Raw genomic sequence first — 57,671 nt, forward strand, 5'->3', positions numbered from 1 at the left:
CTGCCGGCCTTGCGTCAATGGCTGGCGAGCACGGCGGCCGATGCGACGGCGCGACTGTTCCCCGCGCCCCGCGGCGGCGCGATGAACGACGCCACCCTCGGCCTGATCGTCCGCGACGCGCTGGGCGCGCTCGACATCCGTCTGCCGGACATGAGCCCGCGCGTGCTGCGCAACACCTGCGCGCGCCGCGCGCTGCAAGCCGGCGAACCCGGCGATGCGGTCGGCGCGGCGCTCGGCCTGACCAGCCCGCGCACCATCCAGCGTCTCATCGCGACGCTCGGGCCGGCGGCCATCGACGCCGCCGCGGCACGCGCGCCTCAGTCCGCGCGCCCGGCCGCCGCGGCAGGCCCACCCACGCCGGATGCGGCCGGGCCGGGCGTCGCTACGCCGGGCGTCGCTACGCCGGGCGTCGCCACGCCGGGCGTCGCCACGCCGGATGTCTCCCCCTCCCACCCGCCTCCCAGCGCGCGAAGCAGCTGAACCTGATCGACGGCCACCTGCCCGTCCGCCGCCGCCACTTGCGCCTGCACGCTCGTCAGCGTGCGGGTCGCATCGAGATCGTCGAGAAAGGACGCGCGCCCGGCCCGATAGAGCCGGTGCGTCTCGTCGGCCGACTGCCGGGCGGATTCATAGGCGACGCGCAGCGCATCCGCGCGCTGCGTGTCGGCCGCATAGGTCGCGAGGCTCGTCTCGGTCTCGCGCAGCGCGCGCAGCACCACGCCGTCGAAATTCGCGAGCGCGCCGCGCGTCGCCGCCTCCGCCTCGCGCACGCGCGCGCGCTGGCCGTTCACCGGGAAATTCCAGCTGATCAGCGGTCCGAACGACCAGCGGTTGGTCTTCGACGACAGCAGATCGCCCGCGATGCCGACCGACCCGACACCCGCGCCGAAGCTGATCGACGGATACAGTTCGCCCACGGCAACGCCGATGCGCGCGGTCGCGGCCGCCAGCTGCCGCTCGGCCTGCCGCACGTCCGGACGACGCCTGAGCAGCGCCGCGCCGTCGCCGACCGGGATCGGCTGGCGCAGCGTCGGCAGCGCGGCGCAACGCAAGACGCCCGCCGGCAGATCGGCCGGCGCGCGCGCGAGCAACGCGGCGAGCTGGTACTGCGCGACCCGCCGCCGCCCCTCGAAGCGCGGCGGCTCGGCGGCCAGCGTCTGGACCTGGGTCACGCCGCGCGTCACCTCCGACTGGCTACCGCGCCCGGCATCGCGCAACTGCCGCGTGAGCGCGACGCGCTTCTGCTGCAGGGCGACCGAATCCCGCGCGATGGCCAGCTCCTCGGCGGCGGAACACGATTCGACATACGCGCGCACCACGTCGGCCACCACGGCGATCCGCGCGAGGTCGCCCGCCGCCGCGACGGCCTCGGTGTCCGCGCGCGCCGCCTCGACGCCGCGCCGCAGCGTGCCGAACAGATCCAGCTCATAGGACACGCTGAGCCCCAGGCTGCCCTCGGTCTCCACCGGCAGCTTGCTCGACAGCAGATACTGCTCGGCCGATTCCTGCGCGCGCTGGAACGCCGCCGACGCGCCGCCCGCGAACCCGCCCTGCGCATCGGCCACCGCCAGCGCGGCGCGCGACCGCGCGAGGTTCGCGGCCGCGACGCGCAGATCGGTATTCGACTGCAAGGCCTGCCGGACGAGCGTGTCGAGCAGCGGATCGTCGTACAGCCGCCACCAGTCCGCCGGCAGCGCACGCTGCGACACCGGCGCACGGTCGGCGCCCGCGATGGCGCCCTGCGCGAGCGGCGCGTGAATCAGCGCGCCGTCCGGCGTGCGATAGTCCGGCCCCACCGTGACGCACGCGCCAAGCGCCGCGACGAGCGGCAGCAGCGCGCACGCGCGCGCGATCCGGCGGCGCGTCATTGCGAGGCTCCGGCGGCGCGCGCCGCCGAAGCGGCCCCCGTATGGACGGCCCCCGCATGGGCGGCCCCCGCATGGGCGGCCCCCGCGGAAGCGGGCGCCGCCTTCCCGGCATACGCCGGCTCGCGCATCGCGACGGTGGCGGTGCGGCCCGCGATCATGCGGAAGTCGTCCGGCACCTCGTCGAGCGCGACCCGCACCGGAATCCGCTGGGCCAGCCGCACCCAGCTGAACGCCGGGTTCACGTTGGGCAGCAGGTTCGCGCCCTGCGTGCGGTCGCGATCCTCGATCGCGGCGACGATGCTCTGCACGTGGCCGCGCAGCGGGCGCGGCTCGCCCATCACGGTGATCTCGACCGGCTGGCCGAGATGGATGCCGCGCAGCTTGGTTTCCTCGAAATAGCCGTCGACGCGGAACGAGTGCAGATCGACCACCGACAGCACCGGCCGCGCCGCGCTCACGTATTCGCCGCGGCGCGGCGCGCGATCGTTCAGGTAGCCGTCGACGGGGCTCACGATGGTCGTGCGCTGCAGGTTCAGCTGCGCGGTGTCGACGCTGACCTGCGCGTCCGCGACGGCGGCCTCGCCCTGCTCGACGCGCGTGCGGCTTTCCTCGACCCCCTCGCGCGCGACCAGGTTGCCGAGCGCGAGGTTGCGCGCGTATTCGCGGCGCGCCTGCGCGAGCGTCGCCTGACGCTGCCGCAGCGCGGCCTGCGCGAGGCGCTCGGCGAGCGCGTAACGCGCCTGGTCGATCACGAACAGCACCTGGCCGCGCGTGACCGGCTGGTCGTCCTTGACCTCGACCGCGGTGATGAGCCCCGACACATCGGGGGCGACCTGGATCACGTCCGCGCGGACGTGGCCGTCGCGCGTCCAGGGCGAGAACATGTAGTAGTCGACGATCCGCCACAGGACGACCGCCGCCGCCGCGACGACGATCAGGGTCAGCAGGATCTTGCCGACGGAGACTGCGCTGCGCTTGACGTTCACGTTAGCTCACCACCATGCGATGCGAAATGAAAATGACCGCGGCCAGCACGAACACGTAGATGCCGAGATCGAAGACGGAGCGATGCCAGACCAGCCGATAGAAGCCGACCCAGGTGAGCAGGCGCCCGATCGCGAGGTTGATCAGATAGGCGATCAGCATCAGGAACAGCGGCGCGGGCACGAACACGCCGAACACATCGACTTCACCGATCATGCCCGCCTCCGCGTGGTGTCATGGCGCGTGTGCTCATGCTCCGGCCTCCTCCGTCGCCTGCGGCCCGATGCCGGACATCGCCGGAAACAGCGACAGCCGCAGGCCGACCAGCGCGTGCTGGGTATCGCGCAGCCAGCGCTGCTTCACGGTCGAACGCCGCGGCGGCGCCTCCGGCGTCGCCGAAGGATCCGCGCCCGGCTCCGTCCCGGCCGCGCGCGCGCCGCGCGCGACCTGCCGCATCGCGCTGTCGATGTCGTCGAGCAGGGTGGTGGGCGCGGGCTCGCGCGTCCGGCTGTCGGCGCAGCGCTGGAAGTGCCCGCCCACGCCCGCGAGCACGCGGTCGAGCGCGGCCGTCACGTCGTCCGGCAACTTGCGGCGCGTACGGCGCAGGTCGAGCGCGTTGAACGCGACGCGCAGATCGCGAAAGCTGTCGATCGACGGATGGCGGTGGTCGTCCGACGCGGCGAGACGCGGCAGCAGCTGCATGACGCGGTCGACCATCCGCGACGCGAGATCGCGCTGTCCGTCGAGCTGCGGCGTCAGCGCCGCGCGCGCGACGTCCGCCCAGCTCGAATGCAGCAGGCGGCGCGCCGCCAGCTCGGCGCCGAACGGACGCGTCGTGCGCGTCCACAGGTACGCGAACACGAGGCCGGCGAGGCTCGCGAGATTGCTGTTGAGGAACACGAAGAAATCCGCCTCGTAGGCGCTCTGGATGCTGATGAAGGTGGCCGTGTTGACCGCGACGAGCATCGCCACCATGTTGAAGCGCGGCCGGGCGATCAGCGTGCCGGCCACCAGGAACGGCACGAGGAACAGCAGCACCAGCATCGCGAAGTCATGCACGTTCGGCAGCACCACGAAGACATAGAGGCCGGCCAGCAGCACGCTCACGCAGGTGGCCGCGAAGAACCGGAACACCATCGGCGCGGGCTCGTCGAGCGCGGCGAAGAAGCTGCACGCGATCGCGACCATCGTGACCGCGGCCGCGCCGTCGTGCCAGCCCGACACGATCCACAGCGCGGACGAGACGACGATCGCGGCGGCCACCGTGAGCGTCGAGAACGCCATCATGCCGCGATCGAAGAAGCGCTCGGTGCCGCCCAGCCGCCAATGGCGGTAACGCGGCAGCCAGACGCCCGATTCGCGGGCGATCAGCGCGCGCAGCGCCCGGCAGTCCTGCCAGACGTCGATCATCTGCTGGAGACGCCACAGCGCGTTCGACAACAGCGCGCCGTCCCAGTCCGCCAGCGCGGCGGAATCCGGCTGCAACGCGGCGATCCGCGCGCGCAGGCCGTCGGCGACCGGGTCGCCCTGATCCTCGCGATCGGCGTCGGCGCGCGCCGGCAGCGGCGCGTCGAACCAGCGCGCGGCGTCGGCGAGCAGCGCGTCGAGCTCCGCCGGCCCCGAGCGCGGATGGCGCATCAGCGCGATCAACGGATCGGCCAGCGCGGAGACGACCGGCAGAAACAGCTGCATGCGGCCGCGCAGCGCGCCCGCGCGCGCGAGCAGTTCCGACGGCGCGTGATCGTAGTCCAGCTGGCTCAGCAGCATCTCCAGCCCGTTGACGGTGGCGGCCATGCGTTGCCGACACGCCGACAGGGCCTTGCCCGCGAGACGCCCGGACAGCGTCTCGCGCCCATAGAAGGCCGCGTCGCGGAACCAGGCGTCGGCCTGTTCGAGCAGCGCCGGCGCGAGCCGGCTCGGCAGCACGACGCTGCCGACCACGCTCGCGCAGACGATGCCGAGCACGATCTCCTCGGTGCGCGCGATCGCGACGTCGAAGACCGTGGTCGGATCCGTGACGGTCGGCAGCGCGATGAGCGGCATCGTGTAGCCGGCGAGCATGAACACGTAGCTGCGCGCGGTGCGGTCCGAGATCGCGAGATACAGCAGCGTCGCGGACCACAGCGCGACGATCGCGCTGAACAGGAACGGCGTCTCGACGAACGGCGGCACCAGGAACACCGCCGCGGACGCGCCGAGCGCCGTGCCCAGCGCGCGGTACAGCGCCTTCGAGCGCGTCGCGCCGACGAACGGATTGGAAACGATGTAGACGCTCGCCATCGCCCAGTACGGGCGCGGCAACTGGAAATACAGGGCGAGGTAGAGCGCGAGCATCGCGGCGGCAAATGTCTTGCCGGAGAACAGCCAGTCGCGGAGGGTGGGATAAGCCATCGCGCGTCACGGGCGCGCCGGCAGATTCGCCACGCCGACGGGATCGGCTTCGCGGAACGCGTTCAGCACGCGCAGCGTCGCTTCGAGATCCGCCCGGCTCACGCCCTTCAGCACGCGTGCGCGCAGCATCCGCAGGTCTTCCTCCATGCGTTCGGTCAGCACGCGTCCGGCATCGGTCAACGCCACGATCTTCGCGCGGCGGTCGTCGGGATCCGCCTCGCGCCGCATCAGGCCGGCCGCGCACAGCTGGTCGAGCAGCCGGACGAGCGACGGCCCCTCGATGCCCACCTGCTCGGCCAGCTCGACCTGCCTGACCGCCGCGCCGAGCCGCCCCGCCACGATGAGCGGCACCGCGCAGGCTTCCGACACGTTGTACGCCGCGAGCACGCCGTCGCTCACGCGACGCCATTTGCGCGCGGACAGCACCAGCTCGCTGCTGACGGTGCGACGGAGGTTATGCAGGTTCGACATGGGCGGGATGATATCGCAATATCATTCGATAGCAAACTATCTAATTGACGAACCACCGCGCGGCGGCCGTGCGAGCCGATCGGCCCGGCGGCTGTGCGTGTGCGGCCCCCCCGGTGCGGAACGCTTCACGATTTGACGGATGGCTTTCAAGCCCGACGCGGCATGTCGGCTTGACATGCGGCCGTCACATGCACGCGCGAACGCGCAGGACTGCTTCGCGCCGGATGCGCCGCTTATCCTGCAACTGTCGGCGACCGGCGTCAATTCGGGGGATTGCCCGGGATGGGCGGAAGGCATCCGGAAGCATGCCGCGTTCGTCGGCGCGGCTGCGGGATGCGGATCGATGACGCCTGAGCGCGCGCGACGCCAGCGCGCTCATCAGGCAAGGCGAGAACCAACCGAGCGGCTTCGGGAACGGTCACCCACGAATCGGATGCGGTCAAACGGCGCCCGCGCATCCGGTCCGCGCGTCGGCGAAACCGGCCGTCACGCATCCCCGCGCGGTATATCGACAGGCGCCCTTCCTCTCCGCCCGCACCGCGGGCAAGGCGCGTGGCGCGCTCCGCCTCAGCGCCCGAGCATCCGGCGCGCTTTCAGAATGACCGGCAGATCGACCATCCTGCCGTCGACCGCGACCGCCGCGCCGCCGCTCGCCGCCAGCGCCGCCAGCACGCGCGCGGCCCACGCCTGCTCGGCCTCGCTCCACGCGTAGGCGCGGTGCACCGCGTCGAGCTGCCTCGGATGAATGCACAGCTTGCCGCCGAAGCCGAAGCGGCGCGCACGGCGCGCATGCCGCTCGATTTCCGCCGGATCGTCGATGACCGTCGCAATGCCGTCGAGCGGCGCGGCGATGCCGGCCAGTCGCGAAGCCAGCACGATCTGCGAGCGGAACAGATCCAGTTCCTCGCCGTCGCCGTCGATGCCCAGGTCGACCTGGAAATCGAGCGTGCCGAACGCCACCCGCGCGACGCGCGGCGCGCCGCAGATCACGTCGAGACGCGCGATCCCGCGCGCGGTCTCGATCAGCGGCATCAGCGCGAGACCGTCGTGCGCGCGCTCGAGCGCCGCGGCCAGCGGCGCGCGCGTCTCGCATTTCGGCACCAGCAGGCCGGCCACGCCCGGATGCGCGGCGAGCGCCGCGAGATCGTCGGCGAACCAGCCGGTCTCGGGCGCATTCACGCGCACCCAGGCGGGTCGCGCCGGATCGAGGTGCGCCGCCACGGCCGCGCGCGCGGCCGGCTTGCCGTCCGGCGGCACCGCATCCTCCAGGTCGAACACCACGACGTCGGCGCCCGATGCACGCGCTTTCTCGAAACGGTCGGCGCGATGGCCCGGTGCGAACAGCCACGCGCGCGGTGATGCGGCCATCATGCGAGGGTCTCCGTCAACACGGTCTCCATCGTGGTGTGCGCGGCCACCGTCCACGCGCGTGCGACGAGCGCCGCGGCCTCCGCATCCGACGCCGCCCCCGAGAACGCCGCGAGCCGCCGCACCTTCGCCTCGATCTCGTCGCGCGACAGCGTATTGCCCGGATCGCCCTTCGGTTCGTCGACGCGCCCCGTCCGCACCCGGCCGTCGCGGGTCGTCACGCTGACCTTGCCGATCCAGCGCGCCGGATACGCGCGCTCCACCTCGTCGTCGAGCATCATCCGCACCCGCTCGCGAAACGCCGCGACATCGGGCGCCGCGTAGTCGCGCGCGAACGTGTCGACGCCGGCGTCGCCGCGCAACGCGATCAGCCCGAGCACGGTGCCCATGCTGAACTTGGCCTGATGGACGCTGCCGGGCGCCGCGACGGCGCCCAGCACGTCGAGCGCGCTCTGGTGCACGTGCGCGGTCACGGCCTCGATGTCGGCCGCCTTCAGGCCCTCGCGCGCCATCACCGCGCGCAGCGCGTCGGCGGCCGGATGCGTGTGCCGGCACGACGCGTGATACTTGAACGACGTTTCCCCGATCGCCCAGCGCGCGCCGAGACGGTCCACCAGACGCGCCGGATCGGCATCGGACGACATCGCCGCGCCCATCCCCTGCGCGCCCTCGAGGATCCGCGTCGCGCCCTTGAAGCCGTCGCGCGCCAGCTCGGCCGCCATCACGCCGTTCGCCGCGGCCATCGCCGTATGCAGCTGCTTCGAATCCGCCGCATCGCGCAGGAACGCCCACAGGCCGCTCGCCTGCGTGCCGGCGGAGCCGAACGCATCGAGCATCTGCGCGCCCGACAGACCGAGCAGGCGGCCGGCCGCCGCTGCCGCCGCGAGCGTGCCCGCGGTGCCGGTGGTGTGGAACACCTTGTAGTGACTGCGCCCCAGGAATTCCCCGACGCGGATGCCGACCTCATAGCCCGCCACCACGGCCGTGATGAATTCACGGCCGCTCGCGCCGCGCGCCTGGGCGAGCGCGAGCGCGGCGGGAAACACCACGGCGGCCGGATGAAACACCGCGCCGTTGTGCACGTCGTCCTGCTCGGCGAAATGCGAGGCCGCGCCATTGATCATCGCGGCGAAATACGGCGCGGCGCGGGTGCGGTCGATCAGCACGTCGGCCGTGCCGGCCCCGCGCGGGCTGCCGCCTGCGCGGCGCGCGAACGCCGCGATCGTCTCGACCGGACGCGCGCCGCGCCCGGCCAGCGCCGAACCCAGCCAGTCGACGTAGAGATTCACCGCGCGTTCGGCCACCTCGACGGGAAGCGCGTCGAAGCGCAGCCCGGCCGCGAAGTGCGCGAGCGCGCGGCTCGGGTGTTCCAGGCAATCGGTCATGGGGTCTCCTCGGATCGCGCCGCGTGCGCACGCTCCTGATCAAGGGTCGGCAAGGTGGCATCGGTGAACCGCATGGCTGCGTGCGGGCGTCGATCAGTCGAGCGCCGCCGTCGCCTGCATCGTCAGCCAGCCCTCGTGATCCTGCGCCCACAGCTCGACCTGCGAACCATCGGCCGACGGTATGCCGCACAACGTGAACGGCTGGCCGGCGAAGGTCGGCCGCACCGCGCGATACGAGAATTCGGCGAGCCGGCGTGTCGGGCACTCGCGGCCCACCAGGTCCGCCAGCAGCGTGGCGAGCAGCGGGCCGTGCACGACGAGCGCGGGATAGCCTTCTTCCTGCGTCACATAGGGCGCATCGTAATGAATGCGGTGGCTGTTGAAGGTCAGCGCCGAATAGCGGAACAGCAGCACCGGATCGGCCTCGACCGTGCGCCGCCAGAGCGCGCCGTCGGGCGCGCGGACGGGCGCGGGGCCGGTCTCGCCCGGCGCGGGTGCGGCCCGGTAGACGAAATCCTGCTCCTCGTCGAGGCGCGGCGCGCCGCCGACCTCGATCGTATGCCGCACCGTGACGAACACGAGGCGGCCCGAGCGGCCCGTCTTGTCCTCGATCGCGGTGATCGTCGAGGTGCGGCGCGCGCGTTCGCCGAGCGCGAGCGGCGCGGCGAAGCTGAGCCGGCCGCCCGCCCACATCCGGCGCGGCAGGTCGATCGGCGGCAGGAATTCGCCCCGGCGCGGCAGGCCGTCCGCGCCCGCTTCGGCGAGCGGCGACACCGGCAGGAAATACAGCCAGTGCCACAGCGGCGGCAGCGCCGCGCCGCGCAGCGGGCTGCCGAGCGTGGCGGCGAGCGCGTGCGGGCCGAACGCGCTCAGGTCGTCTTCCGCGGTCTCCGTGCGGTCCACCCACGCCTCGAATCGCTGCCCGTCCGTCATCGTCCGTCTCCTCGCATCCGCTATATGCCTGCACTATGAGCGCGCGCGCGTCCCGCGCACTCCGCTTTCACGAATCGCGCCTTCGGTTTTGCTTAAGCGGGCGCGCTCGGGCACACACTGTAGGCGAATCGCGCGGCGGCTGGAAATACCGATTGCATGTGCCGGGCATAGGCCACGCCTATGGCCGTCGTCGCGCTCGAGCGCGACGCGCGCCCGCTGCGCGCCGCGTCATTGCACGCAGGGCGTCGAATGCGGCGGCCGCGGCACGATCGACGAGGCATCCGGCGCATCGATGAACGACGCGCCTGTCGTTTTGAGGCGGCCTCGGCGTTGCGCCTTTCAACGGTCCCGGGCGACGCCGCGGCGTCCCGGGTCCGCCGGGCCTTGATCCGGTCGCACAGCGCACGCGAAGCGGGGATGCCGACGGAGCCCTGCCCGCGTGAATCGATCCCGCATATTTTCAATCGTCTTTACGCGCACGACAGAATCGAAAGAATTCGGATTGAAAATACCAGATTCATTCGCAAACAACAAATTCTCACGTGAAGCCAAATAAATCCAATTACTGAAAATGACAAAAACGAATTAAGAATCATCCCCAGCCCAACCCGCCTGGCCGGCGCGTCAATCGAGAATAAATCCAGAAATATCAAGGATGCGCAGTGTTATTAAGCACATGCCTGATTAATATCGCCACGTCGAAACCTACCAGATCTTGTAGGCCCCATTGGATACCGCACCAATACTCTTTGATTAATCTAAATCCTTTGATTAAAGTGAATCGATAGAATGTGAACCCATAAAAACACTTAACGCCCGCCTCGCTCTCGATTTTTGAGTTGTTCCACAAAACCTCTCGCACTACGAGGAAATCATGCCGAAAGAGACCCATATCGCTTCGCAAAACACCCTGGCCACCGGCTTCATCATCAAGCCGGAGGACATCACCGGGACGCAGATCACCTTCCACTACGACTCGATGCCCGGGAATCAGCCGAACACCTACGGCAACACCGTGTTTCTGTGGCAAACGTCCCAGGCGGCCATTCCCGTCAACACCGCGCCCTACAACTCGCAACTCATCAGCGGCAACCAGCCCAACGGTTCGAACGTGTTCATGGGCATCTCCGTGAGCGCCGAATCCTATCTGGTCGCCTTTGCGACGGGGAACACCGTCAAGAACATCGTGGCCGCGATCTTCATCCCGCCGTCCAACGGCGGGCCCGCGAAGCCGGTCGAGCCCGTGCAGGCGCCGCTGCTCGAGACCACCGGCCACGGCTCGACCTCGGTTTCGTTCCGCTACGCCACGCCGATCGGCATGACGCCGCAAAACGACGGCGACTGGGTCGGGCTGTGGCAAGGGCAAGGGGAATCGGTGCTCTACACCCTGCCGCCCACCTGGTTCGCGCCGATCGGCAGCAACGCCAACCAGGGTTCCTGGGGCCTCAATCTCTCCAGCGGGAACATCCAGCGCGGGACCATGTACACCCTGGGTTACTTCAAGGGCGGTTACGCGCAGAGCAATCCGAAGCAGGCCACGCTCGCCGCCAGCACGACCTTCACGGGTTGAGCGAGGAGCCGCGTCCGGGCCATGCGGCCCGGACGCCCTTCCCCGCATCGATCGACTCCGAGGAGACCCCCTCGCCCTCCCGGAACCCGAATTCAACGCTGGATCTGCCGTCGGGAGCGGAAGGATGAGCTTTTTCACGCAGTACCAGGAAAGCCGGCTGTATATCGCCGCCAAGGCATCGACCGAGACCGGCTGGCTGGCCTATCTGCTTCCCGCCGCCCTACCGGCCGTGCCGGGCATCGACCTCGAACCCGCGCTGACGCAACGGCCGGGCTCTTTCCTCTTCTCGGCCAGCCCGCCCGACCTCGCCGCCGCCGCACTCGACGCCTTCATCGGCGCGGTGGACACGATCATCGCGCGCTCGCCGGCCGATCGAGGATTCCTGTGGCTCACCCAGCCTGACGCGCCGACGCCCGCCGGCACGGCGCTGATGGGCATCTCCGACAACGGCGCCTACGTCTCGAACCGACTCGACGCGCCCATCGCCGACACGTTGACGCTCAGCGTGCGCGCCGGCGTGACGCTGACGCTGGACGGCGACACGCTGCAACTGGGCAGCGCGAACGGTATTTTCTTCAGCGGCGCATCGGCGCCCGGCGTCACCCAGGCGAGCCAGGTGGCCGCGGGCAGCCTGCCGCTGTCCGGCGCGGCGCGAGGCTGCCTCGGCTTTACCGTGTTCCTGCAACGGCAGTTCCTGCACGACGGCTGGAACTGGGGCTTCCAGTTTCAGATTCCCCACGACGATCCGGTGCGCACCGCGCTCGGCGAATGGTTGCCCCTGGCGTTCGGCTATCTGCCCGACGCGGGCGAGATGCTGGGCTTCGCGGTCTCGTACGACCCGAGCGATCCGTGGAACAGGATCGCCGCCCAGGCAAACCGGAGCGTGCTGGTGTTTACCGGACAGAACCAGAACGGCGCCCCGACGGTGCTGGCGTCGCACTACGCCACCGCCCACGGCCAGCGGCTCTCGCTCGCGCCGGTCGCCGGGCCGCTCGACGCGCAGCCGCACGCGGCCCGCTTCCTGTTCAATCGCGGCGCGCCCAACGACAAGGGCAACCGCGATTTCCAACTGGCGCCCGAAGGCGATTTCGTCCTCCACACGGATGGCGCGGCGCCGGGCGTCGCGCACGATCTGATCTGCGGCCTGCAGGGCACCGAGTTCGTGTCTTTCATGCCGTTCGTCGAAGGCGCGCACGCCGGCGACCGCCTGCGCTTCACCGCCCGCGCCCCCGCGTACGCCGCGCGCTATCCGTTCACGGAGATCTCGCCCGTCGGCCCGCCCGTGGACGTGAACGCGCCCTTGCTGGATAGGACCTACACCACGTCGTGGGCGACCGTCGTGCGCGGTCCGGGCGCGACGGGCAAGGCCGCCTACGTGGCGCAGCCCCGAGGGGCCGCGCTGTATGGACGCGACACGCTGATCCATCCGCTGCGGCAGCAGACGCTGTTCGGCCCGATGACGCCCGCCGTGATGCTGCCCGAGAACCCGTTTCCCATCGTCCCCTACTCGGGCGCCGTGCCGGGCAACGGCATCACGTCGTTTTCCGCGGACCAGATGGCGCAGTTCGAGCGCGAGGTGCTCTCCCCCGCGCGCCGGCAATGCATCGCCGGCGCGAAGCCTGAGTGCGCCGCCAGCAAGGCGCATGCGCTGAACCTGCCGGGCACCGCGGACGCGGCGTGCTACAACACGACGACGCCGGCCGGCTTGCTCGTGAGCGTCAAGGCGGACGGCAGCTGGGACCAGATCCTGCTCGCCCGGAACCAGTCGTCCACGCTGCTGCAGATGCGCTTCCGCCGTCCCGGCGCGGCGCTTCAACAGGCCTTCGCGACCAGCAGCCTGTTCCTGGTGGTGGCCAACGCGAAGTCTCTGGGCGCGTTCTCCCCGGACGGCAGCGGCCGGAGTAATGCGCCGTCGACGTTCTCGAACCGGATCAACGTCGGCGACTGGGTGTTCGAGGCCGACGTGGGGCAGAACAACCGCTACGACGACTACACCGACGTGATGATCGTGAAAGGTCGGCGCGGCGCGCTGTGGGATCCGGACGATCCAGCGGGCAGCCTCGTCGCCAACCCCGCGCTGTGGACCCAGAAGGACGTCTTCGCCGCCCCGACCGACCGCGCGCCCAATCCCGCGCCGCCGCCCGGCGAGATCGTCGGCGAGCCGAACCCGGGCGAACTGGCGGCGCTCTCGTCCTGGCTGCAGCGCTACTTCCAGGACGCGCTCGACCAGGCCGAGCCCGAGTACTTCGCGAAGTTCAACGCCATCGCACGCAATCCGGCGTGGACGGGCATCCTGTTCCTGCGGATGAAGATCGCCGAGCTCCCGCGCGACCTGGTCGGGCTCGTGGCCGGCGTGCAGGCGCGCGACCGCTTCAACGCGCATCACCTCGGCATCGAGATCAGCCCGGTGGCGAACCGGCCCACCGCGAAATCCATCGAGCTGGAGACGAGCAGCTCGATGTTCGGCCTGATCTATTACGTGGACCCCGACTACGTCGCGCCGCCCCCGGGCGCGCAGCCGCAGCCGATACCGCCCGCGCCCGGCAACCTCTATCAGTTCCGCGTCCTCACGCTCAAGGCGTTGTTCGAGAACACCGCGGTCCAGCGCTTCCAGAGCCACGCGCAGCTGACGCTGGGGCAGCTTCTGGGCATGCCGGTCACCGGCATGGGCGCCGGCGGCAATCCGTACGCCACCGTCGTGCTGCGGGGACGCTACCAGGACAATGGCGGCCGCGCGGTCTACAGCCTCGGCACCACGGCCACCAGCACCTTCCATTTCGCCCATCCGCTGTTCAACAAGATCGAGCTGGACGGCGCGCAGATGTCGACGCGCGACGCGGGCGCGAGCGGCAAGGTCGCGTCGTGGTTCGCGTTGTCCGGCTTTCTCGATTTCGCCGTGGTGCGGGCGAACCGCGACAGCGCGAGCAAGGACGAGCCGTTCGACATCTTCTCCTTCGGCAGCCCGGCGGGGCAGCCCGGTCAATTGCGGCAAGGGCTCGCCTACGCGAACCTCGGACTGCTGATGACCTTCCCGGTCGCCGATCCGACGGCCGTGACGCTCGAATTCTCGGCGTCCGAGGTGCGCTTCGACATGCAGACGAGCACGCCGCGTCCGGGCAGCCTGTTCGTGAACTTCGCGCTGAGCCTGGAGGGGCTGACGCAAGGGACGGCCGAGTCCTCGCCCGGCGCCGCCGGCTTCCTGAACGTGGTCACCGACGCGCCCCTCGCCGGCGTCGACGGAAACGCGTGGTATGGACTGTCCTATCAGTTGAACATGGGGACGCCCGGAAATCTGGCGGGCACGGTCGGGCTGACCGCGGGGCTGCTGACCGCCTGGGCGCCGGACAGCCCCGGCGCCGGTGCTCACCGCGCGATGCTGGGGATCCGCCTGCCCGGCACCGGCGGCGGCGCCAAGGTGATCAGCCTGCAGAACGTGCTGCGATTGTCGATCGGCCAGATCCGATTGACCTACGACCGCAGCAAGGACGCGTTCCTCCTGATGCTCACCGAGATCGCGCTGCGCTTCATGGGACTGCTCAAGATTCCGCCGAGCGGTTCCACCCGCTTCTACCTGTTCGGCAATCCGAACAACGAAGGCAAGGCGTCGGGACTGGGCTGGTACGCCATGTACCAGCAGCCGCAGGAGCAGGAGAAGGACGCCGCGGCCGCGCGCGCCTTGCGCGCACGCCCCTCACTGAATCCCACCGGGAAACACGAACGGACATGACCCTTTTCGGCGACCTTTTTACCCACCTGCGCCAGCATGTCCGCTGGGACTTCCAGATGGCGCAGTCGGTGGAGGCCTTCACCCGGCTGCTGAACGGCGACGGCAACACGACCATCCGCATGTGGGTGGACGGGACGCCCGGCTCGGGGCACCAGACCTCCACCGTGGGCATCCTGCGCCAGCTCGTCGGCGCGCCCCCCGGCTTCGGATACACGGGCCTCATCGAGGTTTACTACAATCGCGCGAACGATACGCTGGCGAAGCTTTACATGCTTCTGCCCGAACTCGGAAACGCACCGCGCGGACGGGTCGGCAATGCCCAGGTGGACCTGATCGAATGGACCGAGCACGCCGCCGACCGGGTCCAGCTGGGCTTCACCGGCGGCGCGGACGACGTCGTCGAAGAGGGCAAGACTATCTCGCCGAACTACGCCCGGAAGATCGGGGTCGATTACCTGCTCCGGCTGCAGCCCTACCGCTGGCCCGCTTCGGAGCAGATCCAGTTCGCGAGCGACGCCCGTTCGCCCATCACGCTCACCGACGAGCGCGTGCTCGGCATGCAGAGCTTCCGGCAGCGCGCCTACTATGTCCGCACCCCGTTCCCCGTCCCGGACTGGGCGGTCTATGCGGGCGACCCGTCCAAGCAGCGGGCGGCGGAGATCGTGCAATGGCTCACGACCGCACCGGCGATGGACGCGCTGGCCTTCATGCCGGTCTACAGTATTCGCACCAGCGGCAATCTGCAGTTCAGCCCGCCGCCGCAAGCGCGGATGTTCGAAGTCGTGACCGCCGTGTTCGCGTCGCAGCGCGCCGGGGCGTTGCCGCGCCCCGGCGCCGCGTCGGCCTTCGTGCTGAGTTGCGACACCTTCGACGCCGCCGCGGTCGACGCGCTCGACCGGCTGATCAAAGGCGGCCCGACCGACGTGGAACTGGGGTGGCAGGAGCAACTGGAGCGAGGCGAGACACAGATCGTCGAAGTCTTCGGCAAAAGCACGACCAGGAAGATGACCGACAAGGAGCGCGCCGACCTGCAGCAACAGCTGCGCGGCCATGCGTTTCGCCGCGCCTACCTCGAAGGCATCGGTGCGGCCGGCCGCTTCGCGTGGCTGATCAACCCCACGCTGGAGGATATCCGGGCCAGGCAGGCGTGGCTGGCGGCGGCCCCGGACCGCGTCGTCTTCGTGCAGCTTGGCAGCATCCCCGAGCCGCTCTTCAACTACCTGCTGCAGAACGCCAGCCTGCCTCCCGTATTCGAGGGGCAGAATACCGCCAACACCATGCTGAACCTGGGCGGCAACTATCTGCATGTCGCGCGTCCCGCTTCGACGAGCGTGCAGTATCCGTCCACCGTGGTGAATTACGCGGAGTATCGCGAGGTCCTCACCGACGCGCCGATGATGCCGTGGGTGTTCGTTCCGCTGCTGCCGAGCCAGCTTCAAGCCATCGCGAACCAGCTCAACTGGCCGCTGGAACTGTGGCCGGCGCGCGCCGCCGAGAACCCGGCCGAACAGGTCGGTGGCTACATCAGGGACTACGCCGCACAAGGCGCGGACGGCCCCTACCGGCGGTATTTCGACACGATCCGGAATTTCTACCGGGACGTCAACAACGACAAGCTGCGCTACGGCGCCGCGTTTCTTCAATACATCGTGTCCCAGCAGCAGCCGGCGGCGGCGCGCGCGCGGCAACGGGCGCTCGCCTGCGCCGCGCCGTCGGGACCGATGCCGCCGCGCGCCCTCGACGCGCGGCCACACGCCCCCGTCACGGACGATTCCGCCGCACTCGAAGCGCTGCTCGCGCGCCTCCAGGACAACCGCGGCGCGGACGGGGCGCTGAATCTGGTCCCCGGCGCGTTTTCCGACGGCAGCTTCCGCCGCTTCTACACGGAGCTGCTCGGCGCCGGGAAGCGGCTCCTGATCGAGGCCAGCACCATCACGCCGGAGCGCGACGGCGACGGCGTCCTGGTGTCGATCGAGGTGCGGGGCGCGTCGGCCGCGCTCGGCTTTCGGATGGCGACCGTCTACACATTCACCGCGCCGCAGGGCGCGGTGGTCGGGAACGGCCGCTTCACGCACGACGATGCCTGGTCGCCGCCGGAACTCCCCTGGCTGCGCTTCTCGCGCCCGTTCGTGGAGCTGTACACGACGGACGCGGATCTGCCGTCGGTCGGCGCGGTCGGCGGCACGCTCGACTCGGCCGGCGTCGAGGTGGCGTTCAAGCTCCCGGTCAGCGACGCGATCTGGGAACTGGAAGGACACTTCCCGCGCCCCTATCCCAGCATCGCGAAGTTCTACCAGATGGCCGGCGGCGTGAACCTGCTGGCCACGCTGCCGGCGCCGTTCGGCGCGCTCGCCGGATTCGGGGTGAGCACGGCGCAGCTCGCCTACGATGCCGCCGCCGGCAAGATTCAGTACGTGGGCATCACCGCGACGACCCAGGAGAGCGTGTCCCTGCTCCCGGGGCTCACGATGCAGGACATCGGCGCGCAGGTGACCGTGCAGGACCCGGCCGCGCTGGCCGCGCGGCGCGTCGACTGGTCGGTTCAAGGAACGTTCCGGATCGGCTCCGGGCCCGATGCGGGCGTGGTGACGCTGGGCGCGAACGGCCCCGGGTTGGTGCTGCGCGGCCAGCTTGCATCCGGGCTGATCCGCCTGACGGACCTGCTGGCGATCTTCCTGCCCGGGGTCAAGCTCGACCCGCAGGGCATCCCGGTGATCACCGGGTTCGAGGCGAGCGTGACGCCCGCCACCGGCCAATACACGATGCGCTGCGACCTGAACGTCGGCTGGACGCTGACCTTCCCGGGGCCGACGATCGAGATCCGCAGCCTGACGCTGAACGCGAGCCGCAACGCCGGGCGCGTGACGGGCAACCTGTCCGGGCAGATCGCGCTGGGGAGCGCCGACCATCCGTTCCTGCTGACGGTTTCCGCCAGCTACGATCCGCAGACCTCGTGGACCTTCGGCGCGTTGCAGCAGCAAGGCACGACCTTCGACCTGGCCGTGCTCTTCAACCAGTTTCTTCCCGCCGAGTGGAAGATCACGCAGTCGCTGGAAATCGCGGACTTCAGCATCCTGATTCCCACCGCCAGCCGCGCCTACCTCATCAGCGGGCGCACCGCGTCGCCCTGGGCCGTGCCGTTCATTTCCGGCCTGAACGTCTCGGCCTCGCTGCGCGCGGGCTACCTCAGCCCGTCGCAGGCCGACGCCTCCGCCAAGGGCGGCTATGTCGGCCGGGTCGAGACCCAGTGGAACTGGCACAACATCGATCTCGCCGTCTGGTTCGACTACCGCCCCGGCGTCAGGCAGTACGGCATCACGTGGGGCATGCTGGAAGGCATCGTCCGCGGTCCCGACCCCGACACGCAGGACTGGACCGCCACGCTCCGCTTCACGGAAAGCACGACGCTCGGCTCGCTCATCGAAACCATGGTGTCGTGGGCGACCGGCTCGAGGTTCGGGCTCGAATCCCCGTGGGATCTCCTGAACGCGGTGCCGCTGTCGGGCCTCGCGCTCAAGTACACGTTCAACAAGAATGATCAGAACCGCAACACGGTCGCGTTCTCCGTCCTGCTCGGGCCGATCGACCTCGGCTTCGCGCGGATCGACGGCATCGACGTGAAGTACGCGTCCACCGGGGATGACCGTGGCGTGAGGGTGTCGCTCAAGGGCGCGTTCTTCTGGCAGTCGAACCCGAACGAACCGCTCGCGTGGGACGCGAGCGAGCCGGGCACGGCGCCCACGCCGCCGGGGAACGGCAACAAGTATCTCGACCTGCGCCTGCTGGCGATGGGACAGCACATCACGCTACCCGGCTTTGCCGCGGCCGACACGGTGCAGAAAGCCATCGCCCTCATGGAGACGCTGCCCCTGCCCAGGCCCGGCGAAGTGCCGCCCGTGGTCTTCGATCCGCAGAGCGCCTGGCTCATCGGCACCCACTTCGGCGTGCTGAAGATCGATGCCGGCGAATCGGGCGCGGGCAACGGCGCTGCGCCCGGCTATGCGCTGACGCTGCAGGCCGTGTTCAACGATCCGCATCTGTACGGGCTGCGGGTGGCGCTCGACGGCCCCGCAGCCAAGGTGTTCAAGGGCCTCGACTTCCAGATCATGTACCGGCAGGTGAGCGATGCGGTCGGCGTGTACCAGGCGGAGATCACCCTCCCCGACCGCATGCGCCATCTCACCGTCGGCGCGTACTCGATCACCCTGCCCACGTTCGGGATCGCGATCTATACCAACGGCGATTTCCAGGCGGACATCGGCTTTCCGTGGAACGAGAATTTCTCCCGCTCCTTCACGATCGAGGCCATCATTCCGCCCGGCATCCCGGTGATCGGCTCGGCCGGCTTCTACTTCGGCAAGCTCTCCAGCGCGAGCACGAACCGCGTGCCGGTTTCACCGCGCGGCACCTTCAATCCGGTGCTCGTGTTCGGCTTCGGCATGCAGGTGGGTTTCGGCAAATCGATCGAATACGGCATCCTGTCCGCCGGTTTCAGCATCACGGCCGTCGGCATCCTGGAGGGCGTGCTCGCCAAGTGGAACCCGTACCGGCTGACCGACGCCGGCCGCGAACCGTCCACCCAGCTGCAGGGCGACTACTATTTCTGGCTGCGCGGCACGGTCGGCATCGTCGGCAAGATCTACGGCTCGGTGGACTTCGCCATCGTCAAGGCCGACGTCAACGTCACCGTCAAGCTGCTGCTGCAGCTGACCTACGAATCCTACGTGTCGATCACGATCACCGTCATCGCGTCGGTCGACGTCGCGGTCAAGGTGCGCATCAACCTGGGGCTCTTCAAGATCACGCTGTCGTTTTCGTTCTCGATGCGGCTCAAGGAAACCTTCGCGATCGAGAACGCCGGCACCGCGCCCTGGCTCGACGACGGCCGGTCCGCGCGCGGCATGCTGCGCGCGCCCGTGGCGCGCCGGCTGTCGCCGCCCGTCCGGCTCGGCGGCGCCGCGCTCGACTGGCGCCGCCTGCAGCCGGGCGCCGTCACGGACCTGTGGGGCTATCTGGCGCCCGGGCTGACCGCGGCGCGCGACGAGTGGACGCCCGAAGGCGCACCGGCGAGCCAGCTGCCTTGCTGGGTCGCGTTGCTGCTGATCGAGGCCGCGCCGCCCGCCGGCCAGGACGGCGACGCGGGCGCACGCAAGGCGTCGGGCAGCGCGCCCGACACCTCGTTCGAAGCGCTCGCAAAAATGGTGCTGCGCTGGGTGGTCGCCGCGGCGCGCGGCGACATGACGGCGGCGGAAGTCGACCGGTACGTGGTGCCCGCCGCCGTGCTCGACTGGCTGGCCGGCGACGTCCTGGTCAGCACCGACGACCGGCCCGCGCCGATACCGCTCGATGCGGTGCAGGCCTTCCTGGCGACGCAGTTCCGCTTCAATCTGCGGATCCCGCCGACCGATCGGGATGCGACGGCGGATGCCGCGTACTTTCCCGCGCCGCCGCAGCTGCGCGTGACGCTTCCCGAGTACGGCGCGCACTATCCGGGCGCGTCGTACACGCTGGGCAGCTATAACGCGCTCGGCGCGGACACGCTCGTCGAATTGCGCGCGTGGTTCGATCAACTGGCCGTGCAGGTGGAGCGCGAGCAGAAGGCGGGCGGCGCGCGGCCCCGGATGCGCGCCGCGGAGGCGCCGCTCTCGATGGCGGGATGGATGTTCGCCGACTACTTCCTGCTGCTGGCCCGCCAGATGGTGAGGGCCGCGCAGGAGGCGCTGCGCGACTACAAATATCCGCTGAACGGCAGCGAGCAGGTGGACGGGATCGTGCAGTGGGTCAACCGCACGGGACAGCTCGACGGCGCCTACACCCTGCACGACGTCTTCGCGTCGAATCCGCAGCACACGCTCGCCGCGGGGAAGGCGCTGGCGCTTGGCGTGACGGTCGCGGTCGACGCGGCCCGCACGGGGACGAGCTTCGCCGCGCTCGCCACGCGCTTCGACGATGCCTTTTCCGCCAGCGCGCTGGCCGGCGCCAACGCGGCCGATCCGACGCTGCTGCGCGGCGGCGCGACGATCGTGTTCGCGCCGCACGCGCCCTATACGGTGGTCGCGAGCGACACGCTCGTCGGCATCGCCGCGCACTATGCGGTCACGTTCAACGACCTGCTGGCCGGCTCGAGCGTGCTGGCCGCCGACGGCCTGCTGGCCGACGGCGCGCAGGTGCGCTTCCCCTTCCTGACCCGCCCCGCGCTCGCGACCGATACGTTCGCGTCCGTCGCGGCGGCGCCCGTCTACGCGGGCGCGTTCAACGCGATCGACCTAGCCCTCGCGAACGCGGGACGCAGCGTGCTGCTCGCCGGCGCCAAGGTCGCGTACCCGGACAAGACGGCCTACATGGTCCAGCCGCGCGACACGCTCGGCGACGTCGCGAACGCGCTCGGCGTGAGGCTGGCGGACCTGGTGGCGAAGAGCGCCGTGCTGACGCAGACCGGGTTGCTCGCGCCCGTCGCCTCGCTCGCCCTGCCGCCGTTCCGGTACGCGACCCGGCCGGGCGACACCCTCGCCGGGGTGGCGGCGCGTTTCGGCGCGACGCTCGACGTGCTGGCGGACCAGTCCGCCAACGGCGGCGTCGTGGGCCTGTTCGCGGCCGACGCGCCGCTGGATCTGCCGCATCTGCCGCAATTCCCGGTCGGCGAACTGCTGGCCGAAGCGCAACGCACGGGCGCGCTGCAACACCTGTCGGGCATGGCGAGCAGCTACACGATGCATGGCATGCGCTTCCCCACGTCGGGCCGCACCGACGCCGGCAAGACCTGGTCCATCGTGCCGCAAGCGCGCGGCATGTGGGTGCGCGGCCCCGACGGCCAGCTGACGCTCCCGCCGCAAGCCGGACTCTACGCGCTGACGGGACAGCAGATCCCGCTGCCCACGCTCGACACCCATCCGTTCGCCGCCCGCTTCGACCGTGTCGACGGCGTCGATACGGCGTGGCTGCGCTTCGCCGATGCGCAGCATGCGCCGGTCGACCACCTCACCCTGAGCGTGACGCCCGGCTCCGCCGACGCCGTTCGCATCGCGCAGGTCGAACAGGCGGCGCGGACCCGCCTCGACGTGCCGCTCGACGCGCTCGGCGCGGGCGAGATGTTCCACGCGGCGCTCGCGACCTATCCGTTCACCTCGGCGTTGCCGTGGCTCAGCGCGGAACCGGCGTCGCTGCCGTACGGCGCGCCGCCGGCCGGCGGGCAGTCGCTGCGCCTGTGGCGTCTGCCGGACGCGCTCGCGGCGCTACCCGACCCCGCCGTGCGCGCGGTGAATCCGCGCTTCGCGCTGCGGGTGGCGCGCTACGACGAGGCCACCGGCGCGACCGATACGCGCCCGGTGGCCGCATACGGCTGGGCGTCGACGATCGATTTCACGGTGCGTCGCATCCCGCCGGTGGCGGAGAGTCCCGCGTCGGCCGCCACCTACGAGGTGATCGGCGCGGGAGGCGCGGCGATCGTGCTGCTGGAGCGCCTGCTGAGCCAGTTGCAGGCGAACGACGGCGCCTACGGCCAGTTGCGCGTGGGCTACGCGCCCGACGGCGCGACAGGCGCGGGCCCGGGCGTGCAGACGGACGGCGCGGCCAGCGTGACCCTGGGCATCGCGCAGGCCAACCTGTCGACCGAAACACGCCCGGGCGCGGCACGCGCGACGGCGGACCTGCTCGACCAGGCCCGGGCGCAGCCGGCACTCACGCTGCTCAATCCGCCGTCCGAATTCGTGCGGCTGCTGTGGGAAGCCAGCATCACCCGTTCGGGCGGCTTCTTCCTGTACTACTACGATCGCGCCGCGCAGCGCGGACTGCCGGATCACCTGTTCAACGATCGCGGCGAAGCGGCGCTCACGCTCGTCGTCCTGTATGCGAAACCCGCGCATGAGTCCGACCAGGATCGCGTCGCCGGCTACATGAACGCGGTCGCCACGGCGGACCGCTTCGACGGCGGCAACGCGGTGCTGTTCGCGGAAGCGGCGCCGGTGCCGACGACGGTCGCGGCCGGCGCGCAGACGCTCGCGGACCTGGCGCGGCAATGGTTCTGCGATCCGGCCGAGCTCGCCGAGGCCAACGCGCACGCCGCGCTCCGCGCGGGCGTGACGCTGCGCGTGAGCGAAGGCGTCTATCAGGCGCCGCCGGGCGGCATCGCGCTGCGGGATCTGGCGCAGCGCTTCGGGATCACCGTGCCGATGCTGAACCAGGCCAATCCGCGGTGGGGCGGACTGCCCGATCCGCTGCCGCACCCGGCCGCGATCCGCGTGCCGGATCTGATGCTCACGGCCGGTGCGCACGCGCACACCGCGTCGCTCGCCGACGTGTCCGGTTGGTACGGCGAACCCGTGGCGGCGCTCGGCGCGCACAACCGCCTGACGGCGGGCCTGTTTGCGGCCGGCGCGGCGCTCGCGATCCCGGGCGGGCCGCGCGTGCGCACCGCCAGCGTGCAGCCCGGCGTGCAGGCGCTCGCCGCGTCGCGCCCCGCGCCGCCGCCGGTGGACGGCGCCTCGTCCGCCTATGGCATCGCGTTGCTGCTGAACAATTTCAGCCTGCTCAACCAGCAGGTGCACGGCAACGTCGACTTCCGGGCCAGTCTTCCGCCCGGCCTGCCGGCCGGCCCCACGACCCGGCCGCTGGCCGCCAACGGCGACGACAAGATGCGCGTCGCGACGCCGGTGGAACAGGTCGAGACATGGAATTTCGGGCAGGCGCTGCCGTATGCCCGGTTCGCGAAGCAGGTTCCGGCGTTCGACCGCGCCGGGCTGCCGCCGGCGAAGGACAGCCCGTACCTCGGGGTGGGCGGCATCCTGCAGGTCTCGTTCTCGTGGCAGGACTACTACGGCAACGTGCTCGCGACGCGGCTGTCGGACCCGAAGGCCGGCGACCCGCCGCCGCTCAACGACGCCCCGCTCCTCACCGGCTACACCGACCCGCTCATCGCGCTCTCGCAATGGCCGTCGGTCGCGGCCAGCTGGCGCGTGACGCCCGGCGGCGAGGCGGGCGCGCCGCGACTGCGCATCGGGCTGGGCTTCGATCCGGGCCGCTACCAGGGGCTCCTGCGGGCGACGGCAAACGCGGGCACCACCGTCGTCGTCGTCTTCACCGATGCGCTCGACGCCGCCTCGGCGAGCGAGCCCGCGCACTGGCGGCTGGCGCAGGGGACGGTGATCGCCGCCGTGCCCGGGGCCGACGGCAAGACCGTCACGCTCACGGTCTCGCCGCTCGCGCGGGACACGCGTCACACGCTGGTCGTCACCGACGTCAAGGCGAAGAACGGCGAGACGCGCTACAGCGGGCAGGCCGCGTTCGACTGGCCCGACCATCCCGCCACGTCCACCAGCACGGTGCAGCAGAACGCCGCGCAGGATCTGCACGTCTACACGCGGCTCTATTATCAGTTGACCGATCCGGCGAGGATCGCGTTCTCCGTTCAGTCGACACTGCTTGCCGGCGCCGACGGGCAGCCCGGCAGCCTGCCGCTTCCATCGGGCGACGTCGACCGGCTGACGAACTGGCTGTTCGGTACGGGCGGAGCGGCGAGCATCTTTGCGTTCGTGCTCGACCGTTCGCGCTTCGGGACGGGCAGCGCGCCGCCCGCCGCGGCGCTCGCGCTCGATCTGGCCGTGCCGCCCGCGGCCCTGAATCCGGCCCAGGTGTTCCCGCTGTGGACGTCGTTCACGCTCGCGCGCAGCGGAGGCGCGGTGCTGGCCGGCCTCGAGGCGACCGACGGCATACGCAGCGCCAGCACGCGGATCGCGCCGCTGCAGGATGCGATCGGCGCGGGCGGCGGCGCGCTGGGACTCGTCACGTTCGCCACCGGGTTCGAGCAGGCGCTGTCGGCCGCCGGCCGCTTCCGGCTGAAGGTCGCCACCGGCGTGGACCGCACCGCGTCGCCCGCAACGGGCGGCGGCGGCGCGCTCTGGGCCGTGCGGCTCGGGCTCGCGGCCGGACAGGCGATCTCGTACGCAGTGACCGATGCGGGCAAGCCGGCCGTGTTCGCCCCGCAACCCGCGAGCAATCGGCTCATCAGCCGTACCGACGTGCCCCTCTACGATTACGCGACCGGCAAGGGCATCAGCGCCACGCCGTCGCGGCGCGCCGACTTCACGGACGTGGACCTGGACACGTGGTGCGCGCAACTGTTCGCGGCGGTCGACGAGGTGCTCACGCCGCCCTTCACCGCGCCGATCCAGATCGTCGGCGAACTGAAGTCCGACGACTACCTGCGGAAAATCCTGGCGGGCAAGAAAAGCCTCGCGCGACTCGCGAAGCTGTGGATGATCCCCGTCTTCGCGGGCGAGCAGGCCGATCCGAGCGCCGCGCGCGAAGCGTTCTATCAGCAACTGCTGGTGCAGTTGTCGGCCGCTTACACGACGCGCGCGGCCGTGGAGTTCCACGCGAACGTCACGGCCGACGTGGCCGGGGCCGGGGCCGATTTTCCGCCGCGCCTGTTCGGGCCGGTGGTGCGGCTCGGGCCGACGTTCGAAGCCGCCACCGTCGCGATCGATACGCTCGCCACCGTCCTCCTGCTGTTCAGCGATCCGCTCGATCCCGCCGCCGCGGGCGATGCGGCCAACTACGCGCTGAGCGACGGCATCGGCGTGGTGTCGGCCGCGGTCGCCGACGCGACCGTCACGCTGACGCTGACGCGGGCGGTGCAGCCGGGGCAAACGACGGTCACCGTCGGCAAGCTCCGGGATACGCAGAAGCGGCCGCTCCGTGCGCCGCTCACCCGCACCGTCACCACGGGTTCCGCGGATCTCCCGGCGAGGACGCTCACCTTCAGCGCGCCGAAACTCACGCTGCAAACCGGTCCCGCGCGCAACCTGACGTACCTGCTGAATGCGCCGGCATCGGTGCGCGGCGCGGGCGGCGAACTGGTGTCGTACGTGGAACTGGACATGGCCTATCGGGGCGACCAGATCGAGCATCAGATCGGCGCGCTTCCCGGCATCGACGGCTATCAGGCCTCCACCTGGCTCAGCTTTGTCGCCCCCGATTCCGATCAACCGCTCACCGCCGAACTCGGCGGCTTTGCCGTGCCGATGGTGCTGCGCGCGTTCCCGGCAAGCCCCGGCATGACCGCCCAGGAAGGCACGCCCACCCATGATCCCGACGAGGCGGCGCTGTCCGACCTCAAGCGGTGGGACTACGCGCTGACCTACTCGCTCCCGTTCCACTACCCGCAAGACAGCGTGTCCGGCACGGTCGAGTTCAATCTGCGCAAGCGGTCGGCGCTGCGGGCGGGCTTCCCCGACGCATTCGCGCAGCTTGCCGAGTTCGTTACCGTCTTCCCCCAGGTGAGCCGCGATCTGCAAACCCTCCTCGCCGACATCGACGCGACGGTCGAGCCCGCCAAAGACCAGCAGAAGATCGACGATGCCGCCGTGGCGTTGCAGTCGTTCATCCGGCTCGTCGACGACCTGGTCCGGGCAGCGGGCGGCGCGCACGAATCCGCCGGCCCCGGCCTGCGCTTCGCGCCGCAGCCGCGCGCGCGCGCGGGCGACCCGCTGCTCACCTACGCGTTCATCGTCGAGGAACGCTCGGCCCGGGTGGGCGATACCGAACGCGCGCTGGTGGTGTCGCTGTCAGGCGCCGTGCCCGAAGGGATGGGCGCGCCGGTAGTCGAGGTCGATCCGGCGCGCTACGCGGCCGAACCCTGGACGCCCACCGACGGGGCCGCCGGCGAGACCGACCGCTTCCATTACGTGTACCGACGCAAGGCCGGCCCGGGGCCCGACGGCGCGTACCTCACGGCCGCCGACGGGCAGGCCATCGCCGAGCGCACCGTGCGGCTCCCCGCGCTCGACATCCTGGAGCGGCAGGATGCGTGGTCCACCGTCTGGGTCGAACGCAACCGCGAACTGGTGCCCGGCAGGCCGTCGGCCGATGCGTTCGTCTACACCACGCCGGAGGTTCGTTTCGCGAACCCGCTGTACCCGACGAACGACGCCGCCGCCGAAGTGGACGTCTCGAAGGTGCCCACCGGCAAGCCGGAGATGCGACCCCTGCAGGCGCACCTTGACGCGTTGTTCGCCGCACTGCTGCCGCACGACACCCAGCCGCAGATCGCGGTGCAGGTCGAGGCGACCTACGCTTACACGCTGAACGACGCGTTCGAACCCATCGTGCTGCCGGTGCTGATGCAGGCGCCGTTGAGGGGCAAGGTGACGGGAACGGGCGCGGGTGCGCCGGACGGGATGACGAGCGCCTGGGCGGACGCGATCGGCGCGTGGTTCTCGGCTTACCTGCCGGCAGACGGCGGGACGCTGTGGCTGGACCTGACGCTGATGTCGACGCTCACCGACGAACCGATGCCGCTGCTGCGGCTGCGCCGGCTGAAGTTGCCGATCGGGCAGGTGGCTCCGCCGCTGCCGTGCCGCTAGCGCGAGGCCGCGCGTGGGCGCCCGCCTGGGCCCGGTGGGCGACGCCGCCGCTCCTCGGGCTCCTGCTTGCCGGCCACGCCGGCGGGCAGACGCCCGGCGCGCCCACGGTTGCGCGCTGTTCCGTCGTCATCACGGAGTCGTCCGGCACGACGGTCGCGCTCGACTACGCCGGGCTCCCGGGGAACCAGCCCGGGCGCTACGGCGACTTCGTGGCGCTCTGGCCGAACAGCGTCGTGCCGTGGACGGCCGCGCCCGCCGCCCGGCTCGCCATCCCGACCGACGGCGAGATGGGAAGCGTGGTGCTCACGGGCGTATCGATCAGCCGCCTGCCCTATACCGTGGCATATGGCGTCGGGCCCGCGGTGAGCGATGCGTGCGCATCGGCGTTGCTCGCGCCCGACGGCTCGACGGGCATCGTCGACGCGGTGTCGCTCGAACTCGTCTCGTCAGGGCCCAATACGATCTCGCTTCGCTACCACACGCTGTCCGGCTATCGTCCCGCCACCGAGAAGAACTGGATCGGTCTGTGGCGCGGACGCGCGAGCCCGTATAACGCGCCGGCGCCGCTCGCGCGGCTGCGGATCGCGCAGGACGTGACCGACGACACCGTGTCGATCGACGGCGTGACCCTGGCCGCGGGAAACCTTTATACGGTGGTGTATTTCATGGGCGCGCCGCTTACCAGCGCGGCGGTGCTGCTGACTTTCACGGTCGCGCCGCGCTGAGCCGCACGGCGGCATGCTCCGGGCCGGGTCGACCCGGCCGCCCCCTCGATATCCGCAATCGAAGCATCACGCCGAGGAAGCCGGCGTCTCGCGCGCGCTCAGCTGCGCGAGCCCGACCGCGTTCTTCACGTCGAGCTTCTCGAACACGCGCGCCCGATGCACCTCCACCGTCCGCACGCTGATGCCCAGCGCATCGGCGATCTCGCGGTTCGTGCGGCCGGCCACGATCTGCCCGGCGATCGCGCGCTCGCGCGGCGTCAGGCTCGCCAGGCGCTGGTCCGGCGTCGTCTCGGGCGGCCCCGCCTGCGCCTGCGCGTATTCGAGCCCGGCGACCACGCGGTCGACCAGCCGGTTGTCGGAGAACGGCTTCTCGAGGAAGTCGTACGCGCCGGCGCGCAAGGCGTCGACCGCCATCGGGATATCGCCGTGGCCGGTCAGGAACACCACCGCGTGATGCGCGCCCAGGCCCGCGTCGCGCAGTTGCGCGAACAGCTCGAAGCCGCTCATGCCGGGCATCCTCACGTCGATCAGCAGGCACGCGGGCGCGGCGGCGAGCCCCTCGTCGCGCCAGCTGTCGAGGAACAGGGCCGCGTCGGCGAAACCGCGCACCGCGAGCCCGCGCGAACGGAACAGCGCGCCCAGCGCATCGCGAATGATCGCGTCGTCGTCGATCAGGTAGAGGTTGCGCATGGCTCGTCGCTCGTCCGCAAATCGAAATAGAAACAGGTGCCCGCGCCGTCCGGCGCGTAACGCAGGCGGGAATGCATCGTCTCCAGCGCCGAGCGGCACACCGCGATGCCCATGCCCATCCCGTCGGGCTTGGTCGTGAGGAACGGCCGCTCCAGCGCGTCGCGCGCGTCGTCCGGCAGCCCCTGCCCGCGATCCCGCACGCTGACCCGCACGACGGCCGGCTCGTCCGCCGCCGCGCGCCGTTCGGCGCGGATCGACACGATGCGTTCGCCGGCGGGCAGATGCGCCATCGCGTCGAACGCGTTGCGCGTGAGATTCAGCAGCACCTGTTCGAGCAGCACGCGATCGGCCAGCACGGGCGGCAACGCCGCGTCGAGCACGGTATCGATGCGCTCGCCGAGGCGGCTCGTCTGCAACTGCACGAGCGGCAGCACGCCCGCGATCACGGGATCGAGCGCGACGGGCCCGAGCGACGGCGCGGTCTTGCGCACGAACTGCTGCACGCGCCGGATGATCTGCCCGGCCCGCTCGACCTGATGGCGGCCCTTGGTCAGCAGGTCGAGCGGGCCGCCGGCTTCGTCCGTCGCCGCCTCGGCCGCCATCAGGTTCAACGCCGCCGTGCAGTAGCTGTTGGCCGCCGCGAGCGGCTGATTCAGCTCGTGCGCGAGCGCCGACGCCATCTCTCCCATCGTCATCACGCGCGCCATGTGATGCAGCTGCTCGCTCTGCGCGCGTTGCCGTTCCTGCGTGCGCTTCTGCTCGCCGATATCGACGATCGACGCGGTCCAGCCCACCTGCCGGCCCGTGCCGTCGCGCAGCGGCGCTTCGTTGATCAGCACGGTCACGCGCGCGCCGCCGCGATGCTGGAACACCGACTCATGCGCCTGCCCCGGCAGCGTGCCCGCGAGCAGCTGCGCGTGGCGCTGCGCCGAGCGCTCGGAGAATTCCGGCGCCCAGTACGGCATCGGCGGCGCGCAGCCGATCAGTTCGTCGGCGCGATAACCGACCATCTCGCAGAACGCCGCATTCACGTAGGTGATGCGCCCGTCGAGATCGCGCGTGCGCAGCCCGGACACGAGCGAGTCCTCCATCGCCTGACGCAGCGCCTGCTGCTCGCGCAGCGCGTATTCGGCGTGCGCGCGCCGCACCAGGTCGCGCCACAGGCGCCACACCGACCCCGCGAGCAGCAGCGACAACGCGGCGACGGCGCCGCTCAACAGGTTCGGGATCAGGTAAGGCGGCCCGCGCGTGCTGTTCGCCTCCAGGTAGAGCGTCTGGTCCGCGAACCCCGCTTCGATCCGGTGCGTATAGACGCCGCGCCCGCGCACGCGCGGATCGTGCACGGCGACCCGCTCGCCGCGCGGATCGGTCAGCGTGACGGCGTTCTCGTGCGCGAACCACCACGGCAGCGTCGCCGTCAGCAGACGCTCGATCGACACGACCGCGGCCATCGCCTGCCCGTCCTCGCCGGGCGTCGGCGCGACGAGCAACGCGAGCCGCGGCTGATCCGCGCGCGGCTCGACGAGCGACGCGGCCGGGCGGCCGAGCCGCGTCGCGCGCTCGGCGGTGTCGCGCCAGGTCTCGGCCAGCTCGGGACGCGGCATCGCCGCCCGCGCCGCCCCGCCGGGAAAACACCGCACCGCCTCGAAGACGCGTTCGAGCCGGCACAGCGCCAGCACCTCGGGGCTGCGCCGCAGCAATTCCGCCGCGCGCCGCGCGAACAGCGCGGGGGCGGGCTCGGCGGCGAGATCCGTGCCGACGATCTGCATCGCCTCGACGAGCCGCTGCGCCTCGAAGCCGAGCGCCTGCTGCGCCCACAGCGTGTCCGAGATCAACTGTTCGTGACGTTGTTCGCGCTCGAAGCGCACCGCGACGAGCGGCGCCGCGAACGCGCCCGCGACGATCAGCGCGATCGCCGCGAAGGTCAGCAGCACGCGCCGCCGGGGCTGCGCGAAGGGGCCCGGCATGACGCCGCGCGCCGCGCGCGAATGTGGGATGTACGTATTGCCCGCCATGCATCGAGAACCGAGACTGGGCGCCACCTGCCAAGCCAACAGGCAGCAACCAGGAGGAGACTGAAATGAACCTGCGCCGTGTCTTCACGGGGCTGTGCTTGTCCGCCTTTGCGCTCGCCGCGGCCGCCCAGCAACCGATCGTCATCAAGTTCAGCCACGTCGTGGCCGCCGACACGCCGAAAGGCAAGGCGGCCGATTACTTCAAGAAGCTCGCTGAAACGCGCACGAACGGGCGCGTGAAGGTGGAGGTCTACCCGAACAGCCAGCTGTACAAGGATAAGGAGGAACTCGAGGCGCTGCAACTCGGGTCGGTCCAGATGCTCGCGCCGTCGCTCGCGAAATTCGGCCCGCTCGGCGCGAAGGAATTCGAGCTGTTCGACCTGCCCTATCTGTTCGACGGCTACGATGCGCTGCACAAGGTCACCGAGGGCCCGCTCGGCAAGCGCCTGATGACGCGGCTCGAAACCAAGGGCATCACGGGCCTCGCGTACTGGGACAACGGCTTCAAGGTGATGAGCGCGAACCGCCCGCTGCGCGAGCCGGCCGACTTCCGCGGCCTCAAGATGCGGATCCAGTCGTCGAAGGTGCTCGACGCGCAGTTCCGCGCGCTGAGCGCGATCCCGCAGGTGATGGCGTTCTCCGAGGTCTACCAGGGCCTGCAGACGGGCGTGGTGGACGGCACGGAGAACACGCCGTCGAACCTGTACACGCAGCGCATGAACGAAGTCCAGAAATACGTGACGCTGTCCAACCACGGCTATATCGGCTATGCGGTGATCGTCAACCGCAAGTTCTGGAGCGGCCTGCCCGACGACGTGCGCACCGCGCTCGACGGCGCGATGCGCGATGCGACGCGCTATGCGAACGAGATCGCGAAGCGCGAGAACGACGACGCGCTCGCCAAGATCAAGGCGACCGGCAAGACCGAGCTGATCTCGCTCACGCCCGCGCAGACGGCCGACTGGCGCCGCGCGCTGTCGAAGGTGCATCGCGGCCAGGAGCAGCGGATCGGCCCCGATCTCGTGCGCGACGTGTACCGCGCGACCGGCCAGTCGATGTAAGGCCCGGGGAGCGTCGTCATGAAACTGCTCGACCGCCTCGAGGAAACCCTGATCGCGACGCTGATGGGCGTGGCCACGCTCGTGATCTTCGTCGCCGTGATCCATCGCTATGCGTCCGGCGTCGGCGTCCCCTACCTGCAGGACTGGCTGCTCGCGCTCGACCTGAGCTGGGCGCAGGAACTGTGCATCTACCTGTTCGTGTGGATGGCCAAGTTCGGCGCGGCCTACGGCGTGCGCACCGGCATCCACGTCGGCGTCGACGTGATGATCAACCGCCTGCAGCCGGGCGCGCGGCGCGCGTGCATCGTGTTCGGCCTGCTCGCGGGCGCGCTGTTTACGGGCGTGATCGGCACGCTCGGCGCGCGTTTCGTCTGGGCGCTCGCGCACACGGACCAGGTCTCCCCCGATCTCGAGCTGCCGCGCTGGATCGCCTTCCTGTGCGTGCCGCTCGGCTCCTACCTGATGTGCTTCCGCTTCCTGCAGGTCGCGCGGCGCTTCCTGCGCGACGGCATGCTGCCCAAACACGATCATGCGCAGGTCGAGGGCCTGGACGCGCCCGCTCCCGCCGCGCCGGTTCCGCAAGGAGTTCATCCATGAGTCACAGTCAGCCGCTCGCCGCGCCCGCGGTCGGCGATCCGCGCGTCACGCGCGTCATCTTCGGCGTGGTCGCCGTCCTCCTGGTCGCGCTGCTGCTCGGCTTCGGCAAGCCCGCGTTCATCTTCTGCCTGCTGATCGCGCTGCTGCTGACGGGCATGCCGGTGTCGATCGCGCTCGGCCTCACCGTGCTCACCTACCTGTTCACGATGACCGCCGTGCCGATCGAATCGGTCGCGTTGAAGCTGTTCACCGGCATCGAGAACTTCGAGATCATGGCGATCCCGTTCTTCATCCTGGCGGGCGGCTTCCTCACGCACGGCGGCGTCGCGCGACGCATGATCGCGTTCGCGACCAGCATCGTCGGCCACCTGCACGGCGGCCTCGGGCTCGCCGGCGTGCTCGCCTGCGCGATGTTCGCGGCGATCTCCGGATCGAGCCCCGCCACCGTGATGGCGATCGGCTCGATCCTGCTGCCGGCCATGGTTCAGCAGGGCTTCCCGAACCGCTTCGGCGCCGGCGTGATCGCGACCTCCGGGTCGCTCGGCATCCTGATCCCGCCGTCGATCGTGATGGTGCTGTATTCGGTGTCCACCAACACCTCGGTCGGCGACCTGTTTCTCGCGGGCGTCGTGCCGGGCATCCTGCTCGCACTGCTGCTCGGCTTCGTGACCTGGTTCATCGCGCGCCGCCACGGCTATCCGCGCTTCCGCGAATTCGACGGCCACGGCCCGCTCGCGGCCACCGGCCATGCGCTGTGGGGTCTGTTGCTGTGCCTCGCGTTCTCGATCGCGCCGCCCGCCGTGCTGATCGGCCTGCTGTATCTCGTGCTGAGCCGCGCCGCACCCGGCCTCGCGGCCGGCGTCGGGATCATCGGCGTCGTGCTCGCGCTGGCGTGGCTCTACGTCGCCTACCGGGTCGGCCGACGCTTCACGCACCCCAGGCTGCTGCGCGCGGAGGCGCAGCGGGTCTGGACCACCTACTGGGAAAGCGTGTGGGGCCTGCTGCTGATCGTGGTCGTGATGGGCGGCATCTACTCGGGCGTGTTCACGCCGACCGAAGCCGCCGCGATGAGCGCCGTCTATGCGTTCCTGGTGTCGACCTGCGTGTACGGCGACCTGCCGCTCAAGCGCGTGCCGAAGGTGCTGCTCGACGCCGCGAGCATGAGCGCGATGCTGCTCTACATCATCACCAACGCGGTGCTGTTCTCGTTCCTGATGACGTCCGAGAGCATTCCGCAGCAGATGGCCGGCTGGATCCTCGGCCAGGGGCTCGGCCCGATCGGCTTCCTGCTGGTCGTGAACGTGCTGCTGCTGCTCGCGGGCAACGTGATGGAGCCGTCGTCGATCGTGCTGATCATGGCGCCGATCCTGTTCCCCGTCGCCCATCAGCTCGGCATCGATCCGATCCACTTCGGCATCCTGATGGTCGTGAACATGGAAGTCGGGATGTGCCACCCGCCCGTCGGGCTCAACCTGTACGTGGCGAGCGGCATCACGCGGATGGGCATCACGGAGCTGACGGTCGCGGTCCTGCCCTGGCTCGCCGCGATGCTCGGCTTCCTGCTGCTCGTGACCTATGTGCCGGCCATCTCGCTGTGGCTGCCCAACCTGCTGAAATGACCGCGCTACGCGCCGCCGCGCAGGTGGGCCGACGCCTCGTCCTCGACGCGCCGCCACAGCTCGACCGCCATCGGCCGCTCGGCCTCCTCGGCGAGATGGCCGACGAGGCCGACCGCGCGCGCCATCACGCCGAAGCCGCGCACGATCCGCCACGGAAAGCCGAACTCGCAGCAGATCGCGCCGATCGCGCCCGTCGCGTTGACGGGCAGCACCTTGCCCGACACGCGCGCCGCCTCGTCGCCGATCCGTTGCATCAGGTCCACGTAGCCGCCCGACAGGCCGTTTTGCGCGGCGATCTCGAACAGGCGCGGCGTACGCGGATCGATCGGCTTGTGCAGCGGATGGCCGAGGCCCGGCAGCGCGACGCCGCGCGCGCGCCAGGCGGCGACCGTGTCGCGCGCGAGCGCGTCCGGATCCGTGCAGCGCGCGCCATACGGCAGCGCCTCGGACAGCATCCGGCACGCGCCCTCCATGCTGCCGACGAACACCGAGCCCAGCCCGCACAGCCCGGCGGCGACCGCCGCCTGAAGCGATTCCGGCGCACCGGCGTAAGTCATGCGCGCGACGATCGCGCTGGGTGTCATGCCGTGCTCGACGAGCGTCACGAGGATCGCGTTGAACACCGTCGACTGCGCGGGCGTCGGCACGCGGCCCGTCAGTTGCAGGAACGCGAAATCGCCGAGGTTCATGTGGCCGAGCACCTCGTTCGGCAGATCCTTGCCGCGCACGACGATGCGGTCCGGCTCGCTGAACGCGATGTCGGAACGCACCACGGGTTTCGGTTGACGGGCCATGCCATGCCTCCTTGGAATTGCCGCGACGCGATCTCACGCGGGCGGGCCGCGCTCCCCGGCCGCACTTCCCGGCGGCGCAACCACCGTTGCGCCGCCGCGGGTTGCGCGCCGCCCCGCGCGTCGCGACGCCGGGGTGCGACGAGCTTGACGCATCCTCGCCGCGCCGGCCATTTGTCTCTCGCGAATCCGGCGTTCGGCGCGCGTTAACCCGCGACGCCCCCCATCGCAACGCGGTCGCCGCGGCGCGCGTAAGATGAACGGCGCATCGGGCCGGCCGACGGCCGGCCTTGCCCGTATTGCTCCACGGACAGCCGGGCCGCACGCCGGCCGTCCTCGCCGGAGACCTCCAGGAATCCCGCCATGCGTTTCGATCTGGTCGACCTGCATCTGTTCACCCATATCGCCGAAGCGCGCAGCCTGACGCGCGGCGCCGAGCGCTCGCATCTGTCGCTGCCCGCGGCCAGCACGCGCATCAAGAACCTCGAGGAACAGGTCGGGGTCAAGCTGCTGAGCCGCACGAGCCAGGGCGTGACCGTCACCGCGCCCGGCGCAACGCTGCTCGCGCACGCGCGCCGCGTGTTGCGGCAGCTCGAACAGCTGTCCGGGGACCTGCAGGAATATGCGTCCGGCGTGAAAGGCCACGTGCGCGTGTTCGCGAACACCACCGCCATGAGCGAATTCCTGCCCGCCGTGCTGCGTCACTACCTGGTCAACCACCCGGACGTGACGGTCGACATGCAGGAACGGCTCAGCCCGGACATCATCCGCGCGGTGCAGGACGGCGTGGTCGACATCGGCATCGTGGCCGGCGACGTGCGCACCGACGGCCTCGACGTGATGCCGTACCGGCGCGAACGGCTGGTGCTCGCCTGCGCGCTCAGCCATCCGCTCGCCGAGCGGCGGCGCCTCGCCTTCACCGAGGCGCTCGACTACGACTTCGTCGGGCTGCCGGAGGCGAGCGCGATCCACGCCTTCCTCAAGCGCGCGGCGGCCGACCTGCAGCGCACGCTGCGCTGGCGCATCCAGGTCAGCAACTTCGAGACCGCCTGCCGCATGATCGAGGCGAACGTCGGCGTCGGCGTGCTGCCCGAGGGTACCGCGCGCCGCCATGCGCGCGGCATGGCGCTGCGCATCGTCGCGCTCGACGACGCATGGGCCGAGCGCAAGCTGCAGATCTGCGTCGCGCAGCGCGATGCGCTGCCGCTGTTCGCGCGCAGGCTCGTCGATCTGCTGATCGAGGACGGCGCGGGCCGGCAGGACTGAGCGCGAGCGGCGGCGCTCACGCCATGTCGTCGGCGAGCCGCTCGCGCAGCGGCTGCTTGAGCAGCTTGCCGCTCGCCGTGGTCGGGATCGCGCTCACGCGCACGATGCGGCCGGGCCGCTTGTACGGCGACAGGCGCGCCGCCAGATAGGCGTGCAGCGCCTCGGCCTCGAAGCCCTCGCCTTCCTTCAGCTCGACGAACGCGATCACGTCCTCGTTGCCGTCCGCCGCCGCGCGACCGACCACGGCCGACAGACGCACGGACGGATGCGTGTTGAGCACCGCCTCGACCTCGAGCGGATAGACCTTGAAGCCGGAGCGGATGATCAGGTCCTTGGTGCGGCCGACGATGAACAATGCGCCGTCGGGCCCGAGCCGGCCGATGTCGCCTGTGTTGAGCCAGCCGTCGGGATGCAGCACGGCGGCGCTCAGCTCCGGCGCGCGATAGTAGCCGCGCATCACGCCCGGACCGCGCACCCACAGCTCGCCCGGTTCGCCCTCGCGCGCCGGCCCGCCATCGGGGCCGACGATCCGCAGCTGCGCCCCGTCGACGATCTCGCCCGCCGCGCAGTCGCTGCGCGGCCGCGCCATCCGCGTGATGAACAGCGAGCCCGCGTATTCGGTCATGCCGTAGCCATGATGCAGGGGCAGGCCGAACAGCGCCTCGACGTCCCGCTTGAGCGTCGGATCGAGCGGACCGCCGCCCGTGTACAGATAGCGCAGGCGCGGTGCGCGGAGCCCCGTGCCGCGCGCCTGCACGTGGGCGAGCAGGCGCGCGAACAGCGTCGGCACGCCCTGCAGGATCGAGATGGCGTCGCGTTCCAGCGCGGCGCACAGGTCCGCGGCCCGGAAACGCGCGCTCAGGTACAGGCTCGCGCCGGCGTGGAAGGTCGCGAGCAGCAAGGTCGCGAGGCCGAACACGTGCGACAGCGGCATGACCGCATAGGCGCAGTCGGCGTGCCCGAGCGCACGCGATTCCGCCGACACCCGCGCGAAATGCAGCAGCCCGCGATGCGTCACCATCACGCCTTTCGCCTGCCCGGTCGTGCCCGAGGTGTAGATCAGCGCGGCGACGTCCCGCGCAAGATCCTCGGGCTCGGGCTCGGCTGTGCCGCCGCCGCCGCCCGCCATCAGCGGACCGAGGCCCGGCGGCGCGAGTTCGTGCGCGTGATGGCGCAGGCCGTGCCGCAGCGCGTCGGGCGACGCGGCGTGCGTAAACAGCATCAGGCGCGGCCGGCAATGCGCGCGGATCGCGTCGATCTCGCGCTCGGACAGGCGCGCGTTGACGATCACGGGCCATGCGCCCAGCGCCGACGCCGCGAACAGCAGCGTGACGACCGCCACGTCGTTCTCCGCGACCACCATCACGCGGTCGCCCACCGCGACGCGCCGGTCGCGCAGGTAGGTTTTCGCCAGCTCGATGCGCGCCCACAGGTCCGCGAAGGTCAGGGTCTGGCCGTCGTCGACCAGCGCGACGTGATCCGGCGTCAGGCGCGCCCAGTGATGGGGGATGTCGCTGATTCGGCGCGGCAGGTATCGATCGGGGGGCATCGCGTGCGGCTCCTCGTACTGTGCGGGCGCGGCGCGGGATGCCACGTCGCAGGCCAGTGTCTTGGAGCGCTCCGGTGCGCGCAATTCGTATTCGCGAAAGGGGGAATTCCGGATTGTCGAAGCGGCGATGAGCCGGTGATGCGCGCGGCGCGCCGGGCCGCGCCGGAATCCACCTGATCCGGGGCGGATCGGATTCCGTCGACGTCTTCAGCAGCGCGTCGGCGAGCGGGATGCGGGCGGCGTTCGTTAGTTGCCGCGCCGCGGCAGGCGCCGAGCGTGCGCGGGCGGTCTCTCAAGCCGCCATCGGCTGCTGCACGCGCGCCCGGGCAACCGCCGACAGGGATATCAATGCGTGCTCCCCGCCCGCACGTCGGGCGCATTTGTCACCACGCGGGTCGAACCGCGACGAACGCTGTCCGGGCGGGGCAGGAGTCGGTGCGCAGGCGATCGGGATTCAATGCGGCATCGTCGATGCGCGCGACCATTTGTCGTCCCGATGCGCTTCGCGCAACGCATACGCCGCGCGCAAGGCTTCTTCCTGGTTGTTCACCTCGCGCTCGTAGCGCTCGCTGAGGTGCTCGATCGAAGCCAGCAGGACCGAACGATCGATATCGGGACATTCGGGTTCGGTTCCGTATCGGGCAAGCGCCGCCAGGCGGGAAAAATACGTGACCTGCTGGCGAGCGTTTTCCAGAGCGAGTTGCGCGATGGTTTCCAACACCGATATGTCGTTGGACAGTACGCGATAACGCTCGTCGCTATTCTCTTGATGCGCGCTCATACGTCGGGATCTCTGGAGAGCTGTCGGACGAATCGCGCGGGGCAGCCCCCGCGCGACCATGCGCGCCACGCGAAGCGAGTGCGCGTGGACGTAATATAGCGAGGAATACGCCGCTCTTCATCGAAACGGCGCGGCTCTGTCAATGATTGAAGTTTGCTGCGCGCACTTCACTCGCGCCAATCATCAAACCTCGCCTAACAATTGGGCCTCACCCGATTGCAGGGCGCAACCCGGGCTTCCTTCGATACCGCGTGGACTTCCGGGCGAGCGTTCATCCGCATCCGGCATTCGCTCGGGACGGCGCGCCCGCGGCCTCGCGCGTCGCGGTATGAGGCAACCGGGCCGGGCGCGCGGAGAAGCCCGGCGAACCGGCCTCGCCGACGCGCAGCAAGCCGCGACCCGCCACGGGTCCGCCCGGGCCGTTCAATACCGCGCGTCGGCCGGCTTCCTGTCCTTCGGCCAGTCCTTGACCTTGCCCGCGAAGTCCGGACGCGGCTGATGCGTGAAATATTCCGCGACATCCACCGTTTCCTGATCGGTCAGGCCCCCCTGTCCGAGCGGGAAGCGGTCATGGAACGCGATCGGCATGTTGCGCTTCACGAAGGCGGCCGCCGTATAGGTACGCGCCATGCCCGCGCCAAGGTTGAACGAGTCGTCGCCCCAGAGCGGCGGGTACACCCATCCGCCCGCGGCGTTCTTCACCCCCTCCCCGTCCCCGCCGTGGCACATCGCGCACTGCGCCGCGTAGACCTTCCTGCCGTTGCCGGCGTCCGGCACGATCCGGTTGCTGATCTTGCCGACGCCGCGCCCTTCGACCGTGTCGCCGGGCCGGGTCTCGCGGCGCATCCAGTCGAAATAGGCCACCATCGCCTTCATGTCCGCCGAGTCCGGCGGCAGCGGCTTGCCGTTCATCGAGCGCAGGAAGCAGCCGTTGATGCGCTCCGCCAGCGAGATCACCCGGCCGGCGCGCGGCGCATAGCTCGGAAAGAACGCCGAGAGGCCGACATACGGCGAACCGTCGGCGACCGTCCCGGCATTGAGGTGGCAGCTCGCGCAGTTCAGGGCGTTGCCGACCTGTCCGGGCAACATCCGCCGCGTGTCGAGGTTCAGGCGCGCCCCCTGCGTGAGCTGGCCCGCGTTGGGCTCGCCGAGCATGTCGGCGAGGCGCGGCGTCTCGAACCGCGTGTCGCCGCCGTGCCCCGCATGCAGTTGCCGCCGCATCCGCCCGACCTCGCCCGCGCCGATGGCCCGCGCATCGGCGCGGCCCCAGCTGCTGCGCACGAAATTGAGAATCTCCGCGATCTCCTGATCGCCGAGCGGCGAAAACGCCGGCATCGTGAGCACCCGCGCATGACGCACGGTCTGCGCCGAACGCCAGCCCGTCAGCATGATGTGGATCAGCGTCGACGGATCCTCCGAGCGCAACGCGGTATTGCCCGCCAACGGCGGAAACACGTCGCGAACCCCGGCCCCATCCGCACGGTGGCAGTCGTTGCAGAATTGCAGATATCCCAAGCCGCCGCGCGAGGTGTAGAGCGCGGCCGGCTCCCGCGACGCGGCCTCGGGAGCCGGCGCGATCGCCGGCGCCGGACCTTGCGCCACCTGCATCGGCTTGTCGTGCTCGGCGGCGGGCAGCGACTTGAGATAGACGCCGACGGCGAGCAGGTCGCCGTCGCTCATGTACTGCGTGCTGTGTTGGACCACGTCCACCATGTTGCCCGACACCGTGCCGTAGCGATTGCGCCCGGTCTTGAGCATCTCGGCCGTCTCCGGCGGCGTCCACAGCGCGCGCAGGCTGAGCGCGCGCCAGCCCTCGACGGTCTCGCCCGCGAGGTAGTCGCGGCCGCCGGCCCCGGCGTCCGACATGGTCTTTTCCTGGAACCCGAGGCCCCGCGGCGTATGACACGCGCCGCAGTGCCCGAGCCCCTGGACGATATAGGCGCCGCGATTCCATTCCACGCCGCGCGCGGCGTCGGCCTTGAAGGGCACAGCGTCGAGAAAGGCCCGGTTCCACAGCGCGAGGCCCCAGCGCTGGTTGAACGGGAAGCGCAGCGCGAGCGGCCGGTTGGCCTGCCGGACCGGGGCCACGCCCTGCATCAGATAGCTGTACAGCGCCCGCATGTCCTCCGGCGAGATCTTCGCGTACGACGGATAGGGCATCGCCGGATACAGGTGATGGCCGTCGGCGGCCACGCCCCGGCGCATCGCGCGATCGAACTGCTCGAAGCGATAGCGTCCGATGCCGGTCGCCGGATCGGGCGTGATGTTGGTCGAATGCAGTTCGCCGAACGGCGTTTGCAGCGCCAGGCCGCCCGCCAGGGGCCTGGACTTGTCGCCCGTATGGCAGGCCACGCAATCGCCGAGACGCGCCACGTAGCGCCCGCGCGCCACCTGGGCGCGCGTCGCGGCGTCGAGATCCGCGGCATAGTGGGCGGGCAGGTCGTCGATGATCCGGGGCGGCGCGACATGCGGCGACACATCGGAGGCCGGCCACGCCGGCGCGACCTGGGCGAGCATGCCCGCCACCATGAACATCCGTGCGACGCGACCCAGCGCCGTCGTCCTACCCCCAAGCTTCATACTCATTCTCTGAACGCGTGCTTTCTTTTGATTGGCGGCATGCGTCGAGCGCGGGACAAGGCCGCCAGGCGTTCAGTTCAGCGCCTGGGCCGGCTGTCCGTGTCGCGATGCCCTGATGGTCCCCACTGCGGAATCAGTATGCGGGGATCATGCGGGCGCACGCTTGATGATCATCAAGCGAGAACTCAAGCCCGGCGATTGTTTCATCAGAGATAGCAGACGGCGGGCGGGACGAGGCGGAACGGGATGCGCGCTCAACCCGCCGCGAACACCGGGACGGGCGCTGCGCAAGGCGATGTTCGGTTGCGGCTCGATGCCGACGCGACGCCGTCGAGCGCCGGCGGGCGGGCACGGCGCGTCGCCGCGCGAACCGCCGGGCCACCGGATGCCCGGAGCGGTCCGCGTCGGCCTGCCTGCTGCCTACCCGCCGAACGGCGAGACCAGCATAGCCTTCGACGCCTTGGCCGCCCGCGCCGCGCCCGGCGCGCTCAGGTTCGCATCGTTCAGCACCTTCGCCAGACGCACGCCGGCGCGCTTCAATTGCAGCGCCACGTCGTTCGTCGCCGTGTTCACGTAGTGGGACGACAGCACATACGCGCCCTTGCTGTTGGGCGCCGGCAGCAGCCCGTATGAATCGCGCTGCGCCACGCCGAAGGCCTCGAGCGACCAGTCGCGCGGCGTTTGCGTCTGCCAGCCGGCGATGTCGGACGGCGCGATCTGCGGGATCAGCGTGTTGGCGACGTCGGCGGCGCTGCTGCCCAGTTGCTGGACGAAGGCCGTGTCCCAGTAGCTGTGCAGGTTGCTCGCCTTGATTCCGCTCGCCGACGCTTTTTTCTCGTTGCCGCCCTCGTCGTTGTCGTCGCTCGAATGCAGCGGCTGGTGTTCGTCGCCGACGAAATGCAGCACGAACTGCAGCGCCATCAGCCGTTCGGCGTCCGAGGTATCCGGCGCTTGCAATTCCGTGACGAATTGATTGATCTTGTCGACCACGCATGCCTGCGCCGGGCCTTGCGAGGCGAGCGTGTTGGCCGGCAGCGGCGGGTGCCCGAAGCAGGCCGCGTCGATATCGCCCGTGCCGATCTCCGTGTCGACATAGTGCCAGCCCGACGTATACGAATGCGAGGTGCGATACCGGTCCGCCCAGGTCGCTTCGCTCGCGATGTCGGTGGCGGTCAGGCCGCTCGTGTCCGTGGCGAGGATCGCGTTCACGGCGTCGCGGGTCTGGCTCGTCAGGTAGTAGTTCGCGATCGTCGCGACCACTTCGTGCCCTTCGTCGCCCCAGGCGAAGACGCTCGACGCGGCAGACAGGCATAGCGCGCCCGCCAGCCCTTTCAGCATCGGACGAAACGGGCGCCGCGCGCGCGGCGCGTGGTCGTTTTGAGTGACGTGTTTGCTCTGCGGAAGATCGGCCATGGTGCGCTTTCTCTCAGTGGGGATTGGAATGGGAATGACGCGGGCCCATCCTAACGCCCTGCAAATGAACGGTCGATGACATTTCGATCGGATTGCGAAATGTATCTTTCTGAAAGAAGGACTGGTATTTCCGCGTAAGGGAAAGCCAGGTTCGAGGCGCGCGTCGTTTCACAAGCCGATCACATGCGCACCGATCGAGGACGGATGCCGCCCGGTGGTGGGGCAGGCTGCGTGCGCCGGCTTTGCTCGCCCGCATTGCTCACATAGCGGGCAAGCGCTTCAATCGTTGGGATTCCGGAAGAACGTCGGAGCGATATCGATTGCAGCCGCGCGATGTGCGCCGCATCCGTCATGCAACCGACATCGACATGCAATCCGTTGACGCTCGACGCGAGCGGCGAATCTCTTGTCCCGCCTGAGCCGACGGCGGCATCCGTGTCACACCACGGACTTCTGCCGCCCAGGTGAAACGCGAACGACGCGGCCGACGCATAGCCGGCCGCGTCGCCCCCGCTTCAGCGCCGAGGCACGTTCACTTCAACGCGTCGGCATGAAAAGCCAGGTGCTCGCCGATGAAGCTGGCGATGAAGTAGTAGCTGTGATCGAACCCCGGCCGCAGGTTCAATTGCAGCGGATACCCCGCCGCCTCGCAGGCCTCGCGCAGAAGCTGCGGCTTCAACTGGACCGCGAGGAACTCGTCCCCTTCCCCTTGATCGACCAGCAACGGCAGCCTGTCGGTCGCCTGCTTCACCAGTTCCACCGCGTCGTGCCGCTTCCACGCGTCGCGATCGTCGCCGAGGTAGGCCGTGAAGGCCTTTTCGCCCCAGGGCACCTGGCTAGGCGCCACGATCGGCGAGAACGCCGATGCGCTCCGGTAGCGCGCCGGATTGCGCAGCGCAATGGTCAAGGCGCCATGCCCGCCCATCGAATGACCGCTGATCGCACGCGCGTCGCTGGCCGGAAACGCCGACTCGATCAAGGCCGGCAGTTCATGCACCACGTAGTCGTACATGCGGTAATGGGCCGCCCACGGCTGCTGCGTCGCATTGACGTAGAACCCCGCGCCCGTGCCGAGGTCGTAGCCCGGGTCGTCGGCCACGTCGTCGCCGCGCGGGCTCGTGTCGGGCGCGACGACGATGATGCCGTGCGCCTCGGCATAGGCCTGCGCGCCCGCCTTCGTGATGAAGTTCTGCTCGGTGCAAGTCAGGCCCGAGAGCCAGTACAGCACCGGGCACGTGTGCCCGCGCAACGCGGCGCCGGGCAGATAGATGCCGAATTTCATGTCGCATCCCACGGTGGACGAGGCGTGCTTCCACACCTCCTGGCTGCCGCCGTGGCTCGCGTGTCGCTCAACGCGTTCCATGCTGGTTAAACCTCCCGGTAGTTCCGTTCGCGCGAACCGCGCCGTGTCGGCGGGACCGGACGCCGAACGGCCCCGGCCCCGCGCGCCGCATCAATAGTGGACAACCGTGCGGATCGACTTGCCTTCATGCATCAGATCGAACGCCTCGTTGATCTCGGCGAGCGGCTTCGTGTGCGTCACGAACGGCGCGAGTTGGATCGTGCCGGACATCGCGTCCTGCACCATGCCCGGCAGTTCCGAGCGCCCCTTCACGCCGCCGAAGGCCGTCCCGAGCCAGCGGCGGCCCGTCACCAGCTGGAACGGACGCGTGGAGATTTCCTGGCCCGCGCCGGCCACGCCGATGACGACGGACTGGCCCCAGCCGCGATGCGCGCACTCGAGCGCCGCGCGCATCACGTTGACGTTGCCGATGCATTCGAAGCTATGGTCGACGCCCCAGCCCGTCATCTCGACGATGACCTGCTGGATGGGCTTTTCATGATCCTTCGGATTCACGACGTCGGTCGCGCCAAAGGCCCTGGCGAGGTCGAACTTGCCCGGGTTGGTGTCGACGGCGATGATGCGGCCCGCCTTGGCCAGCTTCGCGCCCTGGATCACGGCAAGACCGATGCCGCCCAGCCCGAAGACGGCCACCGAATCGCCTTCCTGCACCTTCGCCGTATTCTTCACGGCGCCCAGGCCCGTGGTGACGCCGCAGCCGAGCAGGCAGACCTGCTCGGGGTTCGCGCGCGGATCGATCCTGGCGAGCGAGACTTCGGCCACGACCGTGTATTCGCTGAAGGTCGAGCACCCCATGTAGTGATAGATCGGCTGGCCCCGGTAGCTGAAGCGCGTGGTGCCGTCCGGCATCACGCCCTTGCCCTGCGTCGCGCGCACGGACACGCACAGGTTGGTCTTGCCGCTCTTGCAGAACAGGCACTCGCCGCATTCGGCCGTGTAGAGCGGGATGACATGGTCGCCGGGCTTGACGCTCGTCACGCCCTCGCCGACTTCCACCACGATACCGGCGCCCTCGTGCCCCAGCACGACCGGGAACAGGCCTTCCGGATCGTCGCCCGACAGGGTGAACGCGTCGGTATGACACACGCCCGTGTGCGTGATCTTCACCAGGACCTCGCCTTTGCGGGGCGGCTCGACATCGATCTCGACGATTTCCAGCGGTTGGCCCGCGGCGAATGCAACAGCAGCACGTGATTTCATGACTATCCTCACACGAAGAATGGGGAGCGGACGACCGTTCGAGCAGCCGCCGTTGAAGGTTAGCGTAGGTAGGAACGCACCAGGGACACGATGCCGTCGACGGACTGCTGCGCCGCCTCGTTCGCGTCGCCCAGATGCGCGAACTCTTCACGCAGATGGCTTTCGAGCACGCCCGCCATCAAGCCGTTGATGGCGCCGCGCACGGCGGCGATCTGCTGGAGGATCGGACCGCAATCGGCGCCCTCCTCGAGCGCGCGCTCCAGCGCATCCAGTTGCCCGCGCACACGACGCACGCGGGCCAGCACGCGCTTCTTTTCCTCGGCGGTATGCGGCATGAGCGATTCGCTTGATACTAGGTGGGGGTATGTTACCCAATACTCCCACCTAGTATCAAGCGCTATCTCGCCGGCGCGTCGGGCAGCGACCTTCGGGCAATCCGGCGTGGCTTGGAATGACCCGCCGGCGCGCCAGGTCCGGGACAGGCTCCGTCGCGACGCGAAGTGTCGGCGTCGGGTCGTGGCGGAGGGCGTGGGGAGACGGAGGGCAGTTCGGGCGGGACGGGAGAACGCGGTTGACCGGAAGAGGAGGATCGGGCGAAGTCGCGGCGACCTCGCATACAGCGTCCGTCGGCTGCCCGGCCTCATCGGGCGCAGGCGCCGTCACGCGCCGATCAGGTGCAGCACGACCTCGCGCCGATGGCCCGCGCGGCGATGCTCGAAGAGGTAGAGGCCTTGCCAGGTGCCCAGCACCATGCGCCCATGCTCGACCGGGATCGACAATTGCACCTGGGTCAGCGCCGCGCGCAGATGCGCGGGCATGTCGTCGGGGCCTTCCGCGTCGTGCTCGTAGCGTGACGCATCCTCCGGCGCGAGGGCGGCGAAGTAGCGCTCCAGGTCGCGCCGCACCGACGGGTCCGCGTTCTCCTGGATCAACAGCGAAGCCGAGGTATGCCGGCAAAACACGGTCAGCAGCCCGGTGCGAATCGCTTGCCGCTCGACGAAGGCCTGCGCCTGCCCCGTGAATTCGACGAGCCCCGCCCCGCGCGACTCGACGAGAAGGTGTCCGATCGCCTGTCGCATGATCAGCGGGCGCGGCTCAAGCCAGCGCGGCGAAGCCCTCGGCCTCGATCTGCGCGGCGCTGTCGGGACGCACGACGCGGGCGACTTCGACGCCCTCGCGCAGGAACACGAGGGTGGGCCACAGCTTGATGCGGAACGAACGACCCAGCGGCCGGCCGGGGCCGTCCTCGATCTTCAGATGCCGGACCGCGGGATGCGCCGCGAACGCGGCTTGAATCGCCGGCTGCGCCCCCGCGCAGATACCGCACCAGTTGGCGCCGAATTCGAGGACCGTCATGCCCGCGAGCGCGTCAACTTCGGTGCGCGCGGGGGCGTCAGGGGTGTAGGCCGTTGGAGTATGCATCGCCGCTCTCGGATACCGTGAAAAAAGGGCTGTGACCTGCTGCGAAGCCAGCGGCCCTACTGTAGCGGAAAGCCGGCCGCGCCGCAGCCGATGCGACGCGCGGACTGCGGCGGGCGCGCAGCGGCATGACAGGCGGCATGAACGCATGAACGAGCGAGCGCGGCAGACGCCGCGCGGCGCGATGCTTGCCGATCCCCGGCTTCTTACCCATAATGCGTGAGCCATCAGGGGGAGCCGGTTTGCCGGCTGAGAGGTTCCGGGTGCGGAACGACCCCTAAACCTGATCCGGATAATGCCGGCGTAGGAATGAGGTCATCGACGTGTCCTGCACACCCTCCCCTGGCGCGGGCTCCACCGCCGCCGCCCCTCCGCTCCACCGCCCGGGCCGATCACGCCGATGACCCCGCCCGTCATTGCGCTGGTCCTGTTTGCCGCGATCCTGCACGCGACCTGGAACGCCGTGCTGCGCAGCGGCGCCGACCGGCTGTGGAGCATCACCGTCATGAGTTTCGCCACGACCGCGGCGGCGGCCGCGTGCGCGCTCTTCCTGCCGCTGCCCGCGCGCGCGAGCTGGCCGTATCTCGGCGTCTCGGCCATGCTGCAGGTGGGCTACAGCCTCTTCCTCGCGTATGCGTACAAGGGCGCCGAACTGGGCCTGATCTACCCGATCGTCAGGGGCACCGTGCCGCTCCTCGTGACGATCGGCGGCTACCTGTTCGCCGGGCAGACGCTCCACGACGGCTCGCTGCTCGGCGTCCTGCTGATCTCGGGCGGCATCGCGAGTCTCGCGCTCGGCCGCCGCCGGATCCAGGCGCGGCCGCTGCTCGCCGCGCTCGTCACGGGGCTGTTCATCGGCAGCTACGTGACGACCGACGGCGTGGGCGTCAGGCTCGCCGGCGATCCGCGCGCCTACGCGGCCTGGATTTTCATCCTCTACGGGATCCTGATGCCGGCCGTGTATGCGCTGTACGGCGGCAAGCTCGCCAAGGGCTATGCCCGCAACGAGACCGTCAAGGCCATGCTGGGCGGCGTCATCTCGATGATCAGCTACGCGGCGACCGTCGCCGCGCTGTCGCTCGGGCCGCTCGGGCCGGTGTCGGCGATCCGGGAGACCAGCATCGTGTTCTCGGTGATCATCGGCTGGCTGTGCCTCGGCGAACGTCCGACCCGGCATCGCGTCGCGGCCAGCATGGCGGTGGTGATCGGCGCGGTCTGCCTGACCTATCGCGCCTGAGGCCCGAGCCGGGCACGCGCGCGGCGCATCCGCGGCCGCGCGCGCCCATGCGCCCCGTGCGTTACGAATACACCGGCCGCCGCGCCGCCTCGGCGGCCAGGAACCTCGACCGCGCCCGCAGTTCGCCTTCCCGGAAATAGCCGCCGCGCAACGTGCGCTTGAAGCCGCTCGCCCCGAAATCGCCGCGCCCGTGGAAGATGCGGCGGTTGTCCCACACCACCATGTCGCCCTGCGACCACGCATGCGTATACGCCTTCGTCGTGTCGACGAGCCGGGTTTTCAGCGCCTGATACGCGTCGAAGAACGGCAGCATGTCGTCGAAGCCGACGCCGTCGAAGAACATCTTCGTCGGGTTGTTGATCAGGCGTTCGATCGCCCCCGCCGGCGTGAGGCGAATGATCGGCGTGCGGTGCTCGTACACCTTGCGCGCCTTCGGATACTCCGCGCGATACAACACCGGCGTGTTCGCCAGCTTTTCGAACGCGGCGGGCGTCGCTTCCCGCAACTCCGACGCGATCGTGTAGCCGTCGACGAAGCGCGTGTTGCCGATGTTGTCCAGCGCGCATCGCGGGCTGACATCGAGGCCGTACAGGAACTGGTAGTCGGGCGGCGGCGAGCAATACGGAATGTCCGTATGCAACGGCAGCGCCTTCGTGCTGAACGACACGCTGTCGGTTTCCTCGTCCGCCTTCACCTCGAGATCGAAGAACTCGCCGAAGTACGAACGGTCGAGAAATCCGGCCAGTTGACGGCACACGCCGCCGAATTCCGCGCCCGGCGCGGCGGAATCCGCCTTCAGCACGACGATCCCGTATTCGAACAGGTGCTGCAGCGCGCGCTGCAGCACCGCGTCGCTGTCGAGCGCATCGCCCAGGTCGAAGCGCATCGAGGCGGGCGCGCCGTCGGGCCAGCGCCGCCACGCGGGGCGTTCGTCCGACGGGACGGGCGCCGCGTGCTCGCCGTAGTCCCGGTCCCGCAGCCAGTCCAGCGCATACGTGCTGACGTGCCCGTCCCGCCAGACGATGCGCAGGCCGACGTGATCCGTCGCGACGCTCGTCGGCTGGATGTCGGCCGGTACGACGCTCGGATCGAAGTGCCGCTGATGACAGTAGTTGTTGAAGCAACGATCGCATCGGCAGGCCTGACGCAGCCATACCCAGTGATACCGGCCAGCACGGCCGTCCTGCCAATCGATCTGGAGGTGCCGATGATGCGAGGTCAGCATGACGAATCTCCTGGAAGAACCGCGACCCGGCGCCGGGTCAGACTTTCTCGGCCGCGAACACGCCTTGCGTCAGCCATCCCGATTGCATGTAGCGGATCTTCCGCTGCCAGCGCTCGACGATGTGCTCGGCGTCGGCCTCGTCGATCGAGGGGTCGCCCACGGCCCGCCTCGCTTGATAGTGCTGAAGATCATCGACGAGCTGCGCTTCGGCCACCCGGCTCACGTCGCCGTGCTCCACGAGCCGGAAGCCGGCCGCCGCGATGATGCGCGCGTACGCGTCGATCGATTTCAGGTCGTAGCCGCTCGCGGCGGTGTAGGTATCGAATTCGGACGACGTGCCGTTCCGGCAGAAGTCCGAGATGAACAGCCCGCCGCCCGGCGCGAGCAAGGCATGGCATCGCGCGAACAGGCCCGGCTTGTCGGGTTCATACATGAGCGCATCGCGCGAATAGATGATGTCGAACCGTTCCGCGTCGAGACTGCCCACATGGACGTCGCCGTGGATGAAACGCACGCGCCGCCGCGGATCCAGCGCGGCCTGGCGGATCACGGACAACTCGGTCATGCGGTGCGCGGTATCGAGCGCCACGACCTCGACATCGTGGCGGGCGGCCAGATAGAACGCGGCGCCGCCGAGGCCTGAACCGATGTCGAGCAGACGCATGCCCGGCCGGAGCGCCATCCTGTCGGCCAGCATCGCCTTGAATCCGGCCAGCCCGCCGGGACTCTGAAATCCATCTCCATAGATAATTTCGGAACGGAGAATATTATGCGGATCCGTATACCGTTGTGATTCGTATTTCTCGGATATTCCCACGACGCTTGCATGCATGATCGACCTCTCTTGTATTTGAGAATGCCTCTCCACAAGGCTGCAGTTTTATATAGGGAGCAATAGATCGCCATTTATTCGAGCCGGCGACTCGGGCGAAATGGACTTCAGAAGCGAGGGGTTCGCCCGGCGCGCGATTCGCGGCATCCGGCCTGCGCGACGCGCGGCGGCTCGCCGGCCCGCAGCGGCCTTCCGGGTGCGATCGAGAGCTGTCATGTCTATCAGGTATTCATGCGGCGCGTCTCCTGGCATGTGGGTTATCCGTCAAACAATCGTCCGCCTTCGCCCTACATCATTTTCTTATCAATCTTATTATCGAAATGCCGTTGATTTCGGCATGACGGAACATATACCACAACCGATTGGATCGAGAGGATTAGACTCATCAAAGATTATTGTGTTACCTTAAAAAATACTGACAATTCTAGTAGTCGACACACGATCCCGATGTAGATCCGGCATGACGGCGCATTGAACAATGCGGCCGCGGCTCATGCTGCGTGTGCGGCGGCCCGTTGATGGTTCATCCGCTTTCCGCACCCGGAACGAACCTGAGCGGCGCGCCCGCGGCGCTCTGTGGAGTAAGCACCTATGGTTGACCAATCCGGCGCCGATGCGCGCCCGCCTTTCGCACGGCCGCGCGTGGCGGTGATCGCCATCACGTTTCGCGGCGACGAGCTGATCCTGGTCCAGCGCAGGAACGAACCCCAGAAAGACAGCTGGGGATTTCCGGGCGGCTCGGTCGAGCCGGGCGAAAGCCTGCACGATGCCGTCCTGCGGGAGTTGATGGAGGAAACCGGCGTGCGCGCGGAAGCAGGCGAGCTGGTCGACGTCGTCGAAGTACGCGAGTTCGACCCGTCCGGCCGCCATCACCACTTCGTGCTGATCGCCCTGCTGTGCCGCTACGTCGGCGGCGCGCTCCGGCCCGGCGACGATGCGGCCGGGTGCCAGTGGGTGCGGGTGCCCGACGGCATCCGCGAATTTCCGGGCGTGCTGGCCGACCATGTCGAGCGGGTGGCCTTGCGCGCGCATGCAATCAATCATTCCAATCGAGAGAGGCATCAGCAATGAAGCGAATGTTCCTGGGCGGCCCCTTCAAATCATGGGTGGATCCGCGAACGGGCACGATGTCCGAGGCGCGCATCAAGCTGTTCGACCGCGTGATCGCGCATTTCGAGCAGCAGGGCTGGGACGTGCATTGCGCGCATCGTCGCGAGAAATGGGGCCGCGAATTCATGACGCCGGCCGTCTGCACCCGCACCGACTTCGAGCAGATCAGCCTGTGCGATTACTTCGTCGCGTTCCCCGGCGCGCCTGCGTCGCCGGGCACGCACATCGAGCTGGGCTGGGCGTCCGCGCTCGGCAAGTCAATCGTGCTGCTGCTCGAGGCGGACCAGGAATACGCCTACCTCGTGCGCGGCCTCGATGAAGTAACCCGGATCGAGCGCGTCGAATACCGCGACGACTATGTCGACCCGACGACGGTCGAGGCGGCCATCGAACGCCTCCAGGCCAGGCACTGACCATGCAGCCACGCTTCCCGAACCTCCATGCGCTCTATCTCGCCGCGCTCAGGGATGTGTGTACCGCGTACGAGTACCTGAATGCCCCCAGGGGGCAGGCGGAGCGTGAAATCATCGGCTACGGCGCGCGGATCGACAATCCGCGCGCGCGCTTCTGCCAGCATGCCGCGCGCAAGCAAAACATCGTCTTCAATTACGCGGAGGCGCTGTGGTACCTGTCGGGCCGGAACGATCTCGCGTTCATCGAATACTACGCACCCTCGATGGCGCGCTACAGCCCGGACGGCAAGACGCTACCGGGCACCGGCTACGGCGCGCGGCTACGGCACTTCGGCGCCGACGGGCTCGACCAGATCGAGCGCGCGATCGACATCCTGAAACGCGACGACGCCGAGAGCAAGCGCGTCGTCCTGCAGATCTTCGATGCGCACGAAGATCTCTACCGGCGCAACATCGATGTCTCCTGCACGCTGGGCCTGCAGCTGCTGCTGCGGGACGGCCGCCTCAACATGGTGGCGTTCATGCGCGCGAACGATGCGTACGTCGGCTTGCTGAACGACGTCTTTTCCTTCACGTTCCTGCAGGAATACCTCGCGTCGGCGATCGGCTGCGCGCTCGGCGCCTATTCCCACCACGTGGGTTCGATCCATGTCTACGACCAGAACCTGTCGCAGGTCGAGGCCTTGCTGCTGCAGCCCGAGTCGACCGTCACCACGGCCGAGCCGCCCCGCATGCCGGCCGGTTGCGGGCCCGCCACCATCCAGCGGGTCCTGGAGCACGAAGCACGGATTCGCGCCGGGCGCGTATCGCTCGACGCGCTGCAGGACATCGGCCTCGATGCGTACTGGCGCGACGTGCTGTGCCTGTTCTGGATCTATCGGCAGATCCAGGCCGGCGCGCCCGTCGCGGACGAGGCGCTGAACCTCCTCCACCCGCTCCATCGCGACTACGTGCTCAATCGCTGGGGCATCGCCCTGACCACACTTCAATAAGCAGGCATACACCATGAATACCGATTGGACGGAAGACCAGGTCTCGCGGCTGTTCGATGCCTACGACGATCGCGTCGAGGCCCGCTTCGGCTATCAACCGCTGATCGCCGCGATCAAGGCCGCACAGGGCGGCGCGATCAGCGTGCTCGACTACGGTTGCGGCGGCGGCAAGGTGTCGCGGCGGCTGAAGGCCGCCGGCATCGCGCGCGTGACGGGCGTCGACATCGCTCCCACGATGATCGAGAAAGCCACGGCCGCGGGCAGCGACGACACGCTGCGCTATGTCCACATCCGCAGCGGCACGCTGCCGTTTGCCGACGCCGGCTTCGATGCCGCGATCTGCTGCTTCCTGTTCATCAACGTGCCGGACCGGGCGGAACTCGGCCGCATCGCGGCCGACGTGTTCCGCGTGCTGAAGCCGGGCGGCCGCTTCTACGTGCTCGACACGAATCCGCGCACGACGGGCGTGCGCTACCCGACGTTCCGCAACGGGCATCCGGGCATCGCGTATGCCGACGGCGACGCGCGCCCCGTCTTCCTCGACGTGCCGGGGCACGGGACCTTCGAGATCATCGACACCCACTGGGACACGCCCACGTATCGCGACGTGCTGATCTCGGCCGGCTTCGCGATCGACGAAGCGAGGGAACTGAACGTGGCCGATGCGCAGCCTGCGGGCAACGCCGACACCGCCGCGGACGACCTCGGCGGCCATGCGCCCTTCGTGCTGTTCCAGGCCTCGAAACCGCGCGGCTGACGGCGATGACGCACGCGATATCCGACGCGGCGGCGATGGCTGCGCGCGCAACCGATGCCGAATCCGGCGGCGACGCCGGCAGGATCGCCAACGTGCTGACCATTGCCGGCACCGACCCGACGGGCGGCGCCGGAATCCAGGCCGACCTCAAGGCATTTTCCGCGCTGGGCGCCTACGGCATGTCGGTGATCACCGCCGTGGTCGCGCAGAACACGGTCGGCGTCCGGGGGTTTCACGCGCTCGACCCCGCCTTCGTCGCCGACCAGATCGACGCCGTATTCGACGACGTGACCGTACACGCGGTGAAGATCGGCATGCTCGCCACCGCGGAGATCGTCGAGGCGGTGGCCGCGGCGCTCATTCGTCATCGGGTCGGGACGATCGTGTTGGATCCGGTGATGGTCGCCAAGAGCGGCGACCGCCTGCTCTCGCCCGATGCGGCGGCGGCGCTCCGGGAGCGGCTCGTCCCGATCGCTACGCTGATCACCCCGAACCTGCCGGAAGCGGGCGTGCTGCTCGGACGCGCCGCGCCGGACTCCCTGGAGGCGATGCATGACGCGCTGCGCGCGTTGCACGCGCTCGGTCCGCAGTGGGTGCTCCTGAAGGGCGGGCATCTGCGCGGCGAGGTCAGCACCGATCTGCTGTTCGTTCCGGAGACGACCATCGCGCTGGACGCGCCGCGCATCGCCACCCTGAACGACCACGGCACCGGATGCACGCTGTCGGCCGCGATCACCGCGCTGCTTCCCCATCACCCGATGCAGGACAGCGTACGGCGCGCGAAGGACTATCTGAACGGCGCGCTGGCCGAAGCGTGGCGGCTGGACGTGGGACGCGGCCACGGACCGACCCACCACTTTCACGCGCTGTGGCGCTGACGTATCGCGCGCGCCCGCGTCATCGCCCACGGCACATCAACCAAGGAAATTCATCATGTATCGATTGCTATGCCGCGTCATGCTGCTGCTCGGATGCTGGCTCGTCACCCTGCCGCAGGCGTTCGCCGACGCCGCCGCGCCTCAATCCTTGACGGTCGCACTGTACCCGTGGGTCCCGCGCGTCGCCCAGTTCCAGAAGGCGATCGAGACGGAATGGAAGAAAGTGCAGCCCGGCGTCGCGCTGCAATTCGTCAGTCCGGATGACTGGGACGGCGGCTACACGAACGACCCGCCCGCGAACGCCGATGTCTACGTCTACGACGCGATCTTCTTCGACTACTTCCGGAGCCGGAACTGGCTGGAGCCGCTCGCGGCCGCGGAGGTCCAGAACATCGACGACTACGTGCCCTACGCGATCAACGGCGTGAAGGTCGGGGACCGCTACTACAGCCTCCCGCAACTGGGCTGCGCGAACATGCTGTTCTACCGGAAGGACGACGCGGCGCTGGCCGCCGCCAAGACGCTCACGCAGGTGCACTCGGCATTGCAGCAATGCACGTACACGAGCACGGTGCCGCCGGACAAGCGCGGGCTGATGGTCGACATGTCGGGGCGCACCACCAACAGCGCGCTCTATCTCGACGCGGTGCACAGCCAGAACGGCGCATATCCGCTGCCGCTGCCCTGGAGCCCGGGCGACCTGAATCACGACGCCATCGCGAACATGCGCGCGCTGCTCGCGATGGCCAGTTTCAAGAACGCGACGACGAGCCTGCCCGGCCAATACGACCGGTCCGTCTGGTTCAGCGACGGCGAGGGGCGCGCCGTGATCGCCTACTCGGAGTCGATGTCGGCGATGAGCGAGCAGGCTCGGCAGAATATCGACTTCAAGTTCATGCCCTTGTCCGACCGCGACCAGCCGCCGCTGTTCTATGCGGATGTCATCGGCGTCAACACGTCGACGAACCTGCGCGGCACGCGCACGCTGGCCGTGCAGCTGGCCAACGTGATCGCCGCCTCGTCGACGATGCTGGCCAGCATCGGCCCCGACGCCAGCGCCGTGCCGCAGTATCTGTTCGCCGCGCGCCGCAGCGTCCTCGCGACGCTGGCGCGCCGCTATCCGCTCTACGGCAAGATGAACGCGCTGCTCGATGCGAGCGAGCCGGTGATGTTCAAGCTCGACGCGCAGGCCCGCAACTGGCTTGCGTCGATGAGCCCGGCGATTCAGCAACAGGCGCAATCCAGCTACGCATGCGGCTGCGACATCGATACCGCGCAGTCCATCCCCAACTATCGGAGCGCGCAGGCGGTTTGCCCGACGGTTTGCGCGGCGCAGGGCGGATGGAACGGCCAGTGGACCAATCAACCGCCCGCCGCGCCGGCCGGGACGTCGGCATGCGGTTGCAACGCTTGCCCGACGCCCTCGGCTCGCGCGCGGCTGTTGCTCAAGGGCGCGGCGCAGTAAACGTCGTGACGTGACGGTCGTGGCCCTTCGACGGTTGAAGGGCCACGGGAGGCGGCGTGTTTGCTGGTGCGACGGCATGGATATCCGATCCCGGGGATCAGCACGCGGGCCCCCTCGGTGAAATCCTTGTGGAGGGAACGCGTCGGATGCGCCCCCCGGCCGCTCTTCGTCTGGCCGGAGCGGGCAACTTCAGCATGATGCGGGCAAGCAAAGCGAGCCGTCGAAAGCCCGCCTTGCTGCCCGGGTGAAATAATTGCTTCGGATTACTGATTCATCGATCGCATGCCGGATGGAATAACGGTCGCTCGGAAACCCGCACCGAGACGGTAAGCCGGAACGACATGCAGCCCGGCAGCCGACACTTCGCCGAACTTGCTTGGAATCCCTCGCCTGGCGCATGCCGCGGCCAAGTTACATGACCCTCACGCCGCAATCGCCCACCAGCGCGACGGCTTGGTCGACGGACAGAATCGTCCCTTTCAGGTGCTTCGACACATCGGCCAGCCTCAGCCCGCTCAGATCTACGGATCTCAGGTCCGCGCCGTCAAACCGGCTGTCACGCAGGCGTGCATTCCGCAGGCTGCCCCCTTCGAACACGCCATCGCGAAAATCGCATTCCGACAGGTCCGCACCGGAGAAATTCAACGCCTCGGGCGTCTGCTTGCGAAACGGCATGCCGCGCAGATCCGCCGCGACGAGCAGCGAATCATGGATGCCGAGCCCCAATGTCCACGCGCCGACGAGACGCGCACCCGTCAGCTTCACTTCGGTGAAAATGGCCGACGCGAGCTGCGCGCCGGTCCAATCGGTATTGTTCAGGTCGCCGCGGCAAAAACGGGCGTCCGTCAAATCCGCGTAGCGGAATTTTGCCCTGGCGCCCATGCAGGCAAGCCAGCGGCTGCCGGCCAGGCCGCAGCGTTCGAGAAGCGTATGGGTGAAGGAGCAGTGGCTGAAGCGGACTGCGTGAAAATCCAGGCTGGAGAGATCCTGGTCGTCGAAGGTGCAATGATCGAAGGTCGGCGCTTCGCCGCCGTCTCTAAGCAGAGCGGCCAGCTCTTCCCGGCACAAGCTCAAGTCACGGAATACCGCGCCGGTCTTGAAGGACGGCTCGTTCGCGTTGCTGCGCATTGACAGACCTCGGTATGGAGGGTCAGCGGCAACGCGGTCACGATGCGCCCCCTCACCTGGTCAAAGCAAGGTCGACGCCGTGGCACATAGAACCCCGTCATGGGTGCAGGAGGTACCAACCTGCCACTCTATTTTCGGCTGCGGGATTTTATCATCGGCGTGTGCGCAAGGCGCTCGCGCAATCATGCGCGCACGACGTGAAAGGGGATGAAGTGACAGGCGTCCGGTGGTGATCGACCGAACTTGCCGGCTGCGCGCACCTTGAGTCCGTTTACGGATAGCGACGACCTACTTCCTGCGCCCCGTTCCATCGGGCAGGCATGGCGCGTGGCTTTTAAAGTACGGAACAATCGCCACAGGAAACTTGCCTTGTATTGATTGAATGCGTTGCAATTAAAGATAAACCTAATCGGTTTTCCGGGTATCACACCCCAGGCGCTGAATTACGTTGATCTGCGTTGATTGGATCATGATGCGGATTTAGGGGTGACGCTGCCGCTGCTCCCGGCTTTGCTCATTGTCGTGGACGACGTGATGGTGAGCTCGCAGCACGGGGTGACGTTCGCTCGTGTTTGGCCCGGATCGAAAGCCGCAATCTCGGACGTCATGCCCGACCGAGACAATCGATGAACTTGCTCGATCCAATGGAGTAACGCGATGAGTACCCCGCTTCCGAACCCACAGGGCGACGTCGAGCGCGAACCGCTGCATCACCGCCAGATCGATCTTCAAGGCTATCGACGCAGCGATGGTCTGTACGAAGTACGTGCGCATCTGATCGACCGGAAAACCCATGACTTCGTACCGCCCGGCGGCGATCGGGAGATTCCCGCTCAGACGGCGGTCCACGATCTCGGCGTTTCGCTGGTATTCGATCCGGCAACCATGATCGTGCGTGCCGTTGACACCTTCGTCCATGCCCATCCCTATGCGCAATGCCCGGGAGGGGGAGCCACCCTGCAGGCGCTTGTCGGCTTGCGCATCGGCGCGGGCTGGAACAGCGAGATTCGCAAGCGGCTGCCGAATTGCGATACCTGCACGCATTTGAAGGAGTTACTCGGCCCACTCGCGAGCACCGCCATTCAAACCACGGTATTGCTGCGCACTCGCGCCATCCATGCGCAGGATGGAAGCGGCAAACCGCTCAAGATCGATAGTTGTTTTACCTACGGGGCGTCGCGAGATCTGGTTCGGCGATTATGGCCTGAGCACCATCGTCCGGAAACATCGGAAGTGAAGGATTAATCGGAGATAACCGGGGACGTCGGCCAATCATTGTCCGGCGTCAGATCCTGGCTAGTTGCGAATCGCCTTGCGCCGTCACGGTGCCACTGCCGATGTCGCCAAGCGACTCCGGAAAATCGAATGGTCGACACGCAAAGAACCACACCGCCCGTGCGATCGGCCGGCTCCGCGCTTATTACATCGAGGGTTGCAGGTCGATGACTTGGCCGAGCCGATGCGGATGAGCAGGTCGCCTTTCCATCCGCATCTTCGTCGGCTTACCGG

General features: G+C 69.2%; 40 protein-coding genes, 1 pseudogene and 1 riboswitch (1 of these 42 only partly in view). Of the genes and pseudogenes, 18 read left to right on the top strand and 23 right to left on the bottom strand.

Annotation, left to right across the window (positions count from 1 at the left end; all coding sequences use genetic code 11):
- A pseudogene (locus Bsp3421_RS02390) lies at positions 1 to 252 on the top strand (tyrosine-type recombinase/integrase) (its annotated part extends 492 nt beyond the left edge of the window); the annotation flags it as partial.
- Between the two features lie 65 nt (positions 253 to 317).
- Here Bsp3421_RS02390 and Bsp3421_RS02395 read toward each other — a convergent pair.
- The 8 genes from Bsp3421_RS02395 to Bsp3421_RS02430 all read right to left on the bottom strand — a co-directional run bounded on the left by Bsp3421_RS02395 (position 318) and on the right by Bsp3421_RS02430 (position 9,400).
- Positions 318 to 1,868, bottom strand: a complete 1,551-nt coding sequence (locus Bsp3421_RS02395; RefSeq protein ID WP_273995185.1) for an efflux transporter outer membrane subunit — start codon at positions 1,866 to 1,868, stop codon at positions 318 to 320.
- Positions 1,865 to 2,854, bottom strand: a complete 990-nt coding sequence (locus Bsp3421_RS02400) for an efflux RND transporter periplasmic adaptor subunit (RefSeq protein WP_273995186.1) — start codon at positions 2,852 to 2,854, stop codon at positions 1,865 to 1,867. The genes Bsp3421_RS02395 and Bsp3421_RS02400 overlap by 4 nt, the downstream gene beginning before the upstream one ends.
- A 1-nt stretch (position 2,855) precedes the next feature.
- On the bottom strand, positions 2,856 to 3,068 hold the full coding sequence (locus Bsp3421_RS02405) for a DUF1656 domain-containing protein (protein WP_273995188.1): 213 nt from the start codon (positions 3,066 to 3,068) through the stop codon (positions 2,856 to 2,858).
- 33 nt (positions 3,069 to 3,101) lie between these two features.
- Positions 3,102 to 5,243: an FUSC family protein gene (locus Bsp3421_RS02410; protein ID WP_273995189.1), complete on the bottom strand. Its 2,142-nt coding sequence runs from the start codon at positions 5,241 to 5,243 to the stop codon at positions 3,102 to 3,104.
- Positions 5,244 to 5,249: 6 nt separating this feature from the next.
- Positions 5,250 to 5,714: a MarR family winged helix-turn-helix transcriptional regulator gene (locus Bsp3421_RS02415; RefSeq protein ID WP_273995190.1), complete on the bottom strand. Its 465-nt coding sequence runs from the start codon at positions 5,712 to 5,714 to the stop codon at positions 5,250 to 5,252.
- A gap of 567 nt (positions 5,715 to 6,281) precedes the next feature.
- Positions 6,282 to 7,085, bottom strand: coding sequence for an HpcH/HpaI aldolase/citrate lyase family protein (locus tag Bsp3421_RS02420; protein ID WP_273995192.1), 804 nt, complete (start codon positions 7,083 to 7,085; stop codon positions 6,282 to 6,284).
- Positions 7,082 to 8,467 (bottom strand): MmgE/PrpD family protein, encoded by a 1,386-nt coding sequence (locus Bsp3421_RS02425; RefSeq protein WP_273995193.1) that lies wholly within the window; start codon positions 8,465 to 8,467, stop codon positions 7,082 to 7,084. Before Bsp3421_RS02425 ends, Bsp3421_RS02420 begins: the two co-directional genes overlap by 4 nt.
- A gap of 93 nt (positions 8,468 to 8,560) precedes the next feature.
- Positions 8,561 to 9,400 (bottom strand): FAS1-like dehydratase domain-containing protein, encoded by an 840-nt coding sequence (locus Bsp3421_RS02430; RefSeq protein WP_273995194.1) that lies wholly within the window; start codon positions 9,398 to 9,400, stop codon positions 8,561 to 8,563.
- A 180-nt stretch (positions 9,401 to 9,580) separates the two neighbouring features.
- Between Bsp3421_RS02430 and Bsp3421_RS02435 the strand changes: the two genes are divergently transcribed.
- The 5 genes from Bsp3421_RS02435 to Bsp3421_RS02455 all read left to right on the top strand — a co-directional run bounded on the left by Bsp3421_RS02435 (position 9,581) and on the right by Bsp3421_RS02455 (position 27,781).
- Positions 9,581 to 9,946, top strand: a complete 366-nt coding sequence (locus Bsp3421_RS02435; RefSeq protein ID WP_273995195.1) for a hypothetical protein — start codon at positions 9,581 to 9,583, stop codon at positions 9,944 to 9,946.
- 328 nt (positions 9,947 to 10,274) lie between these two features.
- Complete coding sequence (locus Bsp3421_RS02440; protein ID WP_273995196.1) at positions 10,275 to 10,970, top strand: hypothetical protein; 696 nt, start codon at positions 10,275 to 10,277, stop codon at positions 10,968 to 10,970.
- Between the two features lie 124 nt (positions 10,971 to 11,094).
- Positions 11,095 to 14,697 carry a hypothetical protein gene (locus tag Bsp3421_RS02445; protein ID WP_273995197.1) on the top strand — a complete coding sequence of 1,201 codons (3,603 nt, stop codon included), beginning with the start codon at positions 11,095 to 11,097 and terminating at the stop codon, positions 14,695 to 14,697.
- Entirely contained in the window at positions 14,694 to 27,056 is a 12,363-nt protein-coding gene (locus tag Bsp3421_RS02450) for a LysM peptidoglycan-binding domain-containing protein (RefSeq protein ID WP_273995198.1), read from the top strand. The genes Bsp3421_RS02445 and Bsp3421_RS02450 overlap by 4 nt, the downstream gene beginning before the upstream one ends.
- Positions 27,047 to 27,781: a hypothetical protein gene (locus tag Bsp3421_RS02455; protein WP_273995199.1), complete on the top strand. Its 735-nt coding sequence runs from the start codon at positions 27,047 to 27,049 to the stop codon at positions 27,779 to 27,781. Before Bsp3421_RS02450 ends, Bsp3421_RS02455 begins: the two co-directional genes overlap by 10 nt.
- A 66-nt stretch (positions 27,782 to 27,847) precedes the next feature.
- On the opposite strand, the gene Bsp3421_RS02460 is transcribed toward Bsp3421_RS02455, so the two are convergent.
- The gene (locus Bsp3421_RS02460; protein ID WP_273995200.1) at positions 27,848 to 28,471 is read right to left on the bottom strand and encodes a response regulator transcription factor; all 624 of its coding nucleotides are present in this window, start codon (positions 28,469 to 28,471) and stop codon (positions 27,848 to 27,850) included.
- Positions 28,453 to 30,438, bottom strand: a complete 1,986-nt coding sequence (locus Bsp3421_RS02465) for a PAS domain S-box protein (RefSeq protein WP_273995201.1) — start codon at positions 30,436 to 30,438, stop codon at positions 28,453 to 28,455. The genes Bsp3421_RS02460 and Bsp3421_RS02465 overlap by 19 nt, the downstream gene beginning before the upstream one ends.
- 113 nt (positions 30,439 to 30,551) lie before the next feature.
- Between Bsp3421_RS02465 and Bsp3421_RS02470 the strand changes: the two genes are divergently transcribed.
- The 3 genes from Bsp3421_RS02470 to Bsp3421_RS02480 are packed head-to-tail and all read left to right on the top strand — an operon-like array spanning position 30,552 to position 33,763.
- Positions 30,552 to 31,547 carry a TRAP transporter substrate-binding protein gene (locus tag Bsp3421_RS02470; RefSeq protein ID WP_273995203.1) on the top strand — a complete coding sequence of 332 codons (996 nt, stop codon included), beginning with the start codon at positions 30,552 to 30,554 and terminating at the stop codon, positions 31,545 to 31,547.
- Positions 31,548 to 31,565: 18 nt separating this feature from the next.
- Entirely contained in the window at positions 31,566 to 32,144 is a 579-nt protein-coding gene (locus tag Bsp3421_RS02475) for a TRAP transporter small permease (RefSeq protein ID WP_273995205.1), read from the top strand.
- On the top strand, positions 32,141 to 33,763 hold the full coding sequence (locus tag Bsp3421_RS02480) for a TRAP transporter large permease (protein ID WP_273995207.1): 1,623 nt from the start codon (positions 32,141 to 32,143) through the stop codon (positions 33,761 to 33,763). Before Bsp3421_RS02475 ends, Bsp3421_RS02480 begins: the two co-directional genes overlap by 4 nt.
- Before the next feature lie 5 nt (positions 33,764 to 33,768).
- Here the strand turns inward: Bsp3421_RS02480 and Bsp3421_RS02485 are convergent, their stop codons facing one another.
- Positions 33,769 to 34,557 (bottom strand): citryl-CoA lyase, encoded by a 789-nt coding sequence (locus Bsp3421_RS02485; RefSeq protein WP_273995208.1) that lies wholly within the window; start codon positions 34,555 to 34,557, stop codon positions 33,769 to 33,771.
- Positions 34,558 to 34,917: 360 nt separating this feature from the next.
- On the opposite strand from Bsp3421_RS02485, the gene Bsp3421_RS02490 reads away from it, so the two are divergent.
- Entirely contained in the window at positions 34,918 to 35,820 is a 903-nt protein-coding gene (locus Bsp3421_RS02490; protein ID WP_273995210.1) for a LysR family transcriptional regulator, read from the top strand.
- Positions 35,821 to 35,836: 16 nt separating this feature from the next.
- Here the strand turns inward: Bsp3421_RS02490 and Bsp3421_RS02495 are convergent, their stop codons facing one another.
- From Bsp3421_RS02495 to Bsp3421_RS02535, 9 genes are all read right to left on the bottom strand, one after another.
- The gene (locus Bsp3421_RS02495; RefSeq protein WP_273995212.1) at positions 35,837 to 37,369 is read right to left on the bottom strand and encodes a class I adenylate-forming enzyme family protein; all 1,533 of its coding nucleotides are present in this window, start codon (positions 37,367 to 37,369) and stop codon (positions 35,837 to 35,839) included.
- Positions 37,370 to 37,823: 454 nt separating this feature from the next.
- Complete coding sequence (locus Bsp3421_RS02500; protein WP_273995213.1) at positions 37,824 to 38,150, bottom strand: hypothetical protein; 327 nt, start codon at positions 38,148 to 38,150, stop codon at positions 37,824 to 37,826.
- 423 nt (positions 38,151 to 38,573) lie between these two features.
- Positions 38,574 to 40,679 (bottom strand): c-type cytochrome, encoded by a 2,106-nt coding sequence (locus Bsp3421_RS02505; protein ID WP_443111423.1) that lies wholly within the window; start codon positions 40,677 to 40,679, stop codon positions 38,574 to 38,576.
- Between the two features lie 471 nt (positions 40,680 to 41,150).
- Positions 41,151 to 42,068, bottom strand: a complete 918-nt coding sequence (locus Bsp3421_RS02510; RefSeq protein WP_273995228.1) for a S1/P1 nuclease — start codon at positions 42,066 to 42,068, stop codon at positions 41,151 to 41,153.
- Between the two features lie 607 nt (positions 42,069 to 42,675).
- Positions 42,676 to 43,506: an S-formylglutathione hydrolase gene (gene fghA / locus Bsp3421_RS02515; RefSeq protein ID WP_273995229.1), complete on the bottom strand. Its 831-nt coding sequence runs from the start codon at positions 43,504 to 43,506 to the stop codon at positions 42,676 to 42,678.
- A 90-nt stretch (positions 43,507 to 43,596) separates the two neighbouring features.
- Positions 43,597 to 44,706, bottom strand: a complete 1,110-nt coding sequence (locus Bsp3421_RS02520) for an S-(hydroxymethyl)glutathione dehydrogenase/class III alcohol dehydrogenase (RefSeq protein WP_273995230.1) — start codon at positions 44,704 to 44,706, stop codon at positions 43,597 to 43,599.
- A gap of 59 nt (positions 44,707 to 44,765) precedes the next feature.
- Positions 44,766 to 45,041: a formaldehyde-responsive transcriptional repressor FrmR gene (gene frmR / locus Bsp3421_RS02525; RefSeq protein ID WP_273995231.1), complete on the bottom strand. Its 276-nt coding sequence runs from the start codon at positions 45,039 to 45,041 to the stop codon at positions 44,766 to 44,768.
- Positions 45,042 to 45,365: 324 nt separating this feature from the next.
- Positions 45,366 to 45,785: a secondary thiamine-phosphate synthase enzyme YjbQ gene (locus tag Bsp3421_RS02530; protein ID WP_273995232.1), complete on the bottom strand. Its 420-nt coding sequence runs from the start codon at positions 45,783 to 45,785 to the stop codon at positions 45,366 to 45,368.
- Between the two features lie 16 nt (positions 45,786 to 45,801).
- Positions 45,802 to 46,128 carry a thioredoxin family protein gene (locus Bsp3421_RS02535; RefSeq protein ID WP_273995233.1) on the bottom strand — a complete coding sequence of 109 codons (327 nt, stop codon included), beginning with the start codon at positions 46,126 to 46,128 and terminating at the stop codon, positions 45,802 to 45,804.
- 217 nt (positions 46,129 to 46,345) lie between these two features.
- Positions 46,346 to 46,452: riboswitch (TPP riboswitch) on the top strand.
- A 73-nt stretch (positions 46,453 to 46,525) separates the two neighbouring features.
- Between Bsp3421_RS02535 and Bsp3421_RS02540 the strand changes: the two genes are divergently transcribed.
- On the top strand, positions 46,526 to 47,362 hold the full coding sequence (locus Bsp3421_RS02540; RefSeq protein WP_273995236.1) for a DMT family transporter: 837 nt from the start codon (positions 46,526 to 46,528) through the stop codon (positions 47,360 to 47,362).
- Between the two features lie 61 nt (positions 47,363 to 47,423).
- Here Bsp3421_RS02540 and Bsp3421_RS02545 read toward each other — a convergent pair whose 3' ends face one another.
- Complete coding sequence (locus Bsp3421_RS02545) at positions 47,424 to 48,587, bottom strand: TauD/TfdA family dioxygenase (protein ID WP_273995237.1); 1,164 nt, start codon at positions 48,585 to 48,587, stop codon at positions 47,424 to 47,426.
- Between the two features lie 37 nt (positions 48,588 to 48,624).
- Entirely contained in the window at positions 48,625 to 49,419 is a 795-nt protein-coding gene (locus Bsp3421_RS02550; protein ID WP_337995245.1) for a methyltransferase domain-containing protein, read from the bottom strand.
- A gap of 591 nt (positions 49,420 to 50,010) precedes the next feature.
- Here Bsp3421_RS02550 and Bsp3421_RS02555 point away from each other — a divergent pair.
- The 6 genes from Bsp3421_RS02555 to bcmE are packed head-to-tail and all read left to right on the top strand — an operon-like array spanning position 50,011 to position 55,034.
- Positions 50,011 to 50,490, top strand: a complete 480-nt coding sequence (locus Bsp3421_RS02555; RefSeq protein WP_273995239.1) for an NUDIX hydrolase — start codon at positions 50,011 to 50,013, stop codon at positions 50,488 to 50,490.
- Entirely contained in the window at positions 50,487 to 50,942 is a 456-nt protein-coding gene (locus Bsp3421_RS02560) for a nucleoside 2-deoxyribosyltransferase (RefSeq protein WP_273995240.1), read from the top strand. Before Bsp3421_RS02555 ends, Bsp3421_RS02560 begins: the two co-directional genes overlap by 4 nt.
- Before the next feature lie 2 nt (positions 50,943 to 50,944).
- Positions 50,945 to 51,934 carry a thymidylate synthase gene (locus tag Bsp3421_RS02565; RefSeq protein WP_273995241.1) on the top strand — a complete coding sequence of 330 codons (990 nt, stop codon included), beginning with the start codon at positions 50,945 to 50,947 and terminating at the stop codon, positions 51,932 to 51,934.
- A 13-nt stretch (positions 51,935 to 51,947) separates the two neighbouring features.
- The gene (locus Bsp3421_RS02570) at positions 51,948 to 52,691 is read left to right on the top strand and encodes a class I SAM-dependent methyltransferase (RefSeq protein WP_273995242.1); all 744 of its coding nucleotides are present in this window, start codon (positions 51,948 to 51,950) and stop codon (positions 52,689 to 52,691) included.
- Between the two features lie 35 nt (positions 52,692 to 52,726).
- Positions 52,727 to 53,569 carry a bifunctional hydroxymethylpyrimidine kinase/phosphomethylpyrimidine kinase gene (gene thiD / locus Bsp3421_RS02575; RefSeq protein WP_273995243.1) on the top strand — a complete coding sequence of 281 codons (843 nt, stop codon included), beginning with the start codon at positions 52,727 to 52,729 and terminating at the stop codon, positions 53,567 to 53,569.
- 55 nt (positions 53,570 to 53,624) lie between these two features.
- The gene (gene bcmE, locus Bsp3421_RS02580) at positions 53,625 to 55,034 is read left to right on the top strand and encodes a thiamine pyridinylase (protein ID WP_273995245.1); all 1,410 of its coding nucleotides are present in this window, start codon (positions 53,625 to 53,627) and stop codon (positions 55,032 to 55,034) included.
- Positions 55,035 to 55,445: 411 nt separating this feature from the next.
- Here the strand turns inward: bcmE and Bsp3421_RS02585 are convergent, their stop codons facing one another.
- Complete coding sequence (locus tag Bsp3421_RS02585; protein WP_273995246.1) at positions 55,446 to 56,162, bottom strand: pentapeptide repeat-containing protein; 717 nt, start codon at positions 56,160 to 56,162, stop codon at positions 55,446 to 55,448.
- Between the two features lie 657 nt (positions 56,163 to 56,819).
- Here Bsp3421_RS02585 and Bsp3421_RS02590 point away from each other — a divergent pair.
- Positions 56,820 to 57,407, top strand: coding sequence for a DUF2889 domain-containing protein (locus Bsp3421_RS02590; RefSeq protein ID WP_273995247.1), 588 nt, complete (start codon positions 56,820 to 56,822; stop codon positions 57,405 to 57,407).
- Positions 57,408 to 57,671 lie beyond the last annotated feature (264 nt).

Origin of the sequence: Burkholderia sp. FERM BP-3421 (assembly GCF_028657905.1) — a bacterium.
Lineage (GTDB): Bacteria > Pseudomonadota > Gammaproteobacteria > Burkholderiales > Burkholderiaceae > Burkholderia.

What these genes read in the sequence shown, in the direction of transcription:
- Bsp3421_RS02395 (WP_273995185.1), bottom strand. Translation starts at nt 1,868, where the DNA reads ATGACGCGCCGCCGGATCGCGCGCGCGTGCGCGCTGCTGCCGCTCGTC.
- Bsp3421_RS02405 (WP_273995188.1), bottom strand. Translation starts at nt 3,068, where the DNA reads ATGATCGGTGAAGTCGATGTGTTCGGCGTGTTCGTGCCCGCGCCGCTG.
- Bsp3421_RS02410 (WP_273995189.1), bottom strand. Translation starts at nt 5,243, where the DNA reads ATGGCTTATCCCACCCTCCGCGACTGGCTGTTCTCCGGCAAGACATTT.
- Bsp3421_RS02415 (WP_273995190.1), bottom strand. Translation starts at nt 5,714, where the DNA reads ATGTCGAACCTGCATAACCTCCGTCGCACCGTCAGCAGCGAGCTGGTG.
- Bsp3421_RS02420 (WP_273995192.1), bottom strand. Translation starts at nt 7,085, where the DNA reads ATGATGGCCGCATCACCGCGCGCGTGGCTGTTCGCACCGGGCCATCGC.
- Bsp3421_RS02425 (WP_273995193.1), bottom strand. Translation starts at nt 8,467, where the DNA reads ATGACCGATTGCCTGGAACACCCGAGCCGCGCGCTCGCGCACTTCGCG.
- Bsp3421_RS02430 (WP_273995194.1), bottom strand. Translation starts at nt 9,400, where the DNA reads ATGACGGACGGGCAGCGATTCGAGGCGTGGGTGGACCGCACGGAGACC.
- Bsp3421_RS02435 (WP_273995195.1), top strand. Translation starts at nt 9,581, where the DNA reads ATGGCCGTCGTCGCGCTCGAGCGCGACGCGCGCCCGCTGCGCGCCGCG.
- Bsp3421_RS02440 (WP_273995196.1), top strand. Translation starts at nt 10,275, where the DNA reads ATGCCGAAAGAGACCCATATCGCTTCGCAAAACACCCTGGCCACCGGC.
- Bsp3421_RS02445 (WP_273995197.1), top strand. Translation starts at nt 11,095, where the DNA reads ATGAGCTTTTTCACGCAGTACCAGGAAAGCCGGCTGTATATCGCCGCC.
- Bsp3421_RS02450 (WP_273995198.1), top strand. Translation starts at nt 14,694, where the DNA reads ATGACCCTTTTCGGCGACCTTTTTACCCACCTGCGCCAGCATGTCCGC.
- Bsp3421_RS02460 (WP_273995200.1), bottom strand. Translation starts at nt 28,471, where the DNA reads ATGCGCAACCTCTACCTGATCGACGACGACGCGATCATTCGCGATGCG.
- Bsp3421_RS02465 (WP_273995201.1), bottom strand. Translation starts at nt 30,438, where the DNA reads ATGCCGGGCCCCTTCGCGCAGCCCCGGCGGCGCGTGCTGCTGACCTTC.
- Bsp3421_RS02470 (WP_273995203.1), top strand. Translation starts at nt 30,552, where the DNA reads ATGAACCTGCGCCGTGTCTTCACGGGGCTGTGCTTGTCCGCCTTTGCG.
- Bsp3421_RS02475 (WP_273995205.1), top strand. Translation starts at nt 31,566, where the DNA reads ATGAAACTGCTCGACCGCCTCGAGGAAACCCTGATCGCGACGCTGATG.
- Bsp3421_RS02480 (WP_273995207.1), top strand. Translation starts at nt 32,141, where the DNA reads ATGAGTCACAGTCAGCCGCTCGCCGCGCCCGCGGTCGGCGATCCGCGC.
- Bsp3421_RS02485 (WP_273995208.1), bottom strand. Translation starts at nt 34,557, where the DNA reads ATGGCCCGTCAACCGAAACCCGTGGTGCGTTCCGACATCGCGTTCAGC.
- Bsp3421_RS02490 (WP_273995210.1), top strand. Translation starts at nt 34,918, where the DNA reads ATGCGTTTCGATCTGGTCGACCTGCATCTGTTCACCCATATCGCCGAA.
- Bsp3421_RS02495 (WP_273995212.1), bottom strand. Translation starts at nt 37,369, where the DNA reads ATGCCCCCCGATCGATACCTGCCGCGCCGAATCAGCGACATCCCCCAT.
- Bsp3421_RS02500 (WP_273995213.1), bottom strand. Translation starts at nt 38,150, where the DNA reads ATGAGCGCGCATCAAGAGAATAGCGACGAGCGTTATCGCGTACTGTCC.
- Bsp3421_RS02505 (WP_443111423.1), bottom strand. Translation starts at nt 40,679, where the DNA reads ATGGTGGCGGGCATGCTCGCCCAGGTCGCGCCGGCGTGGCCGGCCTCC.
- Bsp3421_RS02510 (WP_273995228.1), bottom strand. Translation starts at nt 42,068, where the DNA reads ATGCTGAAAGGGCTGGCGGGCGCGCTATGCCTGTCTGCCGCGTCGAGC.
- fghA (WP_273995229.1), bottom strand. Translation starts at nt 43,506, where the DNA reads ATGGAACGCGTTGAGCGACACGCGAGCCACGGCGGCAGCCAGGAGGTG.
- Bsp3421_RS02520 (WP_273995230.1), bottom strand. Translation starts at nt 44,706, where the DNA reads ATGAAATCACGTGCTGCTGTTGCATTCGCCGCGGGCCAACCGCTGGAA.
- frmR (WP_273995231.1), bottom strand. Translation starts at nt 45,041, where the DNA reads ATGCCGCATACCGCCGAGGAAAAGAAGCGCGTGCTGGCCCGCGTGCGT.
- Bsp3421_RS02530 (WP_273995232.1), bottom strand. Translation starts at nt 45,785, where the DNA reads ATGCGACAGGCGATCGGACACCTTCTCGTCGAGTCGCGCGGGGCGGGG.
- Bsp3421_RS02535 (WP_273995233.1), bottom strand. Translation starts at nt 46,128, where the DNA reads ATGCATACTCCAACGGCCTACACCCCTGACGCCCCCGCGCGCACCGAA.
- Bsp3421_RS02540 (WP_273995236.1), top strand. Translation starts at nt 46,526, where the DNA reads ATGACCCCGCCCGTCATTGCGCTGGTCCTGTTTGCCGCGATCCTGCAC.
- Bsp3421_RS02545 (WP_273995237.1), bottom strand. Translation starts at nt 48,587, where the DNA reads ATGCTGACCTCGCATCATCGGCACCTCCAGATCGATTGGCAGGACGGC.
- Bsp3421_RS02550 (WP_337995245.1), bottom strand. Translation starts at nt 49,419, where the DNA reads ATGCATGCAAGCGTCGTGGGAATATCCGAGAAATACGAATCACAACGG.
- Bsp3421_RS02555 (WP_273995239.1), top strand. Translation starts at nt 50,011, where the DNA reads ATGGTTGACCAATCCGGCGCCGATGCGCGCCCGCCTTTCGCACGGCCG.
- Bsp3421_RS02560 (WP_273995240.1), top strand. Translation starts at nt 50,487, where the DNA reads ATGAAGCGAATGTTCCTGGGCGGCCCCTTCAAATCATGGGTGGATCCG.
- Bsp3421_RS02565 (WP_273995241.1), top strand. Translation starts at nt 50,945, where the DNA reads ATGCAGCCACGCTTCCCGAACCTCCATGCGCTCTATCTCGCCGCGCTC.
- Bsp3421_RS02570 (WP_273995242.1), top strand. Translation starts at nt 51,948, where the DNA reads ATGAATACCGATTGGACGGAAGACCAGGTCTCGCGGCTGTTCGATGCC.
- thiD (WP_273995243.1), top strand. Translation starts at nt 52,727, where the DNA reads ATGGCTGCGCGCGCAACCGATGCCGAATCCGGCGGCGACGCCGGCAGG.
- bcmE (WP_273995245.1), top strand. Translation starts at nt 53,625, where the DNA reads ATGTATCGATTGCTATGCCGCGTCATGCTGCTGCTCGGATGCTGGCTC.
- Bsp3421_RS02585 (WP_273995246.1), bottom strand. Translation starts at nt 56,162, where the DNA reads ATGCGCAGCAACGCGAACGAGCCGTCCTTCAAGACCGGCGCGGTATTC.
- Bsp3421_RS02590 (WP_273995247.1), top strand. Translation starts at nt 56,820, where the DNA reads ATGAGTACCCCGCTTCCGAACCCACAGGGCGACGTCGAGCGCGAACCG.